Genomic DNA, 55,793 nt, shown 5'->3' with positions numbered 1-55,793 from the left:
AGATCGAGATCCTCGGCAGAGATCGTGCCCGCGTCGGCCAGAGCATCCCAATTGATGATGCTTTCCCAGAATGCGCGGCCAAACAGCAAGAATGGAACACGTTCCATGCGGCCTGTCTGAATCAGGGTTAGGGCCTCAAATGTTTCGTCCAAGGTGCCAAAGCCACCAGGGAACACACAGATCGCTTTTGCGCGCATCAGGAAATGCATTTTCCGGATCGCGAAGTAGTGAAAGTTAAAACACAGGTCAGGCGTGACGTATTCATTCGGCGCCTGTTCAAAGGGAAGAACGATGTTCAGCCCGATCGAAACGCCGTCTGCTTCTACGGCGCCGCGGTTGCCTGCCTCCATCACGCCGGGGCCACCGCCTGTTACGACAACATCCTCACGTCCGCCGCTTTCCTTTGACTTAAGAGTCATCAGGCGGGCGAATTCGCGCGCTTCGTCGTAAAACTGCGAAAGATCAGCCAGCGTTTTTGTCCGCGCGGTATCTTTCTTTGCGGGTTCAGGAATGCGTGCGCCACCGAACAGAACGATCGTCGATTGAACGCCGTATTCGTCTAGCATCATTTCTGGCTTAAGTAGCTCTAGCTGAAGACGGACAGGCCGCAGTTCGTCGCGGCATAAAAAGTCAAAGTCGTTGAAGGCCAGCTTGTATGCTGGCGCTTGGGTTTGTGGGGTTACCGGAACGACATCTGCCGCATCGCGATCTGTATGCGCGTCGCGCAACGGGTGTTGGTTCTTTTGGCTCATTGTTTCCTCAAGATTTCTGATTCCGACTAATCATGCACGTGATTATGCATATTGACTATGAGATACTGTGCAAGCTTGCGTGAGGGGATTGGTGTCGTTGCCTATTGACCGTGACAGTAGTGAGGATTGCGCGGGAAGGCCGCTGCGCGTATAGCGCTTTTCAAGCAATTCATTCAAACGGAGCTCCAACATGTCCAATGCACAGCTTGAAACGGCCATCGAAGCCGCGTGGGAAAACCGCGACAGCATCACTTCCGCAACCACGGGTGAAACCCGTGACGCAATTGAATCAACGCTGGCGGCGCTAGATGGCGGCACATTGCGCGTTGCTGAAAAGATGGACAATGGCGATTGGCACGTAAACCAATGGGCGAAAAAAGCCGTTCTTCTGGGTTTCCGCATCAAAGATATGGAACAGCAGGAAGGTGGCCCGCAGGGCGCTGGCTGGTGGGATAAAGTCGACAGCAAGTTCAAAGGCTGGGGCGATGCACAGTGGAAAGAAGCAGGGTTTCGTGCGGTTCCAAACTGCGTTGTTCGCAAGTCGGCCTATATCGCTCCGGGTGTGGTGCTGATGCCATCCTTTGTGAACATCGGCGCATATGTCGATAGCGGCACAATGGTTGATACGTGGGCGACTGTCGGTTCCTGCGCGCAGATTGGTAAAAACGTTCACCTATCCGGCGGCGTTGGCATTGGCGGTGTTCTAGAACCGATGCAGGCCGGCCCAACAATCATCGAAGACAACTGCTTTATCGGGGCGCGCTCCGAAGTTGTTGAAGGTTGTATCGTTCGCGAAGGTTCGGTTTTGGGTATGGGCGTATTCATCGGCCAGTCGACCAAAATTCTGGACCGTGAAACCGGCGAAGTTATGTACGGCGAAGTGCCTGCGGGTTCCGTTGTTGTTGCAGGCTCTATGCCTTCCAAGAATGGCGTACACCTTTATTGCGCAGTGATTGTTAAGCGCGTGGATGAAAAGACACGTTCAAAAACATCCATCAACGAGCTGCTGCGCGACTGATGCGGTTTTTCCTGCCCTTGCTGTTTATTGCTATTGCGGTAGCGGCTGGGGCAGGCCCTCATGATGGGCGGTATCGACCTGACCACCCGTCAGGAGACAGCTGGGACTGCAAGAGTATTGGCAAGGACGGCGGCGCGATTTTGCTGACCTCGAATTTGTTCTTTGCTGTCGGCAGCAGATGCACGCTGCGGGATCCGGTTGCTGTCAGTGGCATGGACGCTGTTTTATACGATGCGATTTGCCGCGCTGATGGTGCACCATGGCATCGCCGTATTATGATCATGAAGACCGAAAACGGTATTTCAGTGATCCAAAAAGGCGGACGCATCAGTATGTTGCGCAAGTGCGAATAGGTCTGGTCTTTTCAAACCTTGAATGAGCGTCTAGACCTCCATCTTCCCTGAGCTAAGGCTGACTTTGCTATGTCCGACGAAAAGAAACCCAAAAAACCATCCCGCCAACAGGTGTTCACGCTGCTGGTCGAGATCGGCCGAAAAACCGGTGACGGTTTGCCAGCCAAGGCGACAGGCGCGGCGCTGATGTGCTTTGCCTCGGGGATTGATGAGGCAGAGGCCGTGCGTGAAACCGTCGCGATCTTGAAGCAGGCGGATACGGCACCTTTGGATGTCACCGGCTACGGCACCTTGGCCGAGCGTGAGGCCGAAGGCCATGAGATTGATGAAGAAGAGCGCGCATTGATGCAACGCGCGCTCGAAGAAAACTCGGTTATCGTGGCGCAAGTGACGCCGTTCTTTGACTAAGGGTCAGGCGGCACGGCGTTTGGCCAAATGGATGGCCTCATACCACTTCAGAACTTTATGCGAGGGCGATTTATGCTCTGGCAGGTCGTTGCGATCCACACCAAACAGAACGCTAGAGGCGAGCTGATGCGAGTCGCGACGCATACGACCAATGTACATGCTTTCCAACGGTGCGCCGCTGGCCAAAATCGTTTCGTGATTTGGTAAAATGATCTGGCTGTATTGTGTGAGCTGCCCGCATGGCTCGGTACGGGCCGCAAAACCGTTCACCAGATTTCGGGCGGGTGTCAGCACTTTTTCACATGAGAACAGGTATTCCACCTCAGGCCCGTCAATGACGACATGCTGTTCGGGTGCGACGATGATGTCGTCCAACAGCCCGTAATAGGGCGCACGCATTCGGATCGGGGCAAAGCTGCCGCGTGCGGGTACTGAACGGGTTACTGTCTGCAAGACAGGAACAACCTCGCCATTGGCTGTGTATACTGTGTCACCCCGTTTCAAAGTGCCTGCGTTGCGGTACCCCCACGGGGTCGCAATGGGGGTATTGGGCGCAAGGGTCGGTCCGGTTCCAATCGGTTCGATTTGATCCGAAAGCGCTGCAAATACCATATCGGGCGCGTAATCGTGGCTTCCGCGACCCAGCATCAGATCACGTAAATCATCTAGCGTTAGAGGAAGCGGGTTTTCGACCACTACGCTGGTCACGGCTGTTTCCCCAACCTGTTCTAGCGTGAGCCGCCCCCAATTATATTTGATGTCCCACGCATAAGTCAGGCGCAGAACTTCTGCGCGTCCTGCGTTTTCGTGGGCAATTGCAGCGTGGGCAATATCATCGCCCTGCACCTGCACCATTGAAACACCACCGCCTGGAATTGCCTGAAAAACAAGGCTGCGGTGGCTTGGGTGAGGTGTAGTATAGCCGAACAGAACTTGGGGTTTGCTGTCTTCGGCAACTTGGGTTTCGAAAACGATACTGCCGCGATTGAGGATCTGGTCGGGCGTATCAGCAACGATAGGCGTCTGGCGTTTTTCGTGGCCCAAGCCGCGCAGTGACAGCCGCCGTTCGCTATGGTCTGTTAGAGCAATCCAAGTCATTTAAGCCACCTTTACGGCGCGTAATAGCTCCGCTTCATATCGTTTCAACATACGGCGCGCAGCTATCGGGTAACCTGCGCCGGTTTCGGGATCTAGTTCAGGGAAGACACTGTAGATTTCTTCGACCACTTCTGCTTCGAAACTAGAGGCAGTTTGCGGGCCGGGTAGGAAGCTTTCAGTCTCTAACCCTTCGGAAAACACCACCTGATGGCGATCAAATAGCAAGTGGACATAGGTGACCTCGCCGCCTTCACGGCGGGTGATCGAGTGATCATTCACAAGGTCACGGGCAGCAACCAGAACCTCGGCTTCGCCAAAGAGAAGTTCGGCCAAATTGTCTTTGATCAGCACGCGGTGCAGCGGTGACACCAGCAAATCGCGGTGCTGCCCTAGCGTATTTGCGCGGATGTGGATGGGGGCAAAATCACCTGTGGCCGCGACCTTGCGGGATCCAAGCCAGCGCAAGGGCTGGGCGCCTTCGTCTTTTGTCATCACCAAATCCCCAGGCTGCAAAGTCTCGGCGCGGCGGTCTCCGTCGGGCGTGGCGATAAGGGTGCCAGCAACAAAGCAAGGAACAGAGGTGGCGTTTACAAAACCGACATCGGTCTCGCTGCCGTTATTGACGGTGTAGGTAAAGTTGAAGTCTTCTTCGTCGCCGTCACCAACAATGTTAAAGGTACCATCGGCATTTAACGTGACGGCCTGACCTGTAGGAAGAATAACAGTTGTCCCCACGGCAACGGGTTGCCCGTTGATGTGAGTCACCGTCAGCGTGCTGCCTCCAGTGTTGTTGATATCGTTGCTGAGCACATCAAGGGTGGTGGTGCCGTCAGGATAAACGTTCACATCGTCTGACACGGCGATCAGCTCGGTCTGGATCGAGTCTCCGGCAATCAGAACATTAGAGTCATAGCTGCTGTCACCTGTATCAGCGAGGGCGATCCGCATTGAGTTGGTGACACCGGGATTTACATCCATGGTTAGGGTGAGCGTGATGGTAAAACCATCCATCTCGGTGTTGTAATCGTCGTTTGTGTTATCAACATACATGTTGATGTTGTTGGTCGTCGAAATGTTGAACGGCGCAGTCGTACCGTCGCCAACATCATGTTCGACAAACTGCCCATTGATCCAAACGCCAAAGAAATCCTGATAAATGGAATTCGCAAACTCGGGGTATTCTTCCGAGCTAAAGACAAATTGCATCGTCAATTTATCGTTGTCAGGAATAAAGTCGATGTCCAAAGTGGAAGCATCATATGTGGTACCACCAGCCGCCGTATTGTACGGGTTGAAATTATTCGTGCCGGATGTGTTGGTGGTTGTGTTGGTGCTCTGGTTGGATTGCCCGCTGGAGTTGGTGAAATCTTCGGCTTCACCGGTAGACATGATCACGCCTGTATCACCAGGAACAACACCGGGTGAGGTGCTATCACCGCCTGTATAAATACCAGCACTGTCGTTGTCGCCATAATACGTCGCGCCGGTAACGGTCACGCCCGTGCCGAAAATCTCCTGCGCCATATCCGTGGCGGTTGTGCCTTCACGCACCGTTTCAATGCTAAGTTCCGACGCTGTTACCATTTCACTGCCTCAAACCGATATGTGAGACAGAACAAGCCACAGCCAGACAGGGGTTTTCCCCTATTCCATTCAGGTCCGTATCGGACGCGTACATCCCTGTTTTCAGGTGATGAAACTGCTATTACCCTGCCTCGGGTTATTTATTACCGATCAGATTACCACAATTTTGACATAAATGAAGCGGCTTTCGACGCGCGTGCGGGGGCTGGCACTTTTACGTCACAGAAGGGATAAGGGTTGGAGTTATTACAGGAGCCTTTTGCATGTCCGAATTCACCCCAGTAGATCCCGTTGATCTAACCGCGGCTCTGGTCCGCTGTCCTTCTGTCACGCCAGAAGACGCCGGCGCATTGGATATTCTGAATGACCTGCTGGGCGAGGCCGGGTTTTCATGTGCTTGGGCGAATCGGGGGGGCATTCGCAACCTGTTTGCGCGCTGGGGCACACAGGGAAACACGCGCAACTTTGGCTTTAATGGTCACACCGATGTTGTGCCTATCGGGGATGAGGCCGCTTGGACGATGCCGCCCTTTGGCGCTGAAATCAAAGACGGTGTAATGTATGGCCGTGGCACTACCGATATGAAATCTGGTGTGGCGGCATTTGCTGCAGCGGCCATTGATTTTGTCCGCCAAACACCCCCTGATGGTTCAATTGTCATCGCGATTACAGGTGACGAAGAAGGCGAATCCGTAGACGGCACGCTGGCCCTGCTTGAGCATATGGAAAACAATAACGAACGCATGGATGTCTGTTTGGTAGGAGAGCCGACTTGTCCGAACACCATGGGTGAGATGATCAAGATCGGGCGGCGCGGTTCGATGACGATCAAGTTCCGTGTCATCGGTAAACAGGGGCATTCGGCATATCCGCACCGCGCTAATAACCCGCTGCCTGCCATGGTTCGACTGATGGATCGTTTGGCTAGCCACGAGCTGGACAAAGGCACCGATCACTTTGATCCCTCCACCCTTGCTGTGGTCACGGTCGACACTGGCAACCCTGCAACCAATGTTATTCCTGCCGAATGTACATCGGCGGTGAATATCCGTTTTAACGACACCCATTCAGGCGCAAGCCTGACCGCGTGGATCGAAGAGGAAGTCGCGGCAATTCGGGAAACCTTTGGTGTAGAGGTTGAAACACACATAAAGATATCCGGCGAGAGCTTTATCACCCCTCCAGGTGCCCTGTCAGCCATGGTATCAAACGCGGTCGAGGCCGTGACCGGTGTTAAACCCGAACTATCGACCACAGGCGGTACATCGGATGCGCGGTTTGTAAAATCGCACTGCCCCGTTGTTGAATTTGGCCTTGTCGGCCAGTCGATGCACCAAGTGGATGAACATGTGCGCGTGGATCACATTCGCGAGTTGAAAACCGTCTATACCCGCATTCTTCAGGACTATTTTTCTTGATTAATATCCATGAAACCCAAGACCGCGAAACCTGCTATGCCCTGCGCCATCAGGTCTTTGTCCAAGAGCAAGGCTATTCCGCTGAAGGTGAAATAGACGAGCTAGACCCTGTCAGTATTCATTTGCTCGCCGAGCAAGACGGGACGCCGATCGGAACAGCCCGAGTGTTTATCAAAGAGGATACGGCAAAGATCGGCCGCGTCTGCGTTTTGAGATCTGGGCGCGGCACTGGGCTTGGCGCGCGATTGATTCAAGCAGCTGTTCAGGTCGCAAGGCAAAACAAGATGGCCCGCGTTGTATTGGGTGCGCAGGCCCATGCGGTTGGGTTTTATGAAAAGCTGGGTTTTCGGGCCTTTGCAGAACCGTATCTAGACGAAGGTGAGCCGCACCAGATGATGGAGAAAAACCTGTGAAACAGACTGTGGTTGTCATGTTAAAGGTGCCTCAGGCGGGGCGGGTAAAAACCCGTCTGGGCCGCGATATAGGTATGGTTGGTTCCGCATGGTGGTTTCGGCATCAGGTGCGCCGACTTTTGAACCGAATAGAAGACCCGCGTTGGAATGTTATTTTGGCCGTCGCACCGGATCGTACAGGCATGACGACAAGGGTTTGGCCACAGCGATTCCAGCGCATGCCACAAGGGCGTGGAAATCTGGGGGACCGGATGGAACGCGCTTTGCGCGCGCCTGCAATTGGTCCTGTCTGTGTGATTGGTGGGGATATTCCAGACGTAAACGCAGACCGCATTGCAGAGGCGTTTGCCGCGCTGGGCAATCATGACGCAGTTTTTGGACCTGCTGTTGACGGTGGATATTGGCTGGTTGGGCTAAAGCGCAGCAAGGCTGTTCCGCCTAGCATTTTTGATGGGGTGCGGTGGTCAACCGAACATGCGTTATCCGATACTATGGCGACCCTGCCTGATCACCGCATAGCCACAGTTGCGACCTTGCGAGACGTAGATACAGTGGCCGACCTAAATTAATGTGACGCGCCTTTGTCACCGTGCTAGGCCCTTCACATGAATAAAATACCGACAAAACAAGAAATCCTCAGCTGGATCGAAGAAAACCCGACCCTTACCGCCAAGCGTGACATCGCAAAGGCGTTCGGCATCAAAGGGGCTGCGCGGATCGATCTGAAACGCCTGCTGAAAGAGCTGGAGGCCGAGGGGCATCTGGAAAAGCGCAAAAAGTCCTATAGTGACCCAGAACGTTTGCCACCTGTCAGCGTGCTGCTGGTTACGGGGCCCGATGGAGATGGCGACCTATATGCCAAGCCCATGGAATGGGGTGGAGAAGGGCAAGAGCCTGTCGTCTTGATGATCCCGCGGGCGGCTGATCCCGCGCTGGGCGCAGGCGATCGCATCTTGGCGCGGCTTACCTTGGTCAAGGGAGAGGCGCACCACTATGAGGGGCGCCTAATCCGTCGCATCGGTACAAATCCGAAAAAGATCATAGGCATCTTCCGTAAACATGCCGAAGGCGGGCGGATCTTGCCGATTGATAAAGGTGCTGACAAAGAATGGGCTGTACCCTCGGACGCCACAGGTGGCGCGAAAGAGGGTGAGCTGGTTGAGGCCGAGCTTGCCGGTCCAAAGGGGCGCATGGGCTTGCCACGCGCCCGTATTGTTGACCGTCTAGGTGACCCATCAGCGCCCAAGGCTGTTTCACTGATCGCGATCCACCAGCATAACATTCCCGATGATTTTCCGGATGATGTTGTCGCGCAGGCCGATGCGGCGACTCCGACAGGTTTGGACGGACGCGAAGATTTGCGCGAACTGCCATTGGTGACCATCGACCCGTCAGACGCGCGCGACCACGATGACGCGTGTTTCGCCGAGGCTGACACCGATCCTGCGAACAAAGGCGGACACATCCTTTGGGTCGCTATCGCGGATGTCGCAGCCTTTGTCACACCCGGTTCGGCATTGGACCGTGAGGCGCGCAAGCGCGGAAACTCGACCTATTTTCCAGACCGCGTTGTCCCGAAGTTGCCCGACCGCCTATCGGGTGATCTGTGTTCCCTGCACGAAGGGGTTGATCGGGCCTGTATGGCCGTGCGTATGGTGCTGGATGCAGAGGGCAACAAACTGCACCACGATTTCCACCGTGGCCTTATGCGCTCGCCCGCCAGCTTGCACTATGAAGAGGTGCAAGACGCGATTGACGGAAACCCGAATGAACGCACAAAACCCTTATTAGAGACTGTTTTAGAGCCCCTATATGCTGCTTATGCTGCGCTCGTCTCAGCGCGTGAGCGGCGCCAGCCTCTTGATCTGGATTTGCCTGAACGGCGGATTGAACTGGACGAAAACGGCACTGTACGTTCGGTCAATTTCCGTGTGCGTCTGGACGCGCACCGACTGATCGAAGAATTCATGGTGCTGGCGAATGTCGCCGCGGCCGAAACGCTGATTGCCAAGAAAACACCGCTGCTGTTTCGCACCCATGAAGAGCCAACGCCCGAAAAGCTGGATGCGCTGAGAGAGACAGCCGCCGCAGCTGGTTATACCCTTGCTAAGGGGCAGGTGCTTCAGACGGCGCACCTTAATCGTTTGTTGGATCAGGCAGCGGGTAGTGATGATGCCGAGCTGATCAATATCTCGACCTTGCGATCCATGACACAGGCATACTATGGGCCCGATCACATCGGCCACTTTGGCTTGGCGCTGCGATCCTATGCGCATTTCACATCGCCCATTCGCCGCTATGCGGATTTGCTGGTTCACCGTGCGCTTATCACCGCGCATGGTTGGGGAAAGGATGGTCTGTCCCCGCATGACATCGAGGATATGGAAGCCACGGGTACGCATATCTCGGACACCGAACGCCGTTCGATGATTGCGGAACGTGACACGACAGATCGCTATTTGGCATCCTACCTGTCGGAGCGCGTTGGAAACGAGATGACAGGCCGCATCAGTGGCGTTGCCCGTTTCGGCGCATTCGTAAAACTGGATGAAACAGGCGCGGACGGGCTGATCCCCATGCGCAACATCGGGCGCGAATACTTCCACCACGATGCGGATGCGGGAACGCTGATGGGGTCTGATACCGGCATGACGATCGGTCTGGGTCAGCGCGTAACGGTGCGCCTGTCCGAAGTGACACCCGTGACAGGTGGTATAGCGCTGGAACTGCTGGAAATCGAAGACGAGAAAATCCCGCAAGGTCGACGCAGCCCCGCAGGCCGTAGCCCCCGCCGGAAATCGGCGAAGGCCAAGGGCAAGAAGGCCGCGAAAAAGCGCAAGGTGTCTCGCAGCCGTCGCTAGCCCATAGCGGCGGCACAGCGCGCGCCATAAGCGCTGAGGACAGGATCATTTGCCACGCGACGTGACAGAGGCGTAGGCACAGGCGATGCGGTGATCGCGTTCAAAATCGCGCCCACGCTTGCGTCCGCCGCCGTTGGTTTATCGCCGAACAAAAACGAACGATCGCCCAGTTGCGCGGTTATAGCAGCCAGGTCTGGTTCAATCCGCTCAAGGCGTTCTTTCACGCTCATACGGCCCAAACCCAATCCGTGCATGGTGCGCATCAGATCTTTGCGCAGTTTCTTGGTGATAAAGCCCCTCAACAGGGCGGGTAGAAAGCCAAAGTATTCTTGCTGAACGGCGTTCCAGTTGGCATCATCACCCCAGCGATCCAACACCTGATGGAAATAGATGTGCTCTTCGGCCATGCGGATAAACGCCCGCGAGGTGGCCTTGTCGCGAATGGACAGACCTGCATCGAAATCAAATCCAGCATCCTCTAGGTGCTTTCGGATATTGTCGCTGTCAGGGATGAGCGTGCCATCCGTTAAGCCGATAACTGGCAGCTTGCCGAGAGGCATTTTTCGGGGGTCGTTCATATCTTTTCTGATCCAAGGGGTGCCAGATAAATTCAGCAGCCAACCAGCTTTGGTGCAAAACGGGCTGTAGCTGAATTGTCCAAAACCTTGGGCGAAGGTGTAAAGTGTGATCATGGTTGGTCCCTTTGTGAATGTTAGGGCTTGTCTAACAGGCGTTGCTGTCAAAAACTGGCAGCAGTGTCAGCGATAGTTTTTGCAGCAAAGGACAAACAGAATGACCCGTACGCATAGACTGTTCCAATTGATGCAAACGCTTCGGCGGTTACCAGCACCTGTCACGGCGGCGGCCCTTGTGAATGAAACGGGCGTATCACTGCGGACAATCTATCGGGACATTGATGCCCTCAGGGGGCTGGGAGCCGTGATCGATGGTGAGGCTGGGTTTGGGTACACGTTGATCGAAGACGCGGCTTTGCCTCCGCTGGCTTTCTCTGACGATGAGTTGGAAGCACTGGTGTTAGGACTGCGCGAGGTATCGGTTATCGGTGACCCTGCTTTGGCTGAGGCCGCGCAGACGGCACTGTCAAAATTAAAGTCGCGCCTGCCTGCGCGACAGACACATCGCTTGCAACATGCAGTGTTAGATGCCCGCCGGTTTGTGCGCCCACCTGAACCTAGAATCGATGTGAAAAAACTGCGCGCCGCGACATGGGAGGAGGTGACAGTTTCCTTTCATTATGAGGATGCCAAGGGGGCATTGTCGCAACGCCGTGCTGATCCTCTGAGCATCGTCTTTATGCAAAACGCGCATATGTTGATGGCTTGGTGTCATTTGCGTTCAGATTTCAGGGCTTTCCGGCTTGATCGGATGAGCGAGCTTGAAGTCACCGGAGTGTCCTTTCGCCCCAAACGCGTACCGCTGTTGCGCGATTTTATGGACCTCATGCGCAGGCAAGCTGAGGAACGAGCCAAAGACCGCCAAACCTTTGACTAGTTCTTTTCGGTGAAATTGAAAGCGACTAGGCTGACAGGGACGAAATTTTTTGCGAGTCCAGCCATGCGTGCCCTTTCCCTTGCCCTACTTTGCCTAACGTCCCCCGCACTGGCCCAAACGAACGTTGTTCGAAATGATGCAGGGTTACAGCAATGGATAGATGATTTTCGCAGCAAAGCGATAGCCGCAGGTATTTCCGCCAAAATCTATGACACAGCCATGGCCGAGGTTTCATATTCGGCAAAGGTGGTTGAACGGGATCGCAACCAATCGGAGTTTACCAAAACCATTTGGGATTACCTTGGCACGGCTGTGTCCGATCTGCGGATCAGCAACGGTAAGGCGGCGCTAGGTCGTCAGCGCGAAACGCTAAAGGCGGTTGAGGAACGGTACGGAGTTCCTGCTGAAATCATCACTGCGATTTGGGGACTTGAAAGTGCTTATGGAACATTTCGCGGAAGTGATCCGGTTTTGACGTCGATGGCGTCGCTGGCCTATGACGCGCGGCGCGCGGAGTTTTTCGAAACCCAAGTTATTGCGGCGTTACAGATCGTCCAAACGGGGGATACGCAGCTAAGCTCCCTCAAGGGGAGTTGGGCCGGAGCGATGGGGCACACCCAATTCATGCCGGGCTCCTTCATTGATCATGCCGTCGATTGGACGGGCGACGGCAGGCGTGACATTTGGGGCGATGACCCCCGTGATGCGCTAGCCTCGGCAGCGGCTTACCTAAAGGATAATGGATGGGTAACAGGGCAACCGTGGGGCGTAGAAGTACAGTTACCCGATGGTTTCGACTATCTTCTCGCGAATAGAGAGGTGTTAAAGGCGCCCTCTGAATGGGCTGAGATCGGTATTCTGGATACCAAGGGGCTGCCTGTTTCAGACCATGGTCAGGCGTCGATCTTATTGCCTGCAGGGGCCGAGGGGGCTGCCTTTATGATCTTCAAAAACTTTGAAGTTCTAGAGAGCTATAACACCGCGGATGCCTATGTGATTGCGGTTGGCCATTTGGCCGACAGGATTTCAGGCGCGGGTCCGTTGCGGGGCGATTGGCCCCGCCAAGATCGCCCGCTCAGCTTTGATGAACGGATCGAGCTGCAAAAAGAGCTGACTGCTCAAGGTTTTGACACGCAAAAGATAGACGCAAAAATCGGGCCGCTGACGGTCAATGCTGTGCGTGGCTGGCAAGTGGCGCATGGGTTGGTGCCTGACGGCTATGCCTCCCCACGCTTTCTTGAGCGGTTACGTTCAGCTAGGTGACATACCGCGCAGGCGTTCTGAACGGCGGCGCAGCATTTCCACAACGGTCAGCAAGCAGATTGAGATCACAACAAGGATCGTCGCAACAGCAAGGATCGTTGGGCTGATCTGTTCGCGCAAGCCGATGAACATCTGCCATGGCAGTGTCTTTTGACCAGCCGAGCCGACAAACAGAACCACAACAACTTCGTCAAACGAGGTGATGAAGGCGAATAAGCCACCCGAAATCACACCAGGCAAGATCAGCGGCATCTGCACGCGGAAAAAGGTTGTGACGGGGTTTGCCCCCATGTTCGCCGCAGCGCGTGTCAGCGAGCGGTCAAACCCAACAAGCGTCGCGGTGACAGTGATGATCACAAAAGGAATCCCCAACGCGGCGTGCGCAAGGACAACGCCGATGTAAGTGCCTTGCAGGCCGATCCGGCTGTAAAAGAAATACATACCAGCCGCCGAGATGATGAGCGGGACAATCATCGGGGAAATCAGAATGGCCATGATCGCGCGGCGGAATGGCACGTGCGGCTGGCTAAGACCAATCGCCGCTAATGTGCCAAAGGTCACCGACAACAAGGTTGCCACAGGCGCGATGCGAAGTGAGTTTTTCATCGCATCCTGCCACGCGTCATTCGTAAAGAAGTCGCGATAATGCTTGAGGGAATAGCCTGCTGGATCAAACCGCAGCATTTCAGGCGTGAAGGTAAAGAAGTCCTGCGCGTTAAAGCTGAGGGGCATAACCACAAGGATTGGTGTGATCAGGAAAACAAAGATCGCACCGCAAATAGTACGGAACGTAAAGTGCCACAGCACTTGGCCCGGTGTGAGGTATGGGGCGATTTTAGCGCGGTAGCGGCCTTCGTACAGCCAGAAGGTTAGGAAACCAAAGAACCAGCCAAAGAACAGGCCAATCAACAGGCCAGGAAGGCCAGCAAGGGCGTAACCGCCAAGAGCGATGAGCGCGACAAGGCCCCAACGCCCTGCTCGTTCATTCTTGATCACCTTGGTGAGGACAAAGGCAATAGCGCCCATAAGGATCGCGCCGCCAAGAACACCTAGGATCAGGCTGCCCTGACCAGTGCCGATGAATACGCCAAAGAAAGCGCCAAAAGCAGCGACAACCGGCACATAAAAGCTCGGTTCGGTGCGCGAGATGGGTGTGAGTGCAACCATGGGTCTGCTCCTTATCCGAGTTTCACGTTATCAATGCCGACGATCTTGTCGTAGGCGTAGTACAGCAGCAGAACAGCCGCCAAAAGAATAGCGCCCAGCGCCGCGCCCAGGCCCCAGTTCAGAGAGCTGGAGATGTGGTACGCGATGCGGTTCGAGATGAATGTCCCCGAGGTACCGCCGACGATTTCAGGCGTGATGTAATAGCCAATCGCCAGAATGAACACGAGGATCGATCCCGCACCGATACCTGGAATGGACTGCGGGAAATACACCCGCCAGAAAGCTGTCCAGTTCGTCGCGCCAAGGCTTTTCGCCGCGCGTAGATATGAGGGTTGGATCGTTTGCATAACAGAATAAAGCGGTAGGATCATAAACGGCAGCAGAATATGCGTCATGGCGATGATGGTACCGGTCTGGTTGTTGATCAAAGCCAAACGGTCATCCGTGCCCACAATGCCAAGCCAGACCAATGTTTCGTTGATGACGCCTTGCTGTTGCAACATCACTTTCCATGCTGAGGTGCGAACCAGCAAAGAGGTCCAGAAGGGGAGTAGGACAAGGATCAGCAGAAGGTTTGCCTGACGGGCAGGAAGGTTTGCCAAAATCCATGCGACCGGATAGCCAAGCAAGATGCACGAAAGCGTAATGGCCACAGACATCACCATGGTACGCCAGAATAGGATGGCGTAAATTCGTTGGTTCTCCGGACGTTTTTCTACACCGTCTACAGATTTTTGCATATCGACAGCGTTGAGAAAGTAACCGTTGGTGTATTTCGGGCTGTATACTTTGATAGTCTGCCAAACCTCTAGATCGTGCCAGTCCTTGTCGATCTTTTTGAACGCGGCGGCATAGTCGACAGTTTCAAATGCGGCGGCAGCAGTTGCAGCTTCGGCCAGCTCTTCTGCTGCTGGTCCTGCATAAGAGGCGAGGCCGTTTTCACCGTTTAGATCCTGATGAAGGGAAGAGTAGACGATTGCCCAAGGGTCCTCTGTGAAGAGGTTTTTTTCGTCGACGTTTTGGGTGAAGTCAGCAAAACGCAGGTATGTTGCAGTGGTTGCTGGCAGGGCTTGTGCCACGCCTTCACGCAGTTCGAACGGCGGCTGAGGGCCGTCTGCCTTTTTCCAGTCTGCCATCTCAGCAAGCCATGCGTCGCTGGCCATAAAGCTGTTCCAGTTTTCACCCTTTTTCCAAAAGGCATTCAGGTCTTCGAACTGATCCTGATAAACCTCTCCCATATCCTCGACCTTGCGCCCCGATTTACGGAACAAGGAGGATACGCCAGTGAGCTCATAGTTCAGACGAGAGCCGAGGCGGGTGTGCAGTTTGGCCTCTTTCGCGAAAAAGAGATCGTCATACAGTGCTTCGAAAACAGGTTCATCGGGAAGCGCGTCACCTTGTGCGTCCCAATCTGACAACATTGCCGTGGTTCGGGGCAACGTCTCGGAGACAATATCGTTTTCGACTGAGCGGAACAACATATCGGCAATTGGCGCGATGAAAGTGACCAAAACGAAAATTAACAGCGGCGCGATCAATGCAAGGGCGCGTAGCTTTTGCAGACGCAAGGCGCGGCTAAGGGATTTCTTTAACGGGGTGCCATCGGCGGCTAGCACAGGCCCTTTCGGGGCGGCAGGTGCTGCTGTTTGGGCTGTTGATGCGTCGCTCATGGTGTCCCTATCGGATTGATCGAAGTCTTAAAAAATGAGTGAGGAGGGCCGCATTTGGCCCCCCTCTAAAGCTATAGGTAGCTTATTGTACCAACCACGCCTGGAATTTGGCGTCGATGTCGTCACGGTAGTCTGCCCAGAACTCGTAGTTATAAAGGAACGTGTTCTTTGAGTTTTCTGGGTCTGTTGGCATGTGTGGGGCCATGTCGATGCCCAGAGTTGCGTGCTTGCCAACGAGAGGCGCAGAAGATTTACGTGCAGGACCGTAAGAAATGTACTTGGCCTGATCTGCCAGACGCTGTGTGTCTGTCGCGAACATGATGTAGTCAAGTGCACGTGCTTTGCGCTCGTCGCTGAGGCCAGTTGGGATGATCCAACCGTCCAGATCGAAAACCTGCGCGTCCCACAGCATGCCAACTGGCTGCTTTTGCTCTTCGATCAACGAGAACAGGCGACCGTTGTATGTGGAACCCATGATGACTTCACCGTCAGCCAAAAGCTGTGGTGTGTCGGCGCCAGCGGACCACCAGATCACGTCGTCTTTGATGGTTGCCAGTTTATCCAGCGCTTTTTGCTGACCTTCGGCAGTTTCCAGAACGTCATAGACGTCTTCTTTTGCTACGCCGTCACAGATCAAAGCCCATTCCATGTTGCCGATTGGACGCTTTTCCAAGGAACGCTTGCCTGGGTATGCGTCGGTGTCGAAAAGGGCGCAGATGGATGTTGGTGCTGTGTCGCCAACGAGGTCTGTGCGGTAGCCAACAGTTGTGGAGTATACGATCTGCGGGATAAAGCAGTCGCCAACCAACAGGTCGCCAAAGTCTTCGGATGCTTTTGTGCCGTCAGGTGCATCGGCCAGCTGTGTGTCTGGGTCGATTTCCATTGCAAGGCCTTCGTCGCACAGGCGCAAAGCGTCGGCTGCAACAACGTCAACAACGTCCCATGTTACGTTGCCAGCTTCGTTCATCGCACGCAGCTTGGAAACAGCTTCGGCAGATGATTCATCGTTGATGATCTTAACGCCGGTCTTTTCGGAATAGGGGTCATGATAAGCGTTTTTCTGTGATGCGGAATATGCGCCGCCCCAGCTAACGATTGTCATTTCTTCTGCGTGGGCCATACCAGCTGCAACTGTAAGTGCAGTGGTAGCCAATAGTGTTTTTGTAAGGTTCATTTGTAGCTCCCAGTTTTGTCCCGTTTGGTATTTTAAGGTAGCAACAACGGGCTTAGTTGCTGCCTCTTTTGGTCACGCAGCGTTTCCGCAACGTGATATGTCGTGCAGATTGAATGCTAGGCATCCAATGCGCGGCAATCCTCGGGCAACCAGCCAATTTCGATCTGCTCACCAGGTTTTAGGCGCTGTTGATCGGGGGCGTTGCGTGTCTTGACCACAAAATCGTCGCGACCAGCGACGCGCAGACGCGTGCGGAAGATGTCACCCATATAGATGAACTCCAACACTTCAGCCTTCAGCGTAAATGCGCCTTCTTGCATGCGGTCTTTGTTAAACTCAACGCGCTCGGGGCGGATGGAAACGCGGGTGCGTTCGCCAGCCTTTGAAACGTTGATAGGTTTTGCTTGGATAACCTCGCCGCTGTCCAGCTGAACCAAGGCAACGTCGCCTTTGATCTCTTTCACAACGCCTTCAAGGGTATTATTTTCGCCGATAAACTGCGCAACAAAGCTGTTTTCAGGCGCTTCATACAGCTGATCCGGTGGGGCGAGCTGCTGAATACGTCCGTCATCAAAAACCGCAACACGGTCGGACATTGTCAGGGCTTCGGTCTGGTCGTGGGTCACATAGACCACGGTGATTCCCAGATCATGGGCCAGATTGGTAATTTCAAACTGTAGCGATTCGCGAAGCTGTTTGTCCAAAGCGCCCAGAGGTTCGTCCATCAAAACCAGCTCGGGTTCAAACACCAATGCCCGCGCAAGCGCGATACGCTGTTGCTGACCACCAGATAACTGAGCAGGACGACGCCCTGCGAAATCATTCATCTGTACCATGCCAAGGGCGCGGGTGATTTTCTCTTCGCGTTGGGATTTACCCATTTTGCGAACTTCCAAAGGAAACGAAAGATTCTCGGCCACAGTCATATGCGGGAATAGCGCATAGTTTTGAAAAACCATGCCGATTCCGCGTTTATGCGGTGGGATATTGTTGATGGAAACACCGTCCAACCGGATATCACCGTGGGTGGCTGTTTCAAAACCGGCCAGCATCATGAGGCAAGTCGTCTTGCCTGACCCTGATGGCCCGAGCATTGTCAAAAACTCGCCTTTGGGCATGCTGAGGTTAAGATCTTTGACGACGAGATTTTCGCCATCATAGCTTTTCTGCACGCGTTCGAATTCTACGAACGCATTGCCGTTATTTGTATCGGCCAAATTTATGGCTCCCTGTAGACTTAGCTATTTTTGTTACAACAAAGTAAACGCATGCCAGATGGCTTTTGCAACTGGTTAAGCCCTGTTTTTGATAATTGAAGAAGTTTTCAGTCAAATGGGCTAAAAAAATCGACAATTCAGTCGATTGTCTTTTCGCGAAAGCGGTCTGAGCGCGCTATTTGCGCGCTCAGTAGTGGTTTTAGGATGCAGATTTTAGCATGTCGCCGTCTTGCAGCGTCTTATAGGTCTCGTCCAATGCGGTTTTTGCACGGGTATAGAAGACCTCGATTTCCTCGGGTGTAATAACCAAAGGTGGTGAAACGATCATACGATCCCCCACGTGGCGCATGACCAAATTATTAGCAAAGCAACGATCACGGCAGATAAAGCCAACGGTGCCTCTATCCATTGCAAAGCTGGCGCGGGTTTCCTTATTTGGCGTCAGGGGCAAAGAAGCCATCATGCCTTTTGCGTTCACACCACCAACCAGCGGGTGTTCTGCCAATCGGTTGAGTGCAGCATGAAGCGCAGGGGCAGCAACGTTGTTTACGTGATCCAGCAGGTTTTCGTCTTGCATGATTTGCAGGTTGGCCATTGCCACGGCGGCACATACTGGATGACCAGAATATGTATAGCCATGGTTAAATTCGACCGCGTTGATAACTTCGGCAACTTCGTCACAAACAATAGAGCCGCCGATCGGCGCATAACCCGAGCTGAGGCCTTTGGCGATCGTCATGATGTGGGGTTTGATTCCTACTGTGGTTGCGCCAAACCAGTTTCCTGTACGGCCAAAACCACAGATGACTTCGTCAGCGATCAAAAGGATCTCGTATTTGTCGCAGATGCGCTGGATTTCGGGCCAGTAGGTAGCGGGCGGAATGATTACGCCACCGGCACCTTGGACAGGTTCCGCAATAAATGCTGCAACCTTTTCTTCACCCAGTTCGAGGATTTTCGCCTCGAGTTCTTGTGCGCGGGCCAAGCCAAAGTCTTCTGGTGTCTGCTCTCCTCCTTCGGTCCACCAATCGGGCTGCCCGATGTGGTGAATGCCAGGGATGGGCATGCCGCCTTGAGCGTGCATATAGGTCATGCCGCCCAAAGAACCGGAGCCGACAGAAGATCCGTGATAGGCATTCTTGCGGCTGATGATGTGAGACTTTTCGGGCTGGCCTTTTTCGGCCCAATAGGTTCGGACCATTCTTATGTTTGTGTCATTTGCCTCGGATCCGGAGCCAGCAAAGAAAACATGGTTCAACCCTTCGGGCGCTAGTTTCGCGATTTCGGCTGCGAGGGCGATGGCCGGTGTGTGAGTCGTGTTAAAGAAAGTGTTGTAATAGGGGAGTTCGGCCATCTGACGTGTCGCCGCCTGCACCAGCTCATCGCGGCCATAACCGATGTTTACACACCAAAGACCAGCCATTGCGTCCAGAATCTCGTTTCCATCACTATCTTTCAGGAAAACCCCTTTTGAGCTGGTGATGACGCGCGCGCCCTTTTCGCCCAATTCACTATTTGCCGTGAAGGGGTGCATGTGGTGTGCGGCATCGAGCGCCTGTAACTCGGCGGTTGGAAGGTGGTTTGAGATTGTGGTCATGAGAGGCTCCTTGCAGGAAAAAACTTGTTGTGATTAAAATATGATCAAATTCTTGTTTGGTCAATCTCAGGTTCGTGCAATGTTGTTATCGTAGGGGTGAAATTCTACTCAAAAAGCCAAGAAAAACTGCATTTTTGCTAAATTAACTTGGCATTCTGTGAAAATTTGATCATCTTTTCTTCAATGCTGGGAATAACCCAGCTTTACTAATGGGAGCCCAAAAATGATGAAGACGCTATTTACCGGCACCGCTGCAGCTGCCCTGATGGCCAGCACAGCATTTGCTGAAGAAGTCCGTGTTTATAACTGGTCGGACTATATCGATGAAGATCTCTTGGCCAAGTTCGAAGAAGAAACAGGCATCAAGCTGATTTACGATGTTTTTGACAGCAACGAAGTTCTTGAAACTAAAATGCTTGCTGGCGGTTCTGGCTATGATGTTGTTGTGCCATCGGGCACATTCTTGCAGCGCCAGATTACTGCGGGCGCATTCCAGAAACTGGACATATCCAAGCTGCCGAATGCTGGCAATATGTGGGACGTGGTTGAAAGCCGCACAGAACAGTACGACCCAGAGAATGCCTATTCGATTAACTACATGTGGGGCACGACGGGGATCGGCACAAATGTAGGAAAAGTGCAGGAAATCCTTGGGGCGGACGCTCCGATCGATTCACTCGAATTGGTCTTGAACCCTGACAACATTTCCAAGCTGGCCGATTGTGGTGTGCACTTCCTTGATGCTCCAAGCGAGATGCTACCAATGGCGTTGAACTATATCGGTGAAGACCCGAATAGCCATGATCCCGAAGTCCTCGCCAAAGGCGAAGAAGTGATGATGAAAATTCGCCCCTATATCCAGAAATTCCACAGCTCAGAGTATATTAATGCACTGGCGAATGGCGATATTTGCGTCGCAATCGGGTGGTCTGGTGACATCCTGCAGGCGCGCGATCGTGCGGCCGAGGCCGAAAATGGTGTGGAAATTGCCTATCACGCGGCGAAAGAAGGCGCGCAGATGTGGTTCGACCAAATGGCGATCCCAGTTGATGCTCCAAACCCAGACGGGGCACATAAGTTCCTGAACTTTATCATGGACGCGGAGAACATGGCGGCTGCGTCGAACTATGTTTATTACGCAAACGGTAACAAAGCATCCCAAGAGCATCTAGTAGAAGATGTGATCGGTGATCCGGCGATCTATCCAGATGAAGCAACGCTGAAGAATCTCTTCACCACAACGCCATACCCGCCAAAGGTACAGCGTGTTGTGACACGTAGCTGGACCAAGATTAAATCCGGTACCTAATTGAAAATCGGGCAGCGCCGTTTGGCGCTGTCCTTTCCTGCTCCGACTAAGGAACATGACTCTTGAGTATACCCGTTTTTGCTCCGTGGGATGATCCCAACGAACAGCCCCTAATTCGCTTTAAAAATGTTACTAAGCGGTATGGTGATTTTGTAGCGATTGATGACCTGACGCAGGATATATACGCAAAAGAATTCTTTGCGCTGTTGGGCCCATCTGGTTGTGGCAAGACAACAATGATGAGAATGCTCGCAGGATTTGAAACTATTTCCGAAGGCACGATCGAGCTGGCAGGACAGGATATTGCCGCTGTTCCCCCGAACCAACGGGCCGTGAACATGATGTTCCAATCCTATGCTTTATTCCCGCACCTCAGTGTCTACGAAAACATCGCCTTTGGTCTGAGACGAGACAAACTGCCAAAGGAACAGATAGACGACCGCGTTTCAGAGATGCTGAAATTGACGCGGTTGGAAAAATTCGCACGCCGTAAGCCGCACCAGATTTCTGGTGGTCAACGCCAACGTGTGGCCCTTGCACGGAGCCTTGCGAAGGGGCCCAAGCTGTTGCTGTTGGATGAACCCTTGGGGGCGTTAGACAAAAAGCTTCGGCAAGAAACCCAGTTCGAACTGATGGACATCCAAGAGACCACAGGGACAACATTTGTGATCGTGACACATGATCAAGAAGAGGCGATGACCGTTGCCTCGCGCGTTGCTGTAATGGATGAGGGTCGCATCATTCAGGTCGCGACGCCTGATGGTATCTATGAAGCGCCAAATAGTGTCTATGTTGCCGATTTCATTGGTGAGGTGAATATTATCAAAGGCACGGCAAAAGCCGCGAACAAAGAACAGTATTACGTTGATTGGGGCGTGAACCAAGCGCCCATTCTGGCAACGTCCGAGCGCGCATTCTCTGACGGTCAGGAATGCTATCTGGCAATCCGCCCAGAAAAGATTTCGATCACAAAAGGCAAACCTGAAAAGGCGGAAAACGCCGTGCAAGGTAAGGTTCTGGATATTGCTTATCTGGGTAACCTCAGCACCTACCACGTAGAGTTACCCGGTGGTTTGGTCATCAAAGCGCAAACTGCAAACACCCGCCGTCTGTCGCGCCGTGATATCACGTGGGAAGACGATGTTTGGATCCGCTGGAACGCGACAGCCGGAGTTCTATTGGCAGAATGAGCGTTTTTGTGATCCCCGCATTTACCCCTCGCCGTCGTTCAAACAGGAGCAATCGGAATGCGTAAGTTTGCGTTGATCGCGGTTCCGTACTCTTGGTTACTGGCCCTGTTTTTGATCCCGTTTTTTATCGTGTTCAAAATTTCCTTGTCGGATTATGCGCTGTCTATTCCGCCCTATGCGCCGACAATGAAAGATGGGTTTTCTGCACTGATCCAAGGTTTGGATTTCGAGAACTTTGTTTTTCTGACCACGGATGACCTCTATTATAAAGCCTACCTGAGCAGTTTGAAGATCGCGGTCATCTCTACGGCGCTTACCTTGTTGGTCGGGTATCCGATGGCCTATGGCATGGCCCGCACGCCAGAAGAATGGCGCCCGACCTTGATGATGCTGGTCATCTTGCCGTTTTGGACATCGTTCCTGATCAGGGTTTATGCGTGGATTGGCATTCTCAGCAATGAAGGCTTGCTCAATCAGTTTTTGTTGTGGACGGGTTTGATCACGGAGCCGCTGACCATTCTAAACACCAACGCCGCTGTCTATATTGGCATCGTTTACACCTACCTTCCCTTTATGATCCTGCCGATCTATGCGGCACTGGAACGGATGGATGATAGCCTGATCGAAGCTGCCGAAGATCTGGGATGTTCTCGTTTATCGGCCTTTTGGCTGGTCACGATCCCGCTGTCCAAGAACGGTATTATCGCTGGTTGTTTCTTGGTGTTTATCCCCGCGCTGGGCGAGTTTGTGATCCCATCCTTGTTAGGTGGGTCTGGTACCTTGATGATCGGCAAAGTGTTGTTCGAAGAGTTCTTTAACAACAGGGATTGGCCCGTGGCATCTGCGGTCGCTGTGGTCTTGTTGTTGATCCTGATCGTGCCGATTGTACTGTTCCAGCGGAACCAGCAAAAACAAGCGGAGGCCGAAGCATGAAGCGTTTGAGCCCGTTTAATATCACGTCTCTCACCCTTGGATTTGCCTTTCTATACCTGCCGATGATCCTATTGGTGATCTATAGCTTTAACGCCTCTAAACTGGTTACGGTTTGGGCGGGCTTTTCTACCAAATGGTACGGGGAACTGTTGCAGGATGAGGCGTTTTTGAACGCTGCTTGGGTGACCCTAAAGGTGGCTGTGATCTCATCCACATTCGCGACAATTCTTGGAACAATGGCGGCCTATGTTTTGGTGAATGCAGGGCGGTTTTTTGGCCGTACTCTGTTTTCTGGTATGATCTATGCGCCACTTGTTATGCCCGAAGTCATTACAGGGCTTTCATTGCTGCTGCTGTTCATTGGCATCGGTTTGGATCGTGGCGTGCTCACGATCGTCTTGGCGCATACGACCTTTTCGATGTGCTATGTTTCGGTTGTCGTCTCATCGCGATTGGTGAGCTTTGATCGTTCGCTGGAAGAGGCCGCGCTGGATTTGGGATGTAACCGAGTTGAGGCCTTTCGGCTGGTTACGCTGCCGATTATCGCACCTGCGGTTATTTCAGGTTGGCTTTTGGCTTTCACGCTCAGCCTTGATGATCTGGTCATCGCGTCGTTTGTTTCTGGCCCGTCTTCTACCACTCTACCCATCAAGATCTGGAGCGCGGTGCGCTTGGGTGTTTCCCCAGAGATTAACGCGCTGTCGACATTGATGATTGGTGTTGTGACCATTGGCGTGATCACTGCATCACTCATTTCCAAACGAAAAACAGTTCGCGCGCAGATGGATGCTCAGACGGCTGAACGCTCCGAGTGAGGCGCCTTTTTAATGAATACGCTTATGGTGAAGGCCCTCGTGAAACCTGCTGGTGGGACGAAACCTGTGATATTCGAGCAATGCCAACCTTGGGAAGTTCGGGTTCAACGGATGTCGCCATCATTGGTGCAGGGTTTACGGGGCTAACAGCGGCGCTGCATCTTGCGCGTGCTGGAATTAACGTAACGGTGTTGGAAGCCAAAACCATAGGTTGGGGCGCGTCTGGGCGAAATGGCGGGTTTTGTTGTTTGGGCGGCAGTATGGCTAGCGATCAAGCTCTTGATCGTCGGTTTGGGCGTTCGGGTCGGATCGAGATGCGCAGAACCGAACTGGCCGCGGTTGAGTTCGTTGATGATATTATCACGCAAAACCAATGGAACGTTGATCGACATTCCAAGGGTGAAACTGTTTTAGCGCATCGCCAAAAACACATGGATGGGTTGAAGCACCACGCACAAACAGTTGCTGAAAACTATGGGGTGCCAAGCTATTTGCATGGGGCGAGTGATCTTGCCGAATTAGGGATGGCGGGACCTTTCTATGGAGGGATGACTGTTGAAGCAGGATTTGCGCTGAATCCGCGAAAATATCTGTCCGAGTTGGCTGGGGCTGCAATATCTGCAGGTGCAAAAATTTTTGAATCCAGCACAGTGGCAAAGCTAGAGAAACTGCCTAACGGTTGGTCCTTGGGGGTGAATGGCTTTGCCTTACATGCAGATCGGGTAATCATTGGTACAAACGGTTATTCGTCCGAGGATGTGCCGAGGTGGTTGGCGGGTCGCTATATGCCGTCGCAATCAAATGTGATCGTTACGCGGCCACTGACCGAAGCAGAGGTAGGTGAATCTGGCTGGACCACGGATCAGATGTCTTTCGACACCAGAAACCTGCTGCACTATTTCCGGCTTCTCCCGGATCGGCGCATGTTATTTGGGATGCGCGGGGGGCTGAAGACAGGAGCGAAAGCCGAAGATCGGATGCGGTCGAGAATCAGGAAAGATTTTGGCCAGATGTTCCCTGCATTTCGTGAAATCCCTGCGCAGCATGCGTGGTCTGGCATGGTTTGCCTGTCCCGTTCTCTTTTGCCTTTTGTTGGGGCTGTCCCTCAGTGTGAAGGTCTATTTGCTGGGATGTGCTACCATGGGAATGGTATTGCGATGGGCAGTTATAGCGGGGCGTTGCTGGCCCAATTGGCCCAGCATAAGAAACCTGACGCAATTTACCCCAAAGCAATGCAAGAGCCCCTTCCCAAGTTTGAGTTGGGGCGATGGCGCCGCGCCATGATGCCGATCGCCTATGCTGCTCTTGGATTGGCTGATTGTTAAGAACCTTCGCGCAGGGCTGTAACGCTTGAGGCCAATGCCTCAGAACCACCAGAGAAAACTACGGTGGCCTCTGTTCCTATGTTTTGAACCTCCACAACGCGGGCATAAGTTTCTGCTTTGGTCGAATCTAGCTCAATCCCGTTGGCGCCTGTTGCTTCTACTTCAAAATGATAAAAGCCGGCTGGAAGAGGCTGTCCGCTTTGGCCTACGCCCGCCCAAACAACCGGATCCGTCGAAACAGATAGTGCGTTACGGTCAACTTCCTGACCTTGGTTGTTATAGACAACCAGTTCCATTTGTTGCGCACCTGCTGGCGGCGTCGGAAGTACTGTAATCGGATCGGTGTCAAAAAGAACGGGCTCGGTTGTTCTAGCTTCCATGCCGATCCAACCTGCCAATTGCCCCATGGTTGAGCCGCTGAGTTGAGCGGTCAGTGCGGTCAACAAATCATTCGATTGAACCTGTTGCTCCACCATTGAGAACTGCGCAAGTTGAGCGGCATATTCAGAGCTGTCCATTGGTTCCAATGGGTCCTGATATTCCGCTTGGGTGGTGAGCATTTTGATGAAGGTCTCAAAATCAGAAGATAAAACCGAGCTATTCGAAAGGGTTTCAGAAGTGAAAGTCGAAGCATTTGTCGTATCTGTTGAGGTAACACTGGAAATGGTCATGTTGGCTCCCTTTTAAAGGCGGATGTCGACGCCGCTGTTAGGCGCAGAGATTGTGGGGTCTGTTGCTGGCTCGTCTATTGAATTGGCAGGGGCAGATGATGCTTTTGCTTTGGTTGCATCACCTTCTTTTGAACTGCTTGGCTGATCTTTGAATGAGCCGCTTTCAGTATCATTGCCGAATTCGATGTTAATTTCTTCGTAGCCCATGTTTCGGAAGTTTTGCCCTAATTGATCTATATGCCGACGCATAAGATCCAAGGTGTCGTTTCGCTCCGCATGGATGCTGATAGTGATGATGTTTTCTTCGGTTAAGACAGACATTCGAACACGCCCTAGCTCTTCTGGTGAAAGAGCAATCTCAACCGGTCGCTGGCTAGCCTGCGGTAATGCTTCGGCGAGCTGCCTTGCTACCTGTGATGGTAGGTCCGTCCTGGAAACCACAGTTGAGTTCTGTTGGGTAGAGCGAACCGTTTCCCAGCTGGCCAATTCCAATGGTTCAGCTGTTAGCGTGGCTGAAAACAAGGGGTCGGAATTTGTATTAGATAGGCCGATTGATGTTGTTGGAGTTTCTGGCGCAGAGGCGCCAACCTGCATTTGTGGAGAGGTTTTAACGAAAGCGGGTAAAGGCTCGACCTCGTCCATCGATACGGTCGAATCTGGGGCTATCATTGAATCGCGAGCAGTGGGTTTACCAACAGTAACCGGCTGAAGGGGCGCCACTGAAACAGATGGTGGTACGGCTATAGCCGAGGGAGTGGAAGGAACGGTGACCGTTGCTGTCAATTGATCAACCTCTACCGAAGCAGAAGGAATGATGGACGCACTTGAAGGCGCGCTGGTGAATGTTGTTACAGGCGTACCGATAGAGGGGGCTGAAGGGCGAGGCACAGATTCACCAGCCTTCACAGGTGGAATAGCGGATTTGACTTGTGCGTCGATACCCTCAGTTAGTTTTTGGGATAAATCTGCTCTGGCAGGACCAAAAGAGTCCCGCGTTAACGTTGGCATGGTTGCGTGCTCAGCGTTTGATTTTTCACTGAGGGCGAATTGTGGAGGCGTAGTTTCAATTGAGTCGGAAACGGAGGCGGGCAATGGTGTTTGCAGCGAAACAGGTTGCGCGGATTCCGTTGTTATATGAGGTTGGGGCTGCACAGCTCTCTGTTGCACCACAGGTTCAGTCTGCGGAGGATTGGGTTTGAGGCTAGCAGTCGGAAATTCACCTTTGGGCAACTCTGGATCAACATTGGCAGGCGCTTGCGCTATCGAAGATGATTGTCGAGCCAGATGATCGTTCTCAGCTGTTACCGCAGCTTGTTTGTCCGAATATGTTACGGAATAGCCCTCAGGCAGTTTCAGTTCCTTTAGTGGGTTTGGCGTTTGACCTGCGGTAGACGAGAGGTTGGGCGTGTTTTGGTGCTTGTTGTCCTCTACTGGCATTACCCCATGTTCTGTTGTCAAAGGCGGCGCGCTAGATCTACCATTTTGTTCGTTGTTTGCCGTCAGTGGCTGAATCACATCGTTGGTTTTTGGATACGGTTCTGGCATTGAATCGGTTAGTGCATTCGCCGTTTCAATCTGTGTTAGGGGCGATTGAGCTGCGTCATTCAGAACAGGAATGTTTGATTTACCATTTTGTTCGTTGTTTGCTGCCAGTGGCTGAATAGCGTCGTTGGTTTTTGAACGCGGTACTGGCATTGAATCGGCTGGTGCATTCGCCGTTTCAATCTGTGTTAGGGGCGATTGGGCTGCGTTATTCAGAACAGGAATGCTAGATTTACCATTTTGTTCGTTGTTTGCCGTCAGTGGCTGAATCACATCGTTGGTTTTTGAACGCGGTACTGGCGTCGAATCCGCTCGTGAATTCGATGTTTCAATCTGTTTCACGGGCGCTTGAACAGTGTCATTTAAAACCGGAGCATTAGTTGCAGAAGCTGCGATTTTATCAGGCAAAGTTTCTGTCGAGGCTACGAATGCTTGGGCCAGTCGTGCTGGGGTATCGGCCTTATTTTGGTCTTTCGGGGGGGGCGTTGAACCGGAATTGGTTTCAGCGATGGTAACGCCTGGTTTGTTCAACGGTATTTCTGGGTTTTCTGCGGCGATTGTTCGGGAAGCTACATTAGAAGAAAGGTTGAACGTATCCGCTTGCTTGCTTTGAATAACTTCGGGTGTTGAAATCCGGGTCTCTTCATTTGGCAGGGCTAATCTGGATGGTGAGGGATTAAAACGCTCTAAGTCCTCTAGCCTTTCCAAGGCGCTAATCGCGCGCGCCGAGCCGCCTGCAGCTTTGCCGTCATCTTTTAGGCTCTGGGGGTTAGCCTCCAAAAGCTGGTCATCAAAAAAAAGAGGATCATCATCTTGGGAAGATGTTTCAACGGCTTCACTTTCAGAATGAACATGGTTGTCAGGAGCTTCTATTTTGGAGGTTTCGGCAAAGAGGTTTGCAAAAGTTTCTGAAGTGTCCCGAGGTATGCTAAGGGTCTGAATATCTTGCTTGTTCAGCTCACCGCTTTTCGAATGATCCGAATCCATTGCGAGCTTTTGAGCCGATGTGACGGACAAAGCACTTGTGTCTTGTGCAAGTAGTGGATTCATTCTGGAACCTTTCGGGATTCTGCCGCGGTACCTGATAAATATCCACAAACTTCCTTACCGATTGTTTACGGCTTTGCGCTCATGCTCTGGAAAATTGAAGCAATTTAAGGAGTTTTTCGGATGAACCCGATTCCACCATCGCTAGGTCCAACGCCAGAAACGAGCAGAAATACCGCCCTAAAAGAGGCGGCTCAAAAGCTTGAGGCGACATTTTTGGCGGAGATGCTGCAATCAGCCGGCCTAGGGAAGACGAGTGAAAGTTTTGGGGGCGGCGCAGGGGAGGATCAATTTGGTTCATTCCTTGTTCAGGAACACGCCAACCAAATTGTCAAAAGCGGCGGAATCGGATTAGCCGAATCCCTTTTCGAATCTTTAAAGGAGCAAACCAATGACCACTGAAAACCCTGATTTTGAAAGCCTTGATAGTTTACTCGAAAAGGAACGGAAGTACCTTTTGGAGGGGGACCTTCAAGGATTGAGTACCTTATTGGCTGAAAAGGAATCCATATTGGATGCCATGTTTGAGAGCGAAGAGTTGAACCGAAAGAAGATCGGGCCGCTAGAAAGAAAGTTGCAGCGCAATCAGTTGCTTTTGGATGGCGCTCTTGAGGGGATACGTTCGGTTTCTGTCCGTCTTGCGGCATTGAGACAGGTTCGATCTGCACTGGATACCTATGATGAACGAGGGTGCAGGCAGAGCGTTCCAACCAACGCAAAGCAACAAGTGGAAAAACGTGCATAGTTCAAGGTTTTGGCTTGCGCTGAATGAAGCGCAGGCCAGTTGAATAAAATGCCAAACAGACCGGCATGAGGCATTAAGTATTTGGAAAGCGGCAATAGGACATGGTGGCGATGCATCCGAAACACGGGTGGCGCACTGCTCGGGAAACGAGTGGTTGTAACTGTCAGAATGGCATTCCTGTCCAGCAGCGATGTGGACGTTATCCGGCGCAAAGCGCCGACATGCAAAAAGAGGAACAGCTTCAATGTCGAGCATTCTTACAAACAACAGCGCAATGGTTGCCCTGCAAACTCTGAAATCCATCAACAGCAATCTGTCGGATACTCAGAACTCTATTTCCACAGGTAAAGATATCAATACCGCGAAAGACAACGCATCGGTCTGGGCGATTTCCAAAGTAATGGAGTCTGACGTTGCTGGTTTTGATGCGGTGCAAGATTCTCTATCGGTTGGGCAATCTACGGTGGCTGTTGCCAGCACAGGTGCTGAACGTATCGTAGAGACCCTTACGGAAATGAAGGAGCTTGCGGTTTCAGCACAATCAGAAACGGCCGATTTCGGCAAAATCGAAGCAGACATGGCGTCCAAGCGCGATCAAATTGATGCGATCATTTCTGGCTCACAGTTTAACGGTGTCAACCTATTGAAAACGGATATCGATGGCACAGGCGGTACAAGCCTCACCGTGGTTTCGTCGCTTGATCGTGTCGGTTCAGGCGCACCGACAGTCAGCACAATCGATGTTTCGTCTGCAGACTTCGAGACTTCCGTTGACACGTCGGCTATGACGGCCATTGCGGACGTTACGACTGCCGCATCAGCCTTTGGCGAAATCGAAACCATGCTGACGGCGGCAATTAACGGTGCTGCTGCTCTGGGTTCCGATGGTAAACGTGTAGACGATCAGATGGATTACATTTCCAAACTATCTGATACGGTGACTTCTGGTATCGGTGCCCTCGTTGATACGGACATGGAAGCCGCATCCGCGAAACTTCAGGCACTTCAGACACAGCAGCAGCTGGGTGTGCAGGCCTTGTCGATCGCGAACGAGTCGCCATCCACGATCATGTCGCTCTTCCGTTAAGTTTATCGACCTAGACAATGGTGAGGGGCGCGCAGCATTGCGCCCCTTGCACAACAATTGATGAGTAGGGATTTCTGTGAACGCTACCACACTTGCCCAAAAGGGCTATGCACCAATTGCTGCACCTTTGAAATCAGCGCGAAAAGTCGAATTTGATGTCGTCGCGCGGATAACGTCGCGATTATCAGGCGCTATGAAAGAAAAAGATTTCAATAAGCTGATTGAGGCGATGCACGAGAACCGAACGCTTTGGCGGAAATTTGGATTGGATGCATCAAGTCCACAAAATTTGTTGCCTGAGGATCTGCGTGCGCGGATCATATATTTGGCAGAGTTTACAGAGCATCATACGCGAAAAGCCATCCGCGGACAGGCTAGCGCCCTACCCCTTGTAGAAGTAAACACCGCGATTTTGCGCGGCTTGAAATAGATCGGAAGCCAAAATGAGTGGTTTAGTCCTTAAGTTGGGTCCAAAAGAACGTGTTTTGATAAACGGTGCTGTCATAGAAAATGGAGACCGGAGAAGTCGTTTGGCCATCATGACACCAGATGCAAAGATACTTCGTCTTCGCGATGCCATTCATCCAGAAGACGCCAAGACGCCTGTTCGGCGTGCCCTATTTGCGGTGCAACTGGTCCTGTCGGGCGACAAAGACCCAGACAGTGCGCATCTGCCTTTATTGCGACAAGTCGAAGAATTGAGCCAAGTGTTCACCGATTCTGATAGTAGGCAGGTTCTGGCAGACGCTAGCGAAGCCGTTATTGAAAAACAGCATTACCGAACATTGAAGGCACTTCGCTCTCTTCTTCCACGGGAGGAACGGCTGTTGGCCGTTCGCCCGAACTAATGTATCTCCCGGTTGTTCCACTTGACGGCTTTGCTGGTTGGCGGTTCCTGCAAGAGACTTATGACAGTCAATTTGCAGCCTTTAGCCAAAATGCCGAATTGAAGCGTGACGGTGATTACTTTCGCGAAAACATAGGAAATATTGAGACTGCGGAAGAGCTTGTGAATGATCACAGGTTAATGACCGTTGCCTTAGGCGCTTTTGACTTATCTGATGATATCAACAGTAAGTACTTCATCCAGAAAATTCTGGAGGAGGGAACTGACAACGATGACTCACTAGCGAATAGGTTCTCAGATCCTCGTTACGCAGAACTATCTCAGGCATTTGGTTTCGGCCCAGGAGAGTTTCTCAAGGTAGGGGAGCCTTTGTTTGCTGAGGCAATCATTGATCGTTATGAGGCGATTGAATTTGAAATTGCGGCAGGCGAACAAAACGAATCCATGCGGTTTGCACTATACGCTGAGCGTGAGATGAGCGTTTTAGCCGCGGAAGATACTTCAAATGATGCGAAGTGGTACACGTTGATGAGTGAAGCTCCCTTGAGGGAGGTATTCGAGAAAGCACTAAATTTGCCAAGTTCTTTTGGCCAAATTGATTTGGACCAGCAGCTAAGTGTTTTTAAAGAACGCGCCAAAAAGGAATTTGGAACGGACGAAATTTCTAGTTTTACTGATCCTGAAATGGTTCAAGAGCTTGTCACAAAATATGTAGTGCGGAATCAGATATCCGACCTCAACGCAGGCTACTCTTCAAATGCGATCGCGTTAACCCTGCTAAGTGGTTGAACTTAGCTAATACCTGCCCTTCGAAGAACCAGTTCTAATTGGCTAAAGCTGCGCTGTGGATCATCCGGTTCGGTTTTGGCCAAGAAGGATTCGATTTCCGGATAAAGTTTTATGGCTTTATCGATCTCCGGATCGGTTCCATTCGAATACAATCCAGCTGTAATCATCATCGAGTTAGCGTCGTACAACCCTAACATTTTTCGTGTTAACGAGAGGAGCTTGTTCTCTCTTTCAGTTGCAGCTGCGGGGAGGCTTCGGGAAACGGAGCGTAAGACGTCGATAGCTGGAAATCGCCCGCGCTCAGCAATGGATCTGTCCAGCACGATGTGCCCGTCCAGTACGCCGCGTAAAATATCTGCTACCGGTTCATCCATATCTGACCCCGCTACCAATACGCTGAAAATGGCAGTTATGTCTCCTTGGTTATCTGCTCCAGGGCCAGCTCGTTCGCATAGGGAGGTTATCAAGTGAGTTGTAGACGGTGGAAACCCGCGCAACACAGGTGCTTCTCCGGCGGCAACGGCGACTTCCCTATGTGCTTCGGCAAAACGGGTAATCGAATCGGCCAGAAATAAAACCGAATGACCTAAATCTCGGTAATGTTCAGCAACGGCCATTGCGGTCCATGCACAACGTCTACGTAACAGGGGCGATTGATCCGAGGTGGCAGCCACAACTACGGCACGTGCAAGTCCATCTGGGCCGAGAACTTCTTCAATAAAATGACGCAATTCCCTTCCGCGTTCGCCAATCATGGCAATCACGACAATATCCGCCGTCATGTGCCGCGCGAATTGCCCTAGCAGAGTCGATTTGCCCACACCGGAGCCGGCAAATAGACCTACCCTCTGCCCTTCGACTAAAGGTAATATTGTATTTGTTACGTTTAAACCCGTGCTCAATCGTTGACCAAACGGACGCCTTTGGGCGGCTTTCGGAGGTGGCGCAAGAAGAGCACGTGCAGTGGGACCACGCAGCAATGGTTTACCGTCCAAGGGCAGGCCAGAGGGGTCAATGATTCTCCCAAGCCATTGATAGGAAGGGGCAATCAAAGCCGTGGATAGCAATGTAACAGGATCATTCAGACTGACCCCTTCTGGTGGAGCCTCGGCCAACATAACAAGAGAATCCTCGAGAATTTGGACAACTTCCCCACGCAAGGGGGCGCCACGTTTGCGATAGACCTGCAAGGTATCGCCGATAGACGCTTTATCGGTGAGGCCCGAAATATGCAGGGCCGCTCCGTCAGCGCGGGATATCCGACCTACAGGGCGAACGGGCTCTTGTTCCGCGATATGGGCGACGAGTCCTTCGATGAGAGATGCATCTTTCATGGCGTTCCTTTCTGGGCTGCTCACTGTTTCTAAAGGAATCACCCTTAAGCCTTCATTGAAATCACAGCTGGGAGAATCCCGATGTTCGAAAATTTGACAGTTTTTAAGACAGCCTCGGCAATGGCTAGACATGCTGGGCAAAGTCAGGCGCTGATCGCGCAAAATGTAGCGAACGCAAATACGCCAAACTACGTCGGTAGGCAGGTCGCCCCGTTTGCATCTTTGTATGCTCCTTCCGAAGGGGGCACGACACAGCGTGCGACTAGGGGCGGGCACTTGAACGGAAGCGTTGAAGGCCAAGAGTGGGCGAAAACGGAAATCCGTAACGGCGAAAACCCCAACCAAAATACCATTTCATTAGAAGCAGAGCTGTTGAGATCGGCCGAAGCAAAAACAGATCATGATCGCGCTCTCGCAATCTACAAATCCGCTTTGGACGTGCTCCGCATGGCTGTTCGGACAAATTAGGAGAGAGTTTTATGAGCGATTTTTCATCAGCACGATCCGTTTCCGCCAGCGGTATGCAAGCACAAGCGCAGCGTCTGCGCCATCTATCCGAGAATATTTCCAATGCAGATACGCCTGGTTACCGAAGAAAACTAATCTCCTTTGAGACCGCCCTTGGGCAAGGAGACGATATCTCTTCTGTGAGAGTGAGCCGTGTAAAATTGGATCAACGAAAGCTGTCTGAAATCTATGATCCTTCACATCCGCTGGCTGATGAAATGGGCAACTATTCAGGCTCTAACGTTGAGATATTGATCGAATTGGCAGACGCAAGAGAAGCTCAGCGGAGTTACGAAGCTAACCTGAAAATGTTTGATCAGGCTCGACAGATGTCGACCAGCCTGATGCAGCTTTTGCGAAGTTAAAACGCAAAAAAATTATCTGAAATTTAATCGCAAAGGAGTTCCAGAATGGAATTGAAATCACTTTCCGCAGTCCAGAACTATACATCAGCAAAATCGGCGACTACGCCGGCAGAAACCGATGGAGGAATGGCCAGCACGCTAAAAGGGGTGGCAGGCGATTTCGCGGCCACCTTGGCAAAATCGGAACAAGTCGCCCAATCGACGATGATGGGGTCGGCCGACCCGCATGCTTTGGTTCAGGCACTTGCCCAAACCGAACTGGCAGTGGAAACGGCAGTTAGCGTTCGGAACAAAGTCGTGGAAGCCTATCAAGAGATTCTGAGGATGCCCGTCTAATTATGGATGACTTGGTGTTTTTTGACACTATGCGGCAAGGCATTTGGGTAGCGTTTATCATCTCTCTGCCAATCCTTATCGCAGCACTCGTTTCGGGGGTGTCAATCGGATTGGTTCAAGCTCTGACGTCTGTGCAAGAGATGACACTAACGTTTGTACCAAAACTAGCAGCCATTGGCGTGGTGTTTTGGATGTCGATGAATTTCATGACGAACACGCTTGTCGCCTTTTTTCACAGTCAAATTATCCCACTCATCATCGGAGGATAAAGATGGAAAGTACTGGTTATATCACCCTGACGCGTCAGGCTGGCCTGAAACGCGAAATGCAGGTCGTGGCAAATAATATCGCTAACTCGAGTACGACAGGCTTTCGTGCAGAAGGCGTTATCTTTTCGGAATATGTAAAATCCGTTGATGGAGGTCCGTCGCTATCGATGGGCCAAGGGAATGTCGGGAAAACTTCCTTTGAACAGGGGGGGCTTGAGCAGACCAATGGCACTTTCGATTTTGCAATTGAAGGCGATGGCTATTTTGTCGTTCAGACTCCATTAGGGGATCGTCTCACACGGGCAGGTTCATTTTCTCCAAATGCCGCAGGAGAGCTGGTGACCCCGGATGGTTTCCCTGTCCTCGATAATGGCCGTGCACCGTTGTTCATTCCTGCAGGGGCGGGCACCCTTTCGGTTTCTGCCGATGGAACATTGAGCATGGATGGGAACCCTTTAGGCCAAATGGCGATTGTTCGGCCCCTCGCACCAAATGAAATGGTTCGCGAGGACGGTGTGATGTTTCGTGCAGATGCAGGAGATGAGCCGGCAGAGGAGGCCCGTGTTTTACAAGGCTTCACTGAAGGATCCAATGTTAACCCACTGCTGGAACTGTCTCGATTGATCGAAGTGCAGCGAGCCTATGAAATGGGTCAAAGCTTTTTGAAAACAGAAGATGAGCGCGTTCGCGCGGCTGTCAAAACCCTAACCGAGACTAATTAAAGGAGAGAGCCCATGCGAGCCCTCAAAATTGCAGCAACCGGAATGAGCGCCCAGCAAATGCGGGTTGAAACCATTTCGAACAACCTCGCGAATATGAGCACAACTGGCTATAATGCGCGACGTGCCGAATTTGCTGATCTTCACTATCAACAAATGGCGCGTGCAGGATCAGTTAACGCTTCAGATGGGACAGTTCTTCCAACTGGTGTTCAGATCGGCCTTGGCGTTCGTCCCGCCGCCGTGAGCTTGCACCTTCAGCAAGGGTCCCTTTCCGCAACACAAGGTGATCTAGATGTCGCTATCGATGGCCAGGGTTATCTGGAAGTGACATTGCCCAGTGGTCAAACCGCCTATACTCGCGACGGGGGGCTTAAACGAACAGGCGATGGCTTGATTGTTACCTCTGATGGATTCCCAGTCGGGCCGGAGATTACCGTACCTGCTGATGCGCAAAGTATTTCAATTAATGCAGATGGTGAAGTTTACGCATATTTTGATGAGGCTACAGAAGGGCAATTGCTTGGTCAATTTACTCTATCAGGGTTCACTAATTCCAAAGGCCTTGAAGCGATCGGCAGTAACATGTTTCTCGAAACAGAAGCATCCGGTCCGGCGCTTGTCTCTACCCCTGGTCAAGATGGTTTAGGAACCTTGAGGCAAGGGTATCTCGAGGACAGCTCTGTTGATGCGGTTCAGGAAATAACCGAACTGATTGCGGCACAGCGGGGTTATGAGATGAACGCAAAAGTAATCTCGGCTGTCGACCAGATGATGAGTGCTACGACGCAGGTGCGCTGATGCGGAGTATTGCAATAGTTTCAGCAACGGTTTTGGCATTTCCTGCGTTTTCCGACACGGTTGTTTCTGCGCGAACAATTCGGCCAAATCAGATTATTATGGAAACAGATGTGGTCCTTGCCGCGGGAAATTTGTCATCGGGGTTTTCAAGGCTGTTTGATGTTGTCGGTCAGGAAGCACGTGTCGCATTATATGCAGGCCGGCCAATTTTAGTGGGCGATATTGGCCCACCTGCGGTGATTTCCCGAAACCAGATTATTGACCTTCGATATAACGCAAATGGCATAACGATCACGACCGAAGGGAGAGCTTTGGAAAGAGGCGCTATCGGTGATCGCATTCGAGTTATGAATCTTGGTTCTAGAGCTACGATATTCGGCCAAATTCTGGGCGATGGAACCATAGAAGTTAGGAATTAACCTATGAATTTGACGTTGAAATTTCTGGGCCTATCGGCATTGACGGCCGTACTCGGGTGCGCACGCTCTGACCATATTGGTTCCCCTCCTAGCTTCACGCCTGCTCAAGAAGCGCCCGAAGCAAGAGCGATGATCGACCCTGGCCTACCCGCAGTGATTGAGGACAAGCGGCCGGTTGATGCCGCCTCTCTTTGGTCTCCATCCAGAGTTTCACTGCTGGGGGATCGGCGTGCGGTTGTTAGAGGGGACATTTTGACGGTCGTGATTGAAATTGACGAACAAGCCGAGATATCAAACTCATCTGACCGGAGTAGATCCGGAAGTGAAAACTTGAGCGTTCCTGGGCTATTTGGATTGCCTCAACGACTAAATCAAAAGCTACCTGACGGCGCGTCTTCGGATGAATTAGTAGGCATAAATTCGCAAAGCAGCTCATCTGGAGACGGTTCCGTTAAGCGGCAAGAAAAGCTTGAGTTACGGATTGCGGCTACTGTGATCGATGTCTTGCCAAATGGCGTGCTGTCAATTTCCGGTAGCCAAGAATTGCGCGTGAACTTCGAGCTTAGGGAGCTGCTTGTTACTGGATTTGTACGGCCTGAAGATGTCTCGCGTCAGAACGAAATTACATATGACAAAATAGCGTCTGCTCGGGTTTCTTACGGCGGTAGAGGGCAAATTACAGACGTTCAACAACCGCGTGTAGGCCAGCAAGTTTTAGATGCTGTCCTCCCGTTTTAGTCAGGAAAAAACATGAAAAAACTGTTACCTCTTATTTTGCTTTTCGTGGGTGTTGGTGCAGGAGTGGGTGCTGGCGTTTTTCTAAGGCCTGAAGCCAAGATTGAAGAGGCAAATGTAACTGATGCATCTGGTGAACACGCCGAGAAGGAGGATGGGCACACCGAAAAAGGAGAAGGAGACGAGCATGCCGAACACAGTGAGAAAGATGACACCCAAAGTGACGAAGATCATGGATCCGACGATCACTCCGATGAAGAAGGAAGCGAGTTTGTAAAACTGAATAACCAGTTCGTCGTGCCAATTGTCTCAGGCGGGAAAGTGACTTCATTAGTTGTCATGGCGTTGAGTATCGAAGTTACCGCAGGAGAAACCGACACGGTGTATCTACGAGAACCCAAAGTACGAGACAGCTTCCTACAAGTACTTTTCGATCATGCGAATATTGGCGGGTTCGACGGGAATTTCACGGATGCTCAAGTTCTGAAACCTTTGCGAGGTGCCTTAAAAGAGGTTGCAAAGAAAGATCTTGGTAAGAAGGTTGTCAAAGATGTCCTGATAATAGAGATCGCACGACAAGATTACTAAAGGCGCTTTATTAAGTGATTTGAAATGGTGCGATCCAGTTGGATCTGCGCCATTTTTTGCTTTTCGCCTTTCTTTAGCTTTTCAGACAGCCCCTGAGTCACCAGAACCTTACCGTAGGCCTGTCTGATCTGGTCGATATGGAGCTCTTTCAACGCCAGAAATTGCGCAAGCTCCATGTTCAACTCCTTCTTTTTCTTCCCAACCCAGGCTTCCCAAATCACATCGGCCCCAATCGCCTGTAGTGATCGGTCACTATTTGTTCGGCTATTGGCCAATTGATCGTCAAGCTTATGCAATGCGTTCTTAAGCCTGTTTTCATGAGCAACCAAGCGAGCAAAGCTTTCTTGTTGTTGCTGATACTTAATATCAACCAACGTCTGCATTTTAGAAATTTCTGATGTTTGCTTCATATTGTTCCTTTGGCCCGTCGTCGCATGTCTTCTGCAAATCGGATGGCTACTGCGACAGCTGCATAATCTTCGTGACGAATTTGTTCACCGATTTCAATTGCAGCATGTAGTGCACGTGCAGTGGGAGGGTCAGAATGAATTGGTACTCCCGCTTCTGCGGCCAGCCGCCGAATGGTTGCTGCAATTTCGTCGACGCCTTTGGCAACACAAGTCGGGGCTGCACCAGATTGACGATCCCATTTGAGGGCGACAGCGTAGTGGGTTGGGTTAACGATGATGACATCAGCAGCCGGTACGTCTTTCATCATTTGACTCTGGGACGCGAGGAGCGCGCGTTGGCGCCTCTCTTGTTTCATATGTGGATCGCCTTCATTATTCTTGGCCTCATCGGTCATCTCTTTTCGAGACATCTTGTTTTTTCGCATGTGAGAAGCATGTTGCCATAGGGCGTCGACCCCACCAATCGCCCCAGAAACCAGGACAACGACGCCAAGAAATGTGATGCAAATATTCGCAAGTAACATGATCGAAGCTTGGGGAGTGGTCTGGAGAGATGCCACCATTTCAGAAAGCCAAACCTGAATGAAAAGAGCGAGGCAAATAGAAAAAATTATGAGTTTGATGAAGCTTTTAAAAAATTCGAAAAGCCCATCACGGCCAAATTTGTTCTTAGCGTTAGATAGCACCGAGATTCTATTGAGCTTGGGCTGAAGTTTGTTGGGGGCAAAGACCCAAGCATTTTGAGCAAACATTGCCAAAATAACTGCGATGGCAGGCAGCAAAAACAGAGGAACTAATGCCCAAGCAATTGCACGGAGAATTTTGTTAACAGAACCATTGGTTCCGTCACTGATGAACATATTTGCCAATGAATCAGGCTGGTCAATAAATATCATTAATGCCGAACCAGCCTCTCGAAGTGCGCTGGAACCAACAGTGGAAAAGGCGATAAATAGTCCAAAGTAAGCACTGGCTGTTAGCAAATCATTGGATTTTGCGATGTCGCCCTTTTTGCGCGCCTCGAGTAGCTTTTGGGGAGAGGCGTCAAAACTCTTATCTGAGGGATCTTCACCGTCGCTCATGGGACAGGGGCCATTGGATTAGCGATGAACGAATTCAGCATTTCAAGCCAGGTGGAAAGCAAAATTGGGGCGGAAAGCACGAGGAGTAAAAGGCCACCAGCTGTAATGAGTGGCGCCCCCACAAAAGCAACCATAAGCTGTGGCATCGCTTTGTTTATCACGCCAAGCGCGACATTATATAAAACAGAGAGGATCACAAAAGGAGCAGCCAAAGTGAACGCGAGAGAGAAAGCTCGTCTAATTTGGTCAACGCCCCAATCAGATACATCTGTACCACTTGCTAAGGCACCCATTGGTAGCATTTGATAAGAATGGATCAGCATTTCGATGACCCGAAGATGAAGCCCTGCCATCGTAGCAAGAGCCAACCCACCCATCACCAAAATATGAGCTATCGCGGGGACAGGTTCCGCAACGGATCCACCTAATATTTGAGACAAAGATGTGGATTGGGCTGCTATCGAGCCTGCAGTTTGTAACGCTAGGATGAATAATCGAACCCCTATTCCCAAGATAAGGCCGGCGATGGCTTCGACAAAAATAATCCAAAAAAGGTGGTCGGAAAAAATGGGGCTAGCTACTGCTGGAGATACCATAATCGTGAAAGACATTGCGATTCCAAGCTTTACGCGAGCGGGTACCGTTTGCTCTCCAAAAGCCGGTAAAATACTGACCATTGCGCTAACACGGACAAAAACTGCAAAGTTCAACCAAAACATGGCGTTCACTTGTAGGGTTAGGAAATTCAGAAGGTCGTTCACGCGGGTACTACGCCAACAAGCGATGGCTGCGCATCGAGCCCGATTTCTTCGAACGATAACACTGGAGAGTTAATTCCTTTTGCCCGCATGACGGTATGTACAAAACGTCGCCGATGAGTGTTGGTCACAACAACGGGGTAAATCCCATTTTTGTTAGCTTCGTTAACTTTTTGGGATACGCCGTCTGCAAGCAAGTTAAACAGGTCAGGCGGTAGGGCGACGTCTATTCCTTTGTTGGCTTCAACTTGATAACCGCTAAAGGCCTCTTCCCATTCGGGAGCCAGTTGCACCAAAGGCAGTGTTCCATCAACGCGGCGCATTTCTGCAACCAGTTGAAAACCAAGACGTTGACGAACATGTTCACAAATTGCCTCAGGTTGTGAGTTTTGCCCCCGCGCTTCGGCGGTGGCTTCTAGGATCAGCGGCAAATTTCGAATGGAAACTTGTTCGGCCAGCAAAAGCCGGAGAACAGAAAGGAGCACATCAACAGGTATTTTGTCAGGGATCAATTCGTCTAGAAGTTTACGGTTGGCTTCTGCTCTGCTGGCGGATGAAATATTTACCATTTCTTCCAACAAGCGCCTGAGGGATTTCAATGTCAGGAGCCGCGGTAAGTTTCGTTTTACAACCTCTAAGAGATGGGTGGCTAAGATCTCTCCGGGTGTTACTAAAGTAATACCGGCGACAGCGGCATTTTCTTGTTCTTTTGAGTTTATCCAACGTGCAGGGGCGCCATAAACGGGCTCAACGGTGTCTATTCCAGAAGGCATAACTTCGGGATTTTCAGGTGAGAGGGCCAATATTTGGTGGGGGTTTATTTCAGCCCGAGCTTGTTCAACGCCCTGTACCTTCAAGACATAGGTTCCCGGGCCAAGCGCAGCGTTATCTGTTAGTCGAATTTCAGGTAAGATTATGCCAAAAGCGGAAGCAACGTGGGTTCGCATGTTCACGATGCGGGCATCTAACCCTGTGCCAGGGTCCAGAACCATGCTGACTAGATCGGGCGCGAATTCAACATGAATATCATCCAGTTCTAGAATATCCCCCAAAGGTTTTTCTTTCGGTAAGGTTTCGGCTTCCACTTCATCAGTTTCGGTGTCACCCTGTGGAGGCCTTCGGTAGATTTGGTATGAAATGAACCCGAGTCCTAAAGCGCCTGCCATAAAGGGCGCAAAAGGAAGGCCTGGTACCACCGCAAAGAGAGCCATCAAGCAAGCCACCGTAGCTAATGCTGCGGGGTGTTTTCCTAGTTGCGAGAAAATTGCTAAATCGACCGACCCTTGCGCGCCGCCTCGCGCTAAAAGTAACGCTGAAGCAATTGATATGATCACGGCAGGGATTTGTGAAACGAGACCATCACCAACGGTCAAAATAGCATAAGTTTCAAACGCTGAACCGATCGGCATGCCGTGGATAAGTGTGCCCATAATAAGGCCGGCGACTAGATTCATTAAAGTAATGAGAAGGCCCGCTATTGCGTCACCCTTCACGAATTTTGAAGCACCATCAAGCGAACCGAAGAATGTTGTTTCTTGTTGCTCGCGTGCGCGGCGTTCTTTAGCTTCTTCATGTCCGATTGCACCTGCGGACATATCGGCATCAATTGCCATTTGTTTTCCTGGCATGCCATCCAACGCAAAACGTGCGCCTACTTCGGCCATTCGTGTTGCGCCTTTATTGATAACCATGAAATTTACGATCAATAGGACGCAAAAAACAACCAGCCCTAAAAAGACCGACCCCCCCATGACGAATTGCGCAAACCCTTGGATAACTTCGCCGGCGGCATCTGTTCCTGTGTGACCTTGCCCAATAATGAGCTTTGTTGATGAAACGTTGAGTGACAAACGTAACATCAATGAAGCAAGTAGAATTGTTGGGAAGGCTGAAAAATCGAGAGGCCGGTCAATGAACAATGTTACCGTGAAAATCAATATCGCCAGTGCAAAAGATACAGCAAGGCCAGTATCGAGAATCCACGCAGGTACTGGTAAGATCATCATCACAATGATGGTCATCAAAGCTACTGCTAGAAGAACAGTTGGCTGATAGAGGGCGCGTACTGAAAACACCATTTAATTCTTCTTTTTCGATGAAGAGAGAGACCCTGATGGCCTTGTCTCTGGGATTAAAACGCCGAGGTTGAATTTGCTCTTGGTTCCTTGAAACAAGGAGAAAGTGCTAACTCGGGCTCCGGTCGGGTCATTTTTAGTTTGCGGATAATGAGGCTGCAGATCGACTGAAACCAAGGAGCCTAGAACCCTTTGAAACCCCGCCTTACTCAGGCTGGTTTGTTTTTGTGCCCGAGATAATTTCGAACCCGCTGGTACCGCCCAATCTCTAAACCTTGGATGCAATTCGTGCAGGGAATTTGCAGCATATCCTGTGTTGAGTGCTGGGGAGAATATTTCCTCAACTGATTGAAAGGTGAGACCTTGCCAACGGCAGTTGGCCCGGAAGGCGTCTATAAAATCATTACGCGGTTCATAATTTAAGCAATTGAAATGAAGAATTGTTTCGTGGCCTTGAGAGCGGAACCAAAACCCTTGGGCTTCCATGGTTTTGGTCAAGGTCATTAAGTCGAGCTGAGCGATTTTGTTTCGTACGGCTGTGATCTTTGTGAATAATCTTGAAATGGAAGAGGGAGCCCCAATTCCTTTTGAGGTCTGTATAGCCATAGTATGGAAAGTCGAATCTGTATCAACGCTAGCCAGGGTTTCCCTTGGGCAAAAACCCAAGGATACTAGAGGACAAAGAAAAAGCCATTTCATTTGTATTCCGCACCTAATTTACCGCGATTCTCGCATGTTTTAGGTTAATTGCAGGAAGTTTATTTTTCGTCACCAGATTGCTTATTTGCTCCTTAGTCAGCAGGAACTTGAAGGCTGGGCTCTCCAAGCATTTGTTCCAAAGCCTTGCGCGCAGTATTACTTTCTTCGACCGCTAGGTTAGCGGTAGATAACGGGCCTAACGCAGAGCTGTCCGTTGGAAGGTTTGTTTGAGACAACGTCGCAACGGAAGCCAAAGGTTTTGAAATAACCGTATTTAGGGAATCCCATTCGCTTGAAAGCCACGCGGCTCGTTCGGCCTCTGCATCAGCATTGTTTTCTGCAAAAATTTGAGACGCCTCTAAAAACTCTCCTCTCATTTCTTTCGTTTGCGCAATGAGTAGGGCTGCTTCGGGAGTTGTGATCCCTTTCAACTCGGCTTGCGCCCTGGCCGGTTGGTTTAATGCAATGGCTGCACGCGCTAATAAAATGCTGTGATGTTCAGAGGTTTCTAAAGATGTTAGGTTGTCCAAAGTTTTTTGCACTTCCAAAGGGAATCCTAAATCCATTAGTCTACTTGCGACAAGATACTTGGCTTTAGTAGAGAGAGTCTCAAGTGATCGCTTCTCCATATTGAAGACTTCTTCTAGAAACTGGATGTCGGATCCATTTGTTGTCAGTTGAAGGACTATTGTTTGATATAATTCTTGAGATGCTTTTGGCGAAAGGGAAGGAGAAAGAACCTTGAATTTCTCAAGCGCCTTTTCAAAGAGATTGGTTTTGCTTAGCGCAATAATTTGTGTCTCTAAAAGTTGATTCCCGAGTTCCGTGCCTCGTAATTCTTGAGCGTAAGCGTCGACTAGCTTAGCTGTTTCCACAGAAACTGGTTCATCTCGTGCTTGTTTTTCTTTAACCAGCTTTACCAATGCTTCGGCGGATTGGGGGCTGTTAGTTTCTATGACTTCTTCTAACAGTGGGGCTGATGGAGTGCCTGCAGCTGTTGCAAGATGGGCTTGAGCTAGCCGAGCTGGGGCATCCAATTTATCTGTAATTCTCTCGATGCTTCGGATTGCGGCTTCGGCTCCAGACTTATCGCCGTATTCAAGCAATTTGGTGCTGAGAGCTGGAGCTAGAACTTTTCGGAGATGACTAGGTAACCGGTTTAATGCAAGAAGCGCGGATTCAGTGTCAAACAGGATGTTTTGAGGAATTTCTGGAACACTAAGAGCAGCCCATAGCGCTACATTGGAATCGCACTCGAAGTGTTGAGTAAACGAGCTACCTCCAATTTGGGTGCCATGTTCCAGTATCGTTGCTAATGCAACTAAATTGGGGCGTTTATTTTTTAGCGCAGAATCTAAATTGAGGACTGCCAACGCCTCAGCGCCAAAGCCCCAGTAAATGTATAATTTGGAGAGAGTTTCGGCAGCTTCGGCATTCATTTTGTCTCGAGAGTTAGACAGGGCATTCCGGGCTGGCCCAATCTGGGCTGAAAAGCTTTGTTCAGTTCCCCAGTTTTCAACTTCGAAAGTGTGGTCTGCTGGGCATTCCACTCCTGCAATAGAGTTTAAGAAAGCAGTACCTTCTGAGTTGAACTGTCGGTCCATGCTGTCTGATACACGAACGTTGTTCGTTTTTGTGTCCAACTGAAGCGGAGGTTCATCAGCTTTGGAACTCTCGGGCTCTATTTGGCCCACTTCTTCTTGCCCGATGGATGGCAGTTGATTGTGGTTCAAAAGGCCCGAGGTTGCGGCTTGAGAAAACTCTTTTACCAACTCACTTTGCATTTCCAAAAGTAACTCTGCCCGCTCAATATTACCTTCATCAGTGGTTTCGGCTAATTGTTGTCTCTGGGTTAAATTGTTGTGGTCGAGAAGGGTATTCGGCAGGGGTTTAGGCTTGATCCATGGCAGCACAACTTTCGTTGCTTCCGCACGTACCTGTGGTCGAATTGCCTGTAGCTGATCCGGATTGTTGCTGCGCTCTAGGGGCGGTCCGGAAAGAGGCGTCCCCTTATCTGCGACATCTATTACGAGAAGGTCGCCGCTTCTGAAGATTGTGGAAGAACAGGCGCAGTTTAAAGATAGAATGAGACGGCTTTCATTTGCTTGAATTTCAGAGATTCTTAATCTGAGCATCCGCTTGAAGACATCAGAAATGTCAAAACCGCCATTATACTCAAGTAGCTCCAGTTCGATCCCTTGATCAGTCTGCTTTCCGGCCCATTTTTGCTCTAAGGGGACAGGAAGGGTGATCCGGCTGAAAGTTGGGTGGTCGCCAGAGCGTAGAGGAAGTTGCTTTGCTTCAACGAAGGTCCCCCAAAAGGAGCAGTATAAGACGAGTAGCCAGATATTTTTCATGCTGCGTTCTGCTTTAGTGCTTTGAGGGCTTCTTCAAGGTCGCCATAGCTGGGGCGGCAATGGGACGGGGTGTTTTGTCTACCTACTTCAATGCAGATATTGGTTGCATGATTGTGAAGGTTTGCGACGAGAACTTCCCGGATAAGTTGGTAAAAGTGGGCTTCGTCATTGGTGACATCCCCTACTTTTGCAGCAAACGGCCCAACTAACCCATAGGCCAAAAATACGCCCAAGAAGGTGCCAACGAGTGCGCCACCGATCAGTTTACCCAACACCTCCGGAGGTTGGTCAATAGAAGCCATCGTTTTGATAACACCAAGAACCGCCGCAACGATCCCTAGGGCGGGCAGGCCATCCGCAACAACCTGCAAGGCGTGACTGGAGTGTAAAGCGTGCTCGCGGTTTGCATCCATTCTTTTGTCCAGAATCTCTTCTACCTGATGGGGGTCGTCATAGTTCATTGAAGCAGACCGCATGGTGTCACAGATTAAGGCAATTGCTTCTTTGTCCTTAAGAATTTTTGGGTAGTTCGTAAAAATTGACGATTCATCAGGCGCCTCAATATGCTCTTCGATGGCGACTGGGTTCTGGCGAGCCAATCTGATCAGCTCGAAAAGAAGGCAAAGCAAATCTTGATAGTCCTGATGCTTCCATTTCGGACCCTTGAAGACTTTTCCCATATCTTTAAGCGTATGCTTAATGCCTGCTCCATCATTGCTGATAAAAAAAGCACCGACAGCTGCGCCACAGATCATCATCATCTCAAACGGTAGAGCTTTTAAAATGATGCCCATCTTACCGCCGGCGAGCAGGTAGCCGCCAAAAACCATGACAAAAATTGTGACAATTCCGATGATACCTATCATGTGTAACCCCTATATTCGACTAGATGTAATATCGCTGAAGCAAGTTAAAAAATCCTCTGTAAGGACTAGTCTTTAGGGACTTCGGCATTGCGGCCCGCCAAAATGACACTGATGGAATAAGCGGCTTTCGGAGATAGCCCAGCCATCAACTGAGCTGCAGCATCAGGACGCATACGACCAACAAAACCCGCGGCGAAATTTGCCTCCATCTCCTCAAAAAGAATGGCAGCATCTTTGGGCTTCATGCTTTCGTACACCGCTGTAAGCTTTAGTAGATCTTTCTCTGAAGCTTCGTCCGCAAGAGAGAGAGTTGCCCGCAAATTCTGTTCAGTTTCCGACAGTGCTTTCAGCCTTTTTTCAATTTCGATATCGGCGACGGCCAAGGCCTTTTTTCTAAGTTCAAGTTGGCGTTCGCGTTTCAAAACTAGGGCTTCTCGTTCTTGTAGAGCCTTAAGTAAGGCAGAAACGTCACTCGGACTTTCTGTTTTTGAGCCGGGATTCAATTCGTTGGGCTTCTCAGTCTCCACCTCTTTTTCGGTGGTCTCGGCTGCCGGGCTTGCAAGGGCGGCAGTCGGCAGCTGCCCTTCTTTTGCAAACGCGCTACTTGCAGTTGAGAGGACTCTTATCGACGCGGATCCTAAAAGGAGCGCAGAGATTATCATCACCGAACCCCGCCCCGCGGTAGGCATCATTTTTTTCAGGCTAAAAAGTTTCATGCTCTATCTTCCGGCTGATGGTTCTGAGTTCTACGCGCAAACATTGGCGCCGCTGTTTGTGGTAGCGTGGAGAGTTTCTGTGGTTCTGTTGGTTTCTGGGCGTTTTCTGCTGGAAGATCGTGTAAAGAGGCCATCTGGAGTTCTAACTGGCGAGATATGTCTTCAGCACGTTTGGCCAAACTGGTTAGTGTTTCAGCGGATTCTCCAGCTACTTTCTGAGCTGTTTCCATCGTGCGGTTCAGATCATCTACTTGTGCGGAAAGAACGGCGACAGCCCCTCCCACACCTGATTCTAAATCGTTGAACCGGTTCAGTCTCCGCCCCAAGACAATGCAGTATAGCCCTGCGCCTATCGCGCCAGCGGCCAACAAAATGTCTGCAATAAAATTCATCACATGCTCCTTTAAGTCAGCACAAATTCCATAATCAACAGGTCGTTCACGTGGCCTTCACCAGTTACGATCTGTACCCGCCGTAGCATTTGGGCCCGCAATCGGGTTAACGCTGCTTGGCTTTCGAAATCGGTAACCTCGAGCGCGCGAAGATAGCTGTTCAAAACATCAACAACGCGAGGCATCACCTTTGTAACGTTTTCCTTATGGCCATTGGGTACCTCGAGCTGAGCGCGAAATCTTAAAAACCGATCTTGGGGTGTCGCGTTTATCGAAATTGTCATCTGATCCATTTCGATAAAGGCGATATCACCATAGGGGTCTTTTACCTCTTCCTGAGCGACTTCGGTCTCCGCCTCGGAGCCTCCAAGAATCATGCCTGACCAGGCTGCAAAAAAGCCACCACCGCCACCAACCAGTGCTAGGGAAAGCCCAATAATCATGGGCATTTTTGATTTTTTGGGTGGGTCTGTTTCTTCGGTGGGTTCTTCTTGTGCCATAGTAACCAAGTCCTCTGCTTTCCAATATGATATAGACGCGATTGCACTAACGGGTTGTTAAGCTCGTTGAGTCATTTCTAGTCCCAGAAGCCGAGCAGAACGTTCGGTGTGACGGAGGCAGTTGTGCAGCAATACCTAAATGTCTGGTTGAATCTTGGGCTGAAACGCCAACTCATCGTAATCGCAACGACCGGTGCAATGTTCTTTGCGATTCTTACGATGGCTAGGATGACCACCGCGCCTAGTATGACTTTGCTTTATGCTGGTCTGGAAAGTAGCGCCGCTGGTGACGTGGTTCGTTCCTTGGAACAACGGGGAGTCGTGTTCGAGGTACGAGGTGGCTCGATTTACGTTGATAATAAGGAGCGTGATCAGTTGCGCCTTACTTTGGCAAGTGAGGGATTGCCCGCGAACGGAAATCGTGGATATGAATTATTAGACCAATTGACGGGGTTTGGCACGACGAGCCAGATGTTTGATGCGGCATATTGGCGGGCGAAAGAAGGTGAGCTTGCAAGAACAATTGTTGCGAATCCTGCCATCGCAATGGCGCGGGTCCATATTGCAAGCACAGGGTCCAACCCCTTTCAGCGGGGCGTAACTCCCAAAGCGTCAGTTTCCCTTACACCTAATGGTGGGGGTATCTCTCCTGCTCAAGGTAAGGCGGTCCGTTTTCTGGTTGCATCAGCAGTTGCGGGGCTGGCACCGGAAGATGTCGCTGTTATCGATGCGAATGGTTCCTTGATTGGCGCGACTGAAGAAACAGCACCAACTGTCGGTGGAGATGACAAAGCCAAAGTTCTGCGAGATCGCGTGCAGCGTTTGCTAGAGGCGCGGGTTGGATTTGGTAACGCTGTGGTTGAAGTCAGCGTTGATACAGTGACGGAAAGCGAAGCTATCCGAGAACATCGTTTTGATCCGGAAGGCCGAGTCGCCATTAGTAGTGATACTGAAGAAAGGACAAACACGGCTGAAGGAACAGGCGGTGGTGATGTCACTGTGGCGAGTAATCTCCCAGATCAAGGTGGAGATGGAGGGGGGGATAAATCATCTTCCCAAAATAGTGAGACGCGAGAGCGTATCAATTATGAGGTTTCTGAAACCGAGCGAGAGATTATCCGCGCGCCAGGTGCGATAAAGCGATTGTCTGTTGCAGTGTTAGTCAACGAGACAACGGCCTTGAATGATGCGGGCCAGCAAGTTTCGCAACCCCGAGATCCTGAGGAAATGGAAGCGTTGCGAGAACTCGTTTCGTCGGCTGTTGGGTTTGATGAGGAACGCGGCGATATCATCACTCTAAAATCGATGGCTCTTCAAAGCGTAGCCCCTTCCGGGACGGCCGCTAGCACGTCACTTATGGACCAGTTTGACTTGGATTTACTCTCGGCGATTCAGATGGTCGTCCTTGCCGTTGTCACATTGATTTTGGGCTTGTTCGTCATTCGACCAGTTTTGAGCCGAGATATTTCAGGGGTCCCAGCGCTTGATGATTCTTTGGCTGGCGCATCTTTTCAGCCAGAGAGATCTGTTCAGTCGGGTGAGAATAATTTGCCTGCCGTTCTAGAGGCCGAAGTTCTTGAAAATGGTGTTTCACTTCCATCTCAAGGAGCGGTCGTTCAGCAACCGGTGGCAGGAGAGGAAGAGACCACCCTTGAAGATCCAGTCGCTCGATTGAGAAACATGATAGGTGATCGTCAAGATGAGACCGTCGAAATTTTACGTGGATGGCTTGAAGATAAGGAAAAAGCATGAGTTCAATCGCTCATCGATATACTAGTTTCTCATCCTTTGATCAGGGTGGGGCGCAGGTTAGTGAAGTCGCAATAGAAAAAATGGAAGAGGACAAACTCCAAGCTTACGAAGAGGGGTATCAGGCTGGATGGACAGATGCAGAAACAAATCAGAACTCTGAACAAAAAGCTATTCGGAACGAAGTTCTTCAAGCGATTCGAGATCTTTCATTTACCCAAAATGATGCGATTTCTCAGGTGCAAAAAGACCTTGCAGCCCTCTTCGAACAGCTGACGGCAAAACTACTTCCTGAAACGATCGATGCCGTGCTGAGGGCGCACGTGATAGAGCAATTGACGGAACTTTCATCAAAGCAGATTCGGTCTCCATTCACCTTGCGGACCTCTCCGGCCAACCAGATGGCATTGCAAGAGCTGTTGAATGAAGCAGAGGAGGATTTGTCGGTGGCGTTGATAGCCGACGATACTCTTAGCACCCATCAGCTGTTTGTCTCGCATGACGTCATTGAACGCGAGATAAACCTCGATTCGGTTTGTCAGGAAATTGTTGCAGCGATGAATGCGTTCAACTTTCACAGCCAATAGGAGAAACCTAAATGACTGATAAATTAAGCTTAGCAACGGACACGACAAACCCTTTCACTTCAGTACCTATTGAAGTGACCGTTTGTGTAGGGAAAGCACGACCACTTGTCCGCGATTTGGTTGCGTTAGGCGAAAACTCCGTTTTGACCTTAGATCGCCGTGTCGATGATCTTGTTGAACTCTTCGTAAGTGACAAATTAATTGCAAGAGGCGTTCTTGAAGAGGCAGAAGGAGACGCAAGTGGACAACTTTTGGTTCGTTTGACCGAGGTTGTTGAAATGCAGCAAAGCTCCTGATGATACTTCGTTTGATATTTGGGTTTAGTTTCGCAGTCGCGTTATTAAACCCTAGCCTTTCGGCTGCTCAAGAATTGTCCATTTCTTTGGGGGATGAAGGTTCGATTTCAGCGAGAACAGTTCAGCTTTTCGCGCTTGTCACAGTGCTAAGCCTCGTCCCAGGGCTAGCGATAATGGTGACGTGTTTTCCGTTTTTAGTTACTGTCCTATCAATACTTAGGCAGGCAATAGGATTGCAACAATCTCCCCCAAACATGTTGATCGTGAGTTTGGCACTTTTTCTTACTTATTTCATTATGGAACCGGTTTTTACGACGGCATGGGTTGATGGCGTTGGCCCTCTAACCCGTAATGAAATAGATGTTGAGCGCGCGTTTTCTTTGGCATTAGAACCGTTCCGATCATTTATGGCAGGTCGATTAGATCCAGATACATTCTATGCAATGGCCGAGTTGCGACCTGACATTGAAGCAGTAGATCCAACACCTGATGCGCCTCTTTCAGTTTTAGTACCCAGCTTTATGTTATCCGAAATTTCGCGGGCATTTCAGATTGGGTTTCTAATTTATCTTCCGTTTTTGATTATCGATCTAGTTGTTGCGGCGATCCTAATGTCGATGGGGATGATGATGGTTCCACCTGCAGTGGTTGCTCTGCCGTTTAAATTGGCCTTTTTTGTTGTGGCAGACGGATGGGCGCTTATCGCAGGCAGTCTTGTGCGAAGTTACTTTTAAAAACACCCAAAAATTGGGTTTCAATCCTAATTATTTTGGGCCACCCAGTTAACCCCCTCAACACTCTCTCCTCATATTACTGTACCTTGTTACCAGGGGTGGTAAGAGGAGGAGTGGTGAGATGGGATCAAATTTCAGAGGACTGCGGTGGCTAGCAGCGTTAGGTTGGCAACCCAAACTCGAAAACGCGTTTCGTTTGGTTTCCCGAAACATAGATATTTTCGCAGGAATCTGGTTGCTCGATTCTGCGGTGTTTTTGTTATACGTATACGCCCGTTTGGCCGCTGCTATTTTGCCGCTGTCCTTAGGATTGGTTGGGCGCCGGGTTTTTCCGCAACTAAAAAAGCTAACCATGCAAAATGACTACCTTCAATTTCAATCCGCGGCCGCACGAGTGAACTTGGCGTTCTTAATGGTCTCCGGAGGGGTAGCTATGCTGGTTCTAACAATCGCTCCAGAGCTTAACTTTAGCCAAACTGGTGAATTTAAGGAGGTGCTGGTCTGGTTGTTGCTTGCTCAGTCGACCCCAATCTTATTTGGAGCGACTCCCATTCTGATGCGCGCAGTGGGAAGGGAAACCTTCTATGAAGTGTTATTAGGAATTTCAGCAGCGTTCTTTTTGGCAGCTACTTTAATCTTGAACACGCATGAGGGAGTTTCAATAGCACAGATATACGCAACATCTCAATTGACTGTCGCGGCAGCTTCGGCGTTGTTATTAACCCAATATGGTATCTGGCCAGGTTTAACAGCGTTGTTCCACAAGCGAATAAAACTGCTTTGATACCATCACCGCACAATGAATTCCGCGTGCAATGCGCCGGCTGCTTTTACGCTTTTTAGAATGTCGATCATGTCTCGTGGGGAAACCCCTAATGCATTTAGACCAGCAATCACTTGAGAAAGGGAGGCTCCCGTTGGAATTTCTGCCAGCCCGATGCCAGGTTCTTCTTCGATAGCGGCTCGTGTGCGCGGAACAACGACTGTCGTCCCTTCGGCGAATGGATTTGGCTGCGCGACTAAAGGTTCTTCTTGAATGCGCAGTGTTAGGTTGCCCTGACTTACTGCTACTCTGGAAATACGAACATCTTCACCCATAACGATAGTTCCCGAGCGTTGGTCTACGACGACTCTGGCTTTTCGTTCTGGCTCTACTTCGATATTTTCAATCCGTCCCAAAATATGTGCTACAGAACGCATTTTGGTCGCGGGAACGTTCAACATTACAGTGCCACTATCAAGCATGAGAGCAACACTGCGCCCAAAATCTTTGTTAATTGCGCGCTCGATTCGGCCCGCAGTTGTAAAATCCGCTTCTCGCAAAGCAAGACGAAGATCGTTTAAGGAGCTGAGTTGAAATTCTATTTCTCGCTCTACTCTTGCTCCGGATGGTATGGTTCCCGAAGTAGGCACACCTTGTGTTACCTGTCCACCATCACCTTCGGCCGTCGCGCCGCCCGCAATTATTGTACCCTGAGCAACTGCATAAATGTCGCCATCGGCTGCGTTCAAGGGAGTCATGATTAGCGTACCGCCCAAAAGGCTTTTTGCATCGCCAATTGCAGATACTGTTACGTCTATCTGGCCACCGGCACGGGCAAATGGGGGGAGGGTTGCGGTCACCAAAACGGCCGCAACATTTTTGGGCCTGAATTGTTCGCCCGTTACATTTACACCTAGGCGTTCCAAAATATTGGTCATGATATCTTCGGTGAATGGTGCATTTCGCAGACCATCGCCGGAACCATCCAGCCCCACTACCAACCCATATCCAACCAGATCGTTCCCTCGGACACCGTCAAAATTCACAAGATCTTTTAGACGTACCGGACTAGCGACAGATGAGCTGGCCATTGTCACAAACAGACTTAAACACAAAACGATCTGGATTAAGGTTTTCATAGGAAATTCACCAAAGAAAGCTGTGACATACGTGAGGTGATCGTGAATAGGCTTTGCAATTGAAATTGGACTTGCTCCAGTTCTGTGGCGGCTTCAAAAGGATCGGCAGAAAGAAGGTTACTACGGGCTAATTCCAAGCTGGTGCGTTCGGCGCTGTTACTCACTGATACTCTTTCGATTTGGCTTTCCGTTACGCCGACTTCTGCTTGAATGTCGATGATCGCGTCACTGTTTGTAAAAGCCTGCCCAATGGATTTTTGAATAAGATCGCCCTGTTGGGATGGCGTAAGGGCCAAGGACGGATCATTTGAAATCGCTACCAATGCTATATTTCGTAGGGTGTCGCGGAAAACCGGATCATCCGCACGTACATCTAATCTGGCCTCATTCCGCTCGGAAAGCGGGATGGGAGAAAGATACTGATCCGAACCAAGATAAGCAGTGCTCTCAAAGCCGGCCGGATCGTCGAACCACGCTTCCGCCAAGACCAGCATGTCATCAACACTGCTTGCGCCTGAAACGGCTGTCGTCAAAGCCGCAAGCAAGTCTTCGGAAGATGTTATTGCCGCAGAGTTCGTTGCTGTTCCTGCAAAGATGCTTCGACCGCCAATTTCTGTGTTCATCGCAGCAATCACCCCGTCAAGGTTGGCGTTCGCTTCTGCGATGAGGCTCTCCGGGACTTCGGAAGTTCCAGAGTTGTTTGCAGTCAACAACGAGTCGCGAAATGAGGTTGCCAAACTGCCGATCTGTTCCAGAGCGACTTGTGCACCGCCGGTGAGTTGCCCGGCCTCAACTGTTGTTAGATCGTATCCATCCAATTTGGTCAGGTTACGTTCAAGGTCATTAATATAAGCAGTGTTCCCACCAATGGCCTCACGAACATCGACAAGGTTGCCAGAAGCAAGTTCGGTTGTGAGGCGCTGAATATCTTGTTTGAGAGCAGTACTGCGCGATTGCACCATATAACTTTGAGAGAGATCGCCGAGTGAACTAATAGTCATTTATAACCCCATTAACGTATCTAGCATTTCGCTGGCGGCCTGAATTACACGGGCATTGGCCGCATATGCTTGCTCTAGAACAAGCAGGTTTTGCAGTTCTTGGTCAGTATCAACGCCCTGTGATAGCTGAACTTCTGTCAGTTCAGTATGTCGTGCGGACGTGAACGAAAGGTCCTGTTCCGCAACGCTTCTGCTTGTTGCCAGTTCGCCAGAGAAGGTTGCGATTAAGTCGGCAAAACCGACTGACACCGTGCCCAAACCACTAGAGGAAGGGACGCGTGAGGCTTCAATGGAATCGCTATAGCTGTTCAATAGACTAGCGTCACCAACGGCGCCGACCGTTGATGCACCAAGGCCGTCCCGTAATCGCCAAGTTTCTCCCCCCGCATCGGGATCAACGGCTTGGTTAAGTGTTAAGCGGCGGCTCAACCCTACTTCATTTGCTGGGTCGAAGGCTGCACCAGCATCGGTAAATAGGCCTGCATCACCAACATTCAAAGTGCTGTCGAGGCTAGGATCCTGAAATCTCTCGACCAGATCTCTGGCAATGACATCTAGCTTGGTTTGCGCCTCAACACCAAAATCATCCCGAACATCGAAATACCCGCTTAGGCTTCCGCCGCCCAATGCAGATGTTTTGATGTCCTGCCCATTCATGGTCAGGCCGGATAAAGTGCCAGCTTCTAATGTCTGATGTTCCGTTACGAGATTGCGTTTATCGAACCCGAATTCAGCAGCGGACAGATCCAGCAGGATCGCGCCACCTTCGGAGTAAATGGTTACTGCTCCGTTTTCTTTGGGGACAACATTGATCGGAACTATCGAGCCGATGGTGTCCAAGATCTCTTGCCGTTGGTCGAAAAGAGTTGGATCGCTTGTTCCCGCAGAACCTGTCGAAGCAATCTGAACATTTAGCTGCCGGACCTGCTCCAAGGAGCTATTCAACGTTGCAACATCTTGAGCGATCATTGTATCCGCGCGAGTTCGCATTTCTTGGATTTCAGCGGAAGCATCGCTAATGCCTTCGGCAAGGCGGCTGGCACTACTCACTGCGGCGGAAAGCCGTTCACTGACATCCGGGCGGCTTGCCGCATCTATTAGGCTTTCCTCAAAGGCGGCAAGACGGCCGTTTAGCCCGTATTCATCTCCAGCCAAGCCAACAATGTCTTCCACCTGCGTAAAAAAATCCACAGCGGACTGCGAGTTTTGCATCGCCGCATCTGCAGCTCGAAGATCCGAGACAATACCCTCGTCCATCCGTCGGCTGATGCCATTGATCGAAACACCGGCGGTTCCGTTTGACATTGATGCCAAATCTAGCTGGCGTGCTCCATATGAGGGGGTCAGAGCATTCGAGATGTTTGTTGAAACAACCTCGGAGCCAAGTGCCGTAGCACGTAACCCACTGATAGCCGCGTTCATTGCGCTGGAAATCGACATAAAATCCTCCTTGCGTCACCGGTAAAGTGTCTATGACTTCACCGGTGATAAGGTGTTAGCGTTTGATGTTGGTGGTTTCTTGCAGCATTTCATCGACGGTCTGGATAACCTTGGCGTTGGATGAATAAGCGCGCTGCGTTTGGATCATCGAGGTCAGCTCATTGGCAACATCCGTGGTCGATTCTTCACGAGCGTAAGATACGATATCCCCGGTAGGCCCATCCCCCGCATCCCACAAGAAGAAGGAACCACTATCCACAGAGGGTTGGAAAGTTTGAGAATCTAGCGAGACCATGCCGTTAGGGTTTGGCAGTACGACCAGCGGCACTTGATAGATTGTCCGCGTAACAC

60 protein-coding genes (2 of these 60 only partly in view) are annotated in these 55,793 nt (G+C 51.0%); 34 read left to right on the top strand and 26 right to left on the bottom strand.

The genetic code is table 11. The annotated features are described in order from the left end of the window. On the bottom strand, positions 1-752 hold the 5' portion of the coding sequence (locus tag Z948_RS0107575; protein WP_025058964.1) for an LOG family protein. 91 nt of this gene lie to the left of the window's left edge; only the first 752 of its 843 coding nucleotides appear in the window; the start codon lies at positions 750-752; its stop codon lies off the left edge, out of view. A gap of 190 nt (positions 753-942) precedes the next feature. Between Z948_RS0107575 and dapD the strand changes: the two genes are divergently transcribed. The 3 genes from dapD (at position 943) to Z948_RS0107560 (ending at position 2,531) form a co-directional block, all read left to right on the top strand. Next, on the top strand, positions 943-1,770 hold the full coding sequence (gene dapD / locus Z948_RS0107570; RefSeq protein WP_025058963.1) for a 2,3,4,5-tetrahydropyridine-2,6-dicarboxylate N-succinyltransferase: 828 nt from the start codon (positions 943-945) through the stop codon (positions 1,768-1,770). After that, positions 1,770-2,123 carry a hypothetical protein gene (locus Z948_RS18420; protein WP_025058962.1) on the top strand — a complete coding sequence of 118 codons (354 nt, stop codon included), beginning with the start codon at positions 1,770-1,772 and terminating at the stop codon, positions 2,121-2,123. Before dapD ends, Z948_RS18420 begins: the two co-directional genes overlap by 1 nt. A 69-nt stretch (positions 2,124-2,192) precedes the next feature. Then, the gene (locus Z948_RS0107560; protein ID WP_025058961.1) at positions 2,193-2,531 is read left to right on the top strand and encodes a hypothetical protein; all 339 of its coding nucleotides are present in this window, start codon (positions 2,193-2,195) and stop codon (positions 2,529-2,531) included. Positions 2,532-2,534: 3 nt separating this feature from the next. Here Z948_RS0107560 and Z948_RS0107555 read toward each other — a convergent pair whose 3' ends face one another. Then, on the bottom strand, positions 2,535-3,629 hold the full coding sequence (locus tag Z948_RS0107555; RefSeq protein WP_025058960.1) for a Hint domain-containing protein: 1,095 nt from the start codon (positions 3,627-3,629) through the stop codon (positions 2,535-2,537). Then, entirely contained in the window at positions 3,630-5,213 is a 1,584-nt protein-coding gene (locus Z948_RS0107550; protein WP_025058959.1) for a Hint domain-containing protein, read from the bottom strand. 263 nt (positions 5,214-5,476) lie between these two features. Between Z948_RS0107550 and dapE the strand changes: the two genes are divergently transcribed. From dapE to rnr, 4 genes are read left to right on the top strand one after another with little or no spacing between them, the layout of a single operon-like run. Then, the gene (dapE, locus tag Z948_RS0107545) at positions 5,477-6,631 is read left to right on the top strand and encodes a succinyl-diaminopimelate desuccinylase (RefSeq protein WP_025058958.1); all 1,155 of its coding nucleotides are present in this window, start codon (positions 5,477-5,479) and stop codon (positions 6,629-6,631) included. After that, complete coding sequence (locus Z948_RS0107540) at positions 6,631-7,044, top strand: GNAT family N-acetyltransferase (protein WP_025058957.1); 414 nt, start codon at positions 6,631-6,633, stop codon at positions 7,042-7,044. Before dapE ends, Z948_RS0107540 begins: the two co-directional genes overlap by 1 nt. After that, on the top strand, positions 7,041-7,613 hold the full coding sequence (locus tag Z948_RS0107535) for a TIGR04282 family arsenosugar biosynthesis glycosyltransferase (RefSeq protein WP_025058956.1): 573 nt from the start codon (positions 7,041-7,043) through the stop codon (positions 7,611-7,613). Before Z948_RS0107540 ends, Z948_RS0107535 begins: the two co-directional genes overlap by 4 nt. Positions 7,614-7,649: 36 nt before the next feature. Then, the gene (gene rnr / locus Z948_RS0107530; RefSeq protein WP_025058955.1) at positions 7,650-9,905 is read left to right on the top strand and encodes a ribonuclease R; all 2,256 of its coding nucleotides are present in this window, start codon (positions 7,650-7,652) and stop codon (positions 9,903-9,905) included. On the opposite strand, the gene Z948_RS0107525 is transcribed toward rnr, so the two are convergent. After that, a complete protein-coding gene (locus Z948_RS0107525) occupies positions 9,902-10,597 on the bottom strand; it encodes a glutathione S-transferase family protein (RefSeq protein ID WP_025058954.1) in 696 nt (231 codons plus the stop codon). The two genes, rnr and Z948_RS0107525, sit on opposite strands and share 4 nt — an antisense overlap. 100 nt (positions 10,598-10,697) lie before the next feature. On the opposite strand from Z948_RS0107525, the gene Z948_RS0107520 reads away from it, so the two are divergent. Both Z948_RS0107520 and Z948_RS0107515 read left to right on the top strand, forming a co-directional pair. Further along, the gene (locus Z948_RS0107520) at positions 10,698-11,417 is read left to right on the top strand and encodes a helix-turn-helix transcriptional regulator (protein WP_025058953.1); all 720 of its coding nucleotides are present in this window, start codon (positions 10,698-10,700) and stop codon (positions 11,415-11,417) included. Positions 11,418-11,480: 63 nt separating this feature from the next. Continuing rightward, positions 11,481-12,680, top strand: a complete 1,200-nt coding sequence (locus Z948_RS0107515) for a lytic murein transglycosylase (RefSeq protein ID WP_025058952.1) — start codon at positions 11,481-11,483, stop codon at positions 12,678-12,680. On the opposite strand, the gene Z948_RS0107510 is transcribed toward Z948_RS0107515, so the two are convergent. The 5 genes from Z948_RS0107510 to Z948_RS0107490 form a co-directional block, all read right to left on the bottom strand. Beyond that, positions 12,669-13,847, bottom strand: coding sequence for an ABC transporter permease (locus tag Z948_RS0107510; protein WP_025058951.1), 1,179 nt, complete (start codon positions 13,845-13,847; stop codon positions 12,669-12,671). The genes Z948_RS0107515 and Z948_RS0107510 overlap by 12 nt on opposite strands. Before the next feature lie 11 nt (positions 13,848-13,858). Then, positions 13,859-15,517, bottom strand: a complete 1,659-nt coding sequence (locus tag Z948_RS0107505) for an ABC transporter permease (RefSeq protein WP_025058950.1) — start codon at positions 15,515-15,517, stop codon at positions 13,859-13,861. 82 nt (positions 15,518-15,599) lie between these two features. Next, entirely contained in the window at positions 15,600-16,691 is a 1,092-nt protein-coding gene (locus tag Z948_RS0107500; RefSeq protein WP_025058949.1) for an extracellular solute-binding protein, read from the bottom strand. A 116-nt stretch (positions 16,692-16,807) separates the two neighbouring features. After that, positions 16,808-17,908: an ABC transporter ATP-binding protein gene (locus Z948_RS0107495; RefSeq protein WP_025058948.1), complete on the bottom strand. Its 1,101-nt coding sequence runs from the start codon at positions 17,906-17,908 to the stop codon at positions 16,808-16,810. Between the two features lie 199 nt (positions 17,909-18,107). After that, positions 18,108-19,505 (bottom strand): aspartate aminotransferase family protein, encoded by a 1,398-nt coding sequence (locus Z948_RS0107490; RefSeq protein WP_025058947.1) that lies wholly within the window; start codon positions 19,503-19,505, stop codon positions 18,108-18,110. Positions 19,506-19,731: 226 nt separating this feature from the next. On the opposite strand from Z948_RS0107490, the gene Z948_RS0107485 reads away from it, so the two are divergent. The 5 genes from Z948_RS0107485 to Z948_RS0107465 all read left to right on the top strand — a co-directional run bounded on the left by Z948_RS0107485 (position 19,732) and on the right by Z948_RS0107465 (position 25,077). Then, positions 19,732-20,814: a polyamine ABC transporter substrate-binding protein gene (locus Z948_RS0107485; RefSeq protein WP_425427150.1), complete on the top strand. Its 1,083-nt coding sequence runs from the start codon at positions 19,732-19,734 to the stop codon at positions 20,812-20,814. Positions 20,815-20,876: 62 nt separating this feature from the next. Continuing rightward, entirely contained in the window at positions 20,877-22,004 is a 1,128-nt protein-coding gene (locus Z948_RS0107480; RefSeq protein ID WP_025058945.1) for an ABC transporter ATP-binding protein, read from the top strand. Positions 22,005-22,061: 57 nt separating this feature from the next. Continuing rightward, the gene (locus Z948_RS0107475; RefSeq protein ID WP_025058944.1) at positions 22,062-22,937 is read left to right on the top strand and encodes an ABC transporter permease subunit; all 876 of its coding nucleotides are present in this window, start codon (positions 22,062-22,064) and stop codon (positions 22,935-22,937) included. Then, positions 22,934-23,752: an ABC transporter permease gene (locus Z948_RS0107470; protein WP_025058943.1), complete on the top strand. Its 819-nt coding sequence runs from the start codon at positions 22,934-22,936 to the stop codon at positions 23,750-23,752. Before Z948_RS0107475 ends, Z948_RS0107470 begins: the two co-directional genes overlap by 4 nt. Beyond that, the gene (locus tag Z948_RS0107465) at positions 23,749-25,077 is read left to right on the top strand and encodes an NAD(P)/FAD-dependent oxidoreductase (RefSeq protein ID WP_025058942.1); all 1,329 of its coding nucleotides are present in this window, start codon (positions 23,749-23,751) and stop codon (positions 25,075-25,077) included. Before Z948_RS0107470 ends, Z948_RS0107465 begins: the two co-directional genes overlap by 4 nt. Here the strand turns inward: Z948_RS0107465 and Z948_RS0107460 are convergent. Further along, positions 25,074-25,748, bottom strand: a complete 675-nt coding sequence (locus Z948_RS0107460) for a flagellar hook capping FlgD N-terminal domain-containing protein (RefSeq protein WP_025058941.1) — start codon at positions 25,746-25,748, stop codon at positions 25,074-25,076. The genes Z948_RS0107465 and Z948_RS0107460 overlap by 4 nt on opposite strands. A gap of 12 nt (positions 25,749-25,760) precedes the next feature. Then, entirely contained in the window at positions 25,761-28,340 is a 2,580-nt protein-coding gene (locus tag Z948_RS0107455; RefSeq protein WP_025058940.1) for a flagellar hook-length control protein FliK, read from the bottom strand. 120 nt (positions 28,341-28,460) lie between these two features. On the opposite strand from Z948_RS0107455, the gene Z948_RS0107450 reads away from it, so the two are divergent. The 6 genes from Z948_RS0107450 (at position 28,461) to Z948_RS0107425 (ending at position 31,805) form a co-directional block, all read left to right on the top strand. Beyond that, the gene (locus Z948_RS0107450) at positions 28,461-28,739 is read left to right on the top strand and encodes a rod-binding protein (RefSeq protein WP_025058939.1); all 279 of its coding nucleotides are present in this window, start codon (positions 28,461-28,463) and stop codon (positions 28,737-28,739) included. Continuing rightward, positions 28,729-29,082: a hypothetical protein gene (locus Z948_RS0107445; protein WP_025058938.1), complete on the top strand. Its 354-nt coding sequence runs from the start codon at positions 28,729-28,731 to the stop codon at positions 29,080-29,082. The genes Z948_RS0107450 and Z948_RS0107445 overlap by 11 nt, the downstream gene beginning before the upstream one ends. A 244-nt stretch (positions 29,083-29,326) precedes the next feature. Beyond that, positions 29,327-30,169: a flagellin N-terminal helical domain-containing protein gene (locus tag Z948_RS0107440; RefSeq protein WP_025058937.1), complete on the top strand. Its 843-nt coding sequence runs from the start codon at positions 29,327-29,329 to the stop codon at positions 30,167-30,169. Positions 30,170-30,245: 76 nt separating this feature from the next. Further along, a complete protein-coding gene (gene flaF, locus Z948_RS17920) occupies positions 30,246-30,599 on the top strand; it encodes a flagellar biosynthesis regulator FlaF (protein ID WP_037951380.1) in 354 nt (117 codons plus the stop codon). Between the two features lie 13 nt (positions 30,600-30,612). Further along, positions 30,613-31,017, top strand: a complete 405-nt coding sequence (gene flbT, locus Z948_RS0107430; protein ID WP_025058936.1) for a flagellar biosynthesis repressor FlbT — start codon at positions 30,613-30,615, stop codon at positions 31,015-31,017. After that, positions 31,017-31,805 (top strand): DUF1217 domain-containing protein, encoded by a 789-nt coding sequence (locus tag Z948_RS0107425; RefSeq protein ID WP_025058935.1) that lies wholly within the window; start codon positions 31,017-31,019, stop codon positions 31,803-31,805. The genes flbT and Z948_RS0107425 overlap by 1 nt, the downstream gene beginning before the upstream one ends. Positions 31,806-31,807: 2 nt before the next feature. Here Z948_RS0107425 and Z948_RS0107420 read toward each other — a convergent pair whose 3' ends face one another. After that, complete coding sequence (locus tag Z948_RS0107420) at positions 31,808-33,139, bottom strand: FliI/YscN family ATPase (RefSeq protein ID WP_025058934.1); 1,332 nt, start codon at positions 33,137-33,139, stop codon at positions 31,808-31,810. Between the two features lie 81 nt (positions 33,140-33,220). Here Z948_RS0107420 and Z948_RS0107415 point away from each other — a divergent pair, with 81 nt between their 5' ends. From Z948_RS0107415 to Z948_RS0107375, 9 genes are read left to right on the top strand one after another with little or no spacing between them, the layout of a single operon-like run. Then, entirely contained in the window at positions 33,221-33,607 is a 387-nt protein-coding gene (locus tag Z948_RS0107415; RefSeq protein ID WP_025058933.1) for a FlgB family protein, read from the top strand. 11 nt (positions 33,608-33,618) lie between these two features. Next, positions 33,619-34,011, top strand: a complete 393-nt coding sequence (gene flgC, locus Z948_RS0107410; protein ID WP_025058932.1) for a flagellar basal body rod protein FlgC — start codon at positions 33,619-33,621, stop codon at positions 34,009-34,011. Positions 34,012-34,056: 45 nt separating this feature from the next. Then, complete coding sequence (fliE, locus tag Z948_RS0107405) at positions 34,057-34,347, top strand: flagellar hook-basal body complex protein FliE (RefSeq protein ID WP_025058931.1); 291 nt, start codon at positions 34,057-34,059, stop codon at positions 34,345-34,347. 2 nt (positions 34,348-34,349) lie between these two features. Then, entirely contained in the window at positions 34,350-34,616 is a 267-nt protein-coding gene (locus Z948_RS0107400) for a flagellar biosynthetic protein FliQ (RefSeq protein WP_425427115.1), read from the top strand. Between the two features lie 2 nt (positions 34,617-34,618). Beyond that, on the top strand, positions 34,619-35,338 hold the full coding sequence (locus Z948_RS0107395) for a flagellar hook-basal body complex protein (RefSeq protein ID WP_025058929.1): 720 nt from the start codon (positions 34,619-34,621) through the stop codon (positions 35,336-35,338). Positions 35,339-35,350: 12 nt separating this feature from the next. Continuing rightward, positions 35,351-36,136 carry a flagellar basal-body rod protein FlgG gene (flgG, locus tag Z948_RS0107390; protein ID WP_025058928.1) on the top strand — a complete coding sequence of 262 codons (786 nt, stop codon included), beginning with the start codon at positions 35,351-35,353 and terminating at the stop codon, positions 36,134-36,136. Then, entirely contained in the window at positions 36,136-36,555 is a 420-nt protein-coding gene (gene flgA / locus Z948_RS0107385) for a flagellar basal body P-ring formation chaperone FlgA (RefSeq protein WP_025058927.1), read from the top strand. Before flgG ends, flgA begins: the two co-directional genes overlap by 1 nt. Before the next feature lie 3 nt (positions 36,556-36,558). Continuing rightward, positions 36,559-37,293 carry a flagellar basal body L-ring protein FlgH gene (flgH, locus tag Z948_RS0107380; protein WP_025058926.1) on the top strand — a complete coding sequence of 245 codons (735 nt, stop codon included), beginning with the start codon at positions 36,559-36,561 and terminating at the stop codon, positions 37,291-37,293. A 12-nt stretch (positions 37,294-37,305) separates the two neighbouring features. Continuing rightward, a complete protein-coding gene (locus Z948_RS0107375) occupies positions 37,306-37,878 on the top strand; it encodes a flagellar basal body-associated FliL family protein (protein ID WP_025058925.1) in 573 nt (190 codons plus the stop codon). On the opposite strand, the gene Z948_RS0107370 is transcribed toward Z948_RS0107375, so the two are convergent. The 10 genes from Z948_RS0107370 to Z948_RS0107325 all read right to left on the bottom strand — a co-directional run bounded on the left by Z948_RS0107370 (position 37,875) and on the right by Z948_RS0107325 (position 47,733). Continuing rightward, entirely contained in the window at positions 37,875-38,288 is a 414-nt protein-coding gene (locus tag Z948_RS0107370; protein ID WP_025058924.1) for a hypothetical protein, read from the bottom strand. The genes Z948_RS0107375 and Z948_RS0107370 overlap by 4 nt on opposite strands. Further along, positions 38,285-39,370, bottom strand: coding sequence for an EscU/YscU/HrcU family type III secretion system export apparatus switch protein (locus Z948_RS0107365; RefSeq protein ID WP_025058923.1), 1,086 nt, complete (start codon positions 39,368-39,370; stop codon positions 38,285-38,287). Before Z948_RS0107365 ends, Z948_RS0107370 begins: the two co-directional genes overlap by 4 nt. Then, a complete protein-coding gene (locus Z948_RS0107360) occupies positions 39,367-40,131 on the bottom strand; it encodes a flagellar biosynthetic protein FliR (protein ID WP_025058922.1) in 765 nt (254 codons plus the stop codon). The genes Z948_RS0107365 and Z948_RS0107360 overlap by 4 nt, the downstream gene beginning before the upstream one ends. After that, the gene (gene flhA / locus Z948_RS0107355; RefSeq protein ID WP_025058921.1) at positions 40,128-42,206 is read right to left on the bottom strand and encodes a flagellar biosynthesis protein FlhA; all 2,079 of its coding nucleotides are present in this window, start codon (positions 42,204-42,206) and stop codon (positions 40,128-40,130) included. The genes Z948_RS0107360 and flhA overlap by 4 nt, the downstream gene beginning before the upstream one ends. Next, positions 42,207-42,809 (bottom strand): hypothetical protein, encoded by a 603-nt coding sequence (locus Z948_RS0107350; RefSeq protein ID WP_156023457.1) that lies wholly within the window; start codon positions 42,807-42,809, stop codon positions 42,207-42,209. 185 nt (positions 42,810-42,994) lie between these two features. Then, positions 42,995-45,259, bottom strand: coding sequence for a hypothetical protein (locus tag Z948_RS0107345; protein ID WP_025058919.1), 2,265 nt, complete (start codon positions 45,257-45,259; stop codon positions 42,995-42,997). Further along, complete coding sequence (motA, locus tag Z948_RS0107340) at positions 45,256-46,125, bottom strand: flagellar motor stator protein MotA (protein ID WP_025058918.1); 870 nt, start codon at positions 46,123-46,125, stop codon at positions 45,256-45,258. Before motA ends, Z948_RS0107345 begins: the two co-directional genes overlap by 4 nt. Positions 46,126-46,190: 65 nt before the next feature. After that, positions 46,191-46,841, bottom strand: a complete 651-nt coding sequence (locus tag Z948_RS0107335; RefSeq protein WP_025058917.1) for a MotE family protein — start codon at positions 46,839-46,841, stop codon at positions 46,191-46,193. Further along, positions 46,838-47,233: a hypothetical protein gene (locus tag Z948_RS0107330; RefSeq protein ID WP_025058916.1), complete on the bottom strand. Its 396-nt coding sequence runs from the start codon at positions 47,231-47,233 to the stop codon at positions 46,838-46,840. The genes Z948_RS0107335 and Z948_RS0107330 overlap by 4 nt, the downstream gene beginning before the upstream one ends. Before the next feature lie 11 nt (positions 47,234-47,244). Beyond that, complete coding sequence (locus Z948_RS0107325) at positions 47,245-47,733, bottom strand: flagellar basal body-associated FliL family protein (protein ID WP_025058915.1); 489 nt, start codon at positions 47,731-47,733, stop codon at positions 47,245-47,247. Between the two features lie 123 nt (positions 47,734-47,856). On the opposite strand from Z948_RS0107325, the gene fliF reads away from it, so the two are divergent. The 5 genes from fliF (at position 47,857) to Z948_RS0107300 (ending at position 51,883) form a co-directional block, all read left to right on the top strand. Then, complete coding sequence (gene fliF, locus Z948_RS0107320; protein WP_025058914.1) at positions 47,857-49,485, top strand: flagellar basal-body MS-ring/collar protein FliF; 1,629 nt, start codon at positions 47,857-47,859, stop codon at positions 49,483-49,485. After that, positions 49,482-50,069: a FliH/SctL family protein gene (locus Z948_RS0107315; RefSeq protein ID WP_025058913.1), complete on the top strand. Its 588-nt coding sequence runs from the start codon at positions 49,482-49,484 to the stop codon at positions 50,067-50,069. The genes fliF and Z948_RS0107315 overlap by 4 nt, the downstream gene beginning before the upstream one ends. Before the next feature lie 11 nt (positions 50,070-50,080). Further along, positions 50,081-50,365, top strand: a complete 285-nt coding sequence (locus Z948_RS0107310) for a FliM/FliN family flagellar motor switch protein (RefSeq protein WP_025058912.1) — start codon at positions 50,081-50,083, stop codon at positions 50,363-50,365. After that, entirely contained in the window at positions 50,365-51,099 is a 735-nt protein-coding gene (fliP, locus tag Z948_RS0107305) for a flagellar type III secretion system pore protein FliP (protein WP_025058911.1), read from the top strand. Before Z948_RS0107310 ends, fliP begins: the two co-directional genes overlap by 1 nt. A 121-nt stretch (positions 51,100-51,220) precedes the next feature. After that, on the top strand, positions 51,221-51,883 hold the full coding sequence (locus Z948_RS0107300; RefSeq protein WP_025058910.1) for a hypothetical protein: 663 nt from the start codon (positions 51,221-51,223) through the stop codon (positions 51,881-51,883). A 5-nt stretch (positions 51,884-51,888) separates the two neighbouring features. On the opposite strand, the gene Z948_RS0107295 is transcribed toward Z948_RS0107300, so the two are convergent. The 4 genes in view from Z948_RS0107295 to Z948_RS0107280 are tightly spaced (at most 55 nt apart) and all read right to left on the bottom strand, a layout consistent with a single transcriptional unit that may run on beyond the window. Continuing rightward, positions 51,889-52,953 carry a flagellar basal body P-ring protein FlgI gene (locus Z948_RS0107295; RefSeq protein WP_425427149.1) on the bottom strand — a complete coding sequence of 355 codons (1,065 nt, stop codon included), beginning with the start codon at positions 52,951-52,953 and terminating at the stop codon, positions 51,889-51,891. 44 nt (positions 52,954-52,997) lie between these two features. Beyond that, on the bottom strand, positions 52,998-54,002 hold the full coding sequence (locus Z948_RS0107290; RefSeq protein ID WP_025058908.1) for a flagellin: 1,005 nt from the start codon (positions 54,000-54,002) through the stop codon (positions 52,998-53,000). Continuing rightward, entirely contained in the window at positions 54,003-55,442 is a 1,440-nt protein-coding gene (flgK, locus tag Z948_RS0107285) for a flagellar hook-associated protein FlgK (protein WP_025058907.1), read from the bottom strand. A 55-nt stretch (positions 55,443-55,497) separates the two neighbouring features. Continuing rightward, positions 55,498-55,793 carry the 3' portion of a flagellar hook protein FlgE gene (locus Z948_RS0107280; RefSeq protein WP_025058906.1) on the bottom strand. The gene runs 1,015 nt beyond the window's last position, so only the last 296 of its 1,311 coding nucleotides appear in the window; its start codon lies off the right edge, out of view; its stop codon occupies positions 55,498-55,500.

The organism is Sulfitobacter donghicola DSW-25 = KCTC 12864 = JCM 14565, from assembly GCF_000622405.1.
Taxonomy (GTDB): Bacteria; Pseudomonadota; Alphaproteobacteria; order Rhodobacterales; family Rhodobacteraceae; genus Sulfitobacter; species Sulfitobacter donghicola.
Note: the sequence above shows the minus strand (reverse complement) of the source record. Positions and strands in the feature narration are given on the sequence as shown.

Excerpts from the sequence above, each read along its gene's own strand:
- dapD (WP_025058963.1), top strand. The coding sequence starts at position 943 with ATGTCCAATGCACAGCTTGAAACGGCCATCGAAGCCGCGTGGGAAAAC.
- Z948_RS18420 (WP_025058962.1), top strand. The coding sequence starts at position 1,770 with ATGCGGTTTTTCCTGCCCTTGCTGTTTATTGCTATTGCGGTAGCGGCT.
- Z948_RS0107560 (WP_025058961.1), top strand. The coding sequence starts at position 2,193 with ATGTCCGACGAAAAGAAACCCAAAAAACCATCCCGCCAACAGGTGTTC.
- Z948_RS0107555 (WP_025058960.1), bottom strand. The coding sequence starts at position 3,629 with ATGACTTGGATTGCTCTAACAGACCATAGCGAACGGCGGCTGTCACTG.
- Z948_RS0107550 (WP_025058959.1), bottom strand. The coding sequence starts at position 5,213 with ATGGTAACAGCGTCGGAACTTAGCATTGAAACGGTGCGTGAAGGCACA.
- dapE (WP_025058958.1), top strand. The coding sequence starts at position 5,477 with ATGTCCGAATTCACCCCAGTAGATCCCGTTGATCTAACCGCGGCTCTG.
- rnr (WP_025058955.1), top strand. The coding sequence starts at position 7,650 with ATGAATAAAATACCGACAAAACAAGAAATCCTCAGCTGGATCGAAGAA.
- Z948_RS0107525 (WP_025058954.1), bottom strand. The coding sequence starts at position 10,597 with ATGATCACACTTTACACCTTCGCCCAAGGTTTTGGACAATTCAGCTAC.
- Z948_RS0107520 (WP_025058953.1), top strand. The coding sequence starts at position 10,698 with ATGACCCGTACGCATAGACTGTTCCAATTGATGCAAACGCTTCGGCGG.
- Z948_RS0107515 (WP_025058952.1), top strand. The coding sequence starts at position 11,481 with ATGCGTGCCCTTTCCCTTGCCCTACTTTGCCTAACGTCCCCCGCACTG.
- Z948_RS0107510 (WP_025058951.1), bottom strand. The coding sequence starts at position 13,847 with ATGGTTGCACTCACACCCATCTCGCGCACCGAACCGAGCTTTTATGTG.
- Z948_RS0107505 (WP_025058950.1), bottom strand. The coding sequence starts at position 15,517 with ATGAGCGACGCATCAACAGCCCAAACAGCAGCACCTGCCGCCCCGAAA.
- Z948_RS0107500 (WP_025058949.1), bottom strand. The coding sequence starts at position 16,691 with ATGAACCTTACAAAAACACTATTGGCTACCACTGCACTTACAGTTGCA.
- Z948_RS0107490 (WP_025058947.1), bottom strand. The coding sequence starts at position 19,505 with ATGACCACAATCTCAAACCACCTTCCAACCGCCGAGTTACAGGCGCTC.
- Z948_RS0107485 (WP_425427150.1), top strand. The coding sequence starts at position 19,732 with ATGAAGACGCTATTTACCGGCACCGCTGCAGCTGCCCTGATGGCCAGC.
- Z948_RS0107475 (WP_025058944.1), top strand. The coding sequence starts at position 22,062 with ATGCGTAAGTTTGCGTTGATCGCGGTTCCGTACTCTTGGTTACTGGCC.
- Z948_RS0107470 (WP_025058943.1), top strand. The coding sequence starts at position 22,934 with ATGAAGCGTTTGAGCCCGTTTAATATCACGTCTCTCACCCTTGGATTT.
- Z948_RS0107460 (WP_025058941.1), bottom strand. The coding sequence starts at position 25,748 with ATGACCATTTCCAGTGTTACCTCAACAGATACGACAAATGCTTCGACT.
- Z948_RS0107455 (WP_025058940.1), bottom strand. The coding sequence starts at position 28,340 with ATGAATCCACTACTTGCACAAGACACAAGTGCTTTGTCCGTCACATCG.
- Z948_RS0107450 (WP_025058939.1), top strand. The coding sequence starts at position 28,461 with ATGAACCCGATTCCACCATCGCTAGGTCCAACGCCAGAAACGAGCAGA.
- Z948_RS0107445 (WP_025058938.1), top strand. The coding sequence starts at position 28,729 with ATGACCACTGAAAACCCTGATTTTGAAAGCCTTGATAGTTTACTCGAA.
- Z948_RS0107440 (WP_025058937.1), top strand. The coding sequence starts at position 29,327 with ATGTCGAGCATTCTTACAAACAACAGCGCAATGGTTGCCCTGCAAACT.
- flbT (WP_025058936.1), top strand. The coding sequence starts at position 30,613 with ATGAGTGGTTTAGTCCTTAAGTTGGGTCCAAAAGAACGTGTTTTGATA.
- Z948_RS0107425 (WP_025058935.1), top strand. The coding sequence starts at position 31,017 with ATGTATCTCCCGGTTGTTCCACTTGACGGCTTTGCTGGTTGGCGGTTC.
- Z948_RS0107420 (WP_025058934.1), bottom strand. The coding sequence starts at position 33,139 with ATGAAAGATGCATCTCTCATCGAAGGACTCGTCGCCCATATCGCGGAA.
- Z948_RS0107415 (WP_025058933.1), top strand. The coding sequence starts at position 33,221 with ATGTTCGAAAATTTGACAGTTTTTAAGACAGCCTCGGCAATGGCTAGA.
- flgC (WP_025058932.1), top strand. The coding sequence starts at position 33,619 with ATGAGCGATTTTTCATCAGCACGATCCGTTTCCGCCAGCGGTATGCAA.
- fliE (WP_025058931.1), top strand. The coding sequence starts at position 34,057 with ATGGAATTGAAATCACTTTCCGCAGTCCAGAACTATACATCAGCAAAA.
- Z948_RS0107400 (WP_425427115.1), top strand. The coding sequence starts at position 34,350 with ATGGATGACTTGGTGTTTTTTGACACTATGCGGCAAGGCATTTGGGTA.
- Z948_RS0107395 (WP_025058929.1), top strand. The coding sequence starts at position 34,619 with ATGGAAAGTACTGGTTATATCACCCTGACGCGTCAGGCTGGCCTGAAA.
- flgG (WP_025058928.1), top strand. The coding sequence starts at position 35,351 with ATGCGAGCCCTCAAAATTGCAGCAACCGGAATGAGCGCCCAGCAAATG.
- flgA (WP_025058927.1), top strand. The coding sequence starts at position 36,136 with ATGCGGAGTATTGCAATAGTTTCAGCAACGGTTTTGGCATTTCCTGCG.
- flgH (WP_025058926.1), top strand. The coding sequence starts at position 36,559 with ATGAATTTGACGTTGAAATTTCTGGGCCTATCGGCATTGACGGCCGTA.
- Z948_RS0107375 (WP_025058925.1), top strand. The coding sequence starts at position 37,306 with ATGAAAAAACTGTTACCTCTTATTTTGCTTTTCGTGGGTGTTGGTGCA.
- Z948_RS0107370 (WP_025058924.1), bottom strand. The coding sequence starts at position 38,288 with ATGAAGCAAACATCAGAAATTTCTAAAATGCAGACGTTGGTTGATATT.
- Z948_RS0107365 (WP_025058923.1), bottom strand. The coding sequence starts at position 39,370 with ATGAGCGACGGTGAAGATCCCTCAGATAAGAGTTTTGACGCCTCTCCC.
- flhA (WP_025058921.1), bottom strand. The coding sequence starts at position 42,206 with ATGGTGTTTTCAGTACGCGCCCTCTATCAGCCAACTGTTCTTCTAGCA.
- Z948_RS0107350 (WP_156023457.1), bottom strand. The coding sequence starts at position 42,809 with ATGGCTATACAGACCTCAAAAGGAATTGGGGCTCCCTCTTCCATTTCA.
- Z948_RS0107345 (WP_025058919.1), bottom strand. The coding sequence starts at position 45,259 with ATGAAAAATATCTGGCTACTCGTCTTATACTGCTCCTTTTGGGGGACC.
- motA (WP_025058918.1), bottom strand. The coding sequence starts at position 46,125 with ATGATAGGTATCATCGGAATTGTCACAATTTTTGTCATGGTTTTTGGC.
- Z948_RS0107335 (WP_025058917.1), bottom strand. The coding sequence starts at position 46,841 with ATGAAACTTTTTAGCCTGAAAAAAATGATGCCTACCGCGGGGCGGGGT.
- Z948_RS0107330 (WP_025058916.1), bottom strand. The coding sequence starts at position 47,233 with ATGAATTTTATTGCAGACATTTTGTTGGCCGCTGGCGCGATAGGCGCA.
- Z948_RS0107325 (WP_025058915.1), bottom strand. The coding sequence starts at position 47,733 with ATGGCACAAGAAGAACCCACCGAAGAAACAGACCCACCCAAAAAATCA.
- Z948_RS0107315 (WP_025058913.1), top strand. The coding sequence starts at position 49,482 with ATGAGTTCAATCGCTCATCGATATACTAGTTTCTCATCCTTTGATCAG.
- Z948_RS0107310 (WP_025058912.1), top strand. The coding sequence starts at position 50,081 with ATGACTGATAAATTAAGCTTAGCAACGGACACGACAAACCCTTTCACT.
- fliP (WP_025058911.1), top strand. The coding sequence starts at position 50,365 with ATGATACTTCGTTTGATATTTGGGTTTAGTTTCGCAGTCGCGTTATTA.
- Z948_RS0107300 (WP_025058910.1), top strand. The coding sequence starts at position 51,221 with ATGGGATCAAATTTCAGAGGACTGCGGTGGCTAGCAGCGTTAGGTTGG.
- Z948_RS0107295 (WP_425427149.1), bottom strand. The coding sequence starts at position 52,953 with ATGGCCAGCTCATCTGTCGCTAGTCCGGTACGTCTAAAAGATCTTGTG.
- Z948_RS0107290 (WP_025058908.1), bottom strand. The coding sequence starts at position 54,002 with ATGACTATTAGTTCACTCGGCGATCTCTCTCAAAGTTATATGGTGCAA.
- flgK (WP_025058907.1), bottom strand. The coding sequence starts at position 55,442 with ATGTCGATTTCCAGCGCAATGAACGCGGCTATCAGTGGGTTACGTGCT.